Annotated in this window: 42 protein-coding genes and 1 pseudogene (1 of these 43 cut by a window edge); 31 read left to right on the plus strand and 12 right to left on the minus strand. The window is 72.6% G+C overall.

Annotation, left to right across the window (positions count from 1 at the left end; all coding sequences use genetic code 11):
* Together ACH4S9_RS25805 and ACH4S9_RS25810 are read right to left on the minus strand one after the other, a co-directional pair.
* A protein-coding gene (locus tag ACH4S9_RS25805; RefSeq protein WP_398373977.1) for an STM4015 family protein crosses the window boundary here: on the minus strand, positions 1-446 show its 5' end (the start). It extends 535 nt beyond the left edge of the window; the window shows 446 of its 981 coding nt (coding positions 1-446); the start codon lies at positions 444-446; its stop codon lies beyond the left edge, outside the window.
* Between the two features lie 64 nt (positions 447-510).
* On the minus strand, positions 511-1,470 hold the full coding sequence (locus ACH4S9_RS25810; protein ID WP_398373978.1) for an STM4015 family protein: 960 nt from the start codon (positions 1,468-1,470) through the stop codon (positions 511-513).
* Between the two features lie 218 nt (positions 1,471-1,688).
* Here ACH4S9_RS25810 and ACH4S9_RS25815 point away from each other — a divergent pair, with 218 nt between their 5' ends.
* The 8 genes from ACH4S9_RS25815 to ACH4S9_RS25850 all read left to right on the plus strand — a co-directional run bounded on the left by ACH4S9_RS25815 (position 1,689) and on the right by ACH4S9_RS25850 (position 8,202).
* Positions 1,689-2,015 (plus strand): hypothetical protein, encoded by a 327-nt coding sequence (locus ACH4S9_RS25815; protein WP_065965941.1) that lies wholly within the window; start codon positions 1,689-1,691, stop codon positions 2,013-2,015.
* A gap of 18 nt (positions 2,016-2,033) precedes the next feature.
* On the plus strand, positions 2,034-3,206 hold the full coding sequence (locus tag ACH4S9_RS25820) for a DUF6745 domain-containing protein (RefSeq protein ID WP_398373979.1): 1,173 nt from the start codon (positions 2,034-2,036) through the stop codon (positions 3,204-3,206).
* Positions 3,207-3,310: 104 nt separating this feature from the next.
* A complete protein-coding gene (locus tag ACH4S9_RS25825; protein ID WP_311725665.1) occupies positions 3,311-4,219 on the plus strand; it encodes a glycoside hydrolase family 19 protein in 909 nt (302 codons plus the stop codon).
* A gap of 114 nt (positions 4,220-4,333) precedes the next feature.
* On the plus strand, positions 4,334-5,575 hold the full coding sequence (locus tag ACH4S9_RS25830; RefSeq protein WP_398373980.1) for an MBL fold metallo-hydrolase: 1,242 nt from the start codon (positions 4,334-4,336) through the stop codon (positions 5,573-5,575).
* Positions 5,576-5,794: 219 nt separating this feature from the next.
* Positions 5,795-6,655, plus strand: a complete 861-nt coding sequence (locus tag ACH4S9_RS25835) for a chitosanase (protein ID WP_311725667.1) — start codon at positions 5,795-5,797, stop codon at positions 6,653-6,655.
* 103 nt (positions 6,656-6,758) lie between these two features.
* On the plus strand, positions 6,759-7,169 hold the full coding sequence (locus tag ACH4S9_RS25840) for a hypothetical protein (protein ID WP_398373981.1): 411 nt from the start codon (positions 6,759-6,761) through the stop codon (positions 7,167-7,169).
* 142 nt (positions 7,170-7,311) lie between these two features.
* Positions 7,312-7,620, plus strand: coding sequence for a trypco2 family protein (locus tag ACH4S9_RS25845; RefSeq protein WP_398374024.1), 309 nt, complete (start codon positions 7,312-7,314; stop codon positions 7,618-7,620).
* Between the two features lie 183 nt (positions 7,621-7,803).
* Positions 7,804-8,202, plus strand: coding sequence for a hypothetical protein (locus ACH4S9_RS25850; RefSeq protein WP_311725669.1), 399 nt, complete (start codon positions 7,804-7,806; stop codon positions 8,200-8,202).
* 93 nt (positions 8,203-8,295) lie between these two features.
* Here ACH4S9_RS25850 and ACH4S9_RS25855 read toward each other — a convergent pair whose 3' ends face one another.
* From ACH4S9_RS25855 to ACH4S9_RS25865, 3 genes are all read right to left on the minus strand, one after another.
* Positions 8,296-8,997 carry a gamma-glutamyl-gamma-aminobutyrate hydrolase family protein gene (locus ACH4S9_RS25855; RefSeq protein WP_398373982.1) on the minus strand — a complete coding sequence of 234 codons (702 nt, stop codon included), beginning with the start codon at positions 8,995-8,997 and terminating at the stop codon, positions 8,296-8,298.
* Between the two features lie 16 nt (positions 8,998-9,013).
* A complete protein-coding gene (eat, locus tag ACH4S9_RS25860; protein ID WP_385344749.1) occupies positions 9,014-10,501 on the minus strand; it encodes an ethanolamine permease in 1,488 nt (495 codons plus the stop codon).
* Positions 10,502-10,600: 99 nt separating this feature from the next.
* Entirely contained in the window at positions 10,601-11,401 is an 801-nt protein-coding gene (locus tag ACH4S9_RS25865; protein ID WP_398373983.1) for a FadR/GntR family transcriptional regulator, read from the minus strand.
* 92 nt (positions 11,402-11,493) lie between these two features.
* Here ACH4S9_RS25865 and ACH4S9_RS25870 point away from each other — a divergent pair, with 92 nt between their 5' ends.
* The 4 genes from ACH4S9_RS25870 to ACH4S9_RS25885 all read left to right on the plus strand — a co-directional run bounded on the left by ACH4S9_RS25870 (position 11,494) and on the right by ACH4S9_RS25885 (position 16,160).
* Positions 11,494-12,861, plus strand: a complete 1,368-nt coding sequence (locus ACH4S9_RS25870) for a glutamine synthetase family protein (protein WP_311725673.1) — start codon at positions 11,494-11,496, stop codon at positions 12,859-12,861.
* Positions 12,862-12,872: 11 nt separating this feature from the next.
* A complete protein-coding gene (locus ACH4S9_RS25875) occupies positions 12,873-14,279 on the plus strand; it encodes an aldehyde dehydrogenase family protein (protein ID WP_398373984.1) in 1,407 nt (468 codons plus the stop codon).
* Between the two features lies 1 nt (position 14,280).
* Entirely contained in the window at positions 14,281-15,090 is an 810-nt protein-coding gene (locus tag ACH4S9_RS25880) for a 3-oxoacyl-ACP reductase (RefSeq protein ID WP_398373985.1), read from the plus strand.
* A 71-nt stretch (positions 15,091-15,161) separates the two neighbouring features.
* Positions 15,162-16,160 carry a DUF2510 domain-containing protein gene (locus tag ACH4S9_RS25885; RefSeq protein WP_385344761.1) on the plus strand — a complete coding sequence of 333 codons (999 nt, stop codon included), beginning with the start codon at positions 15,162-15,164 and terminating at the stop codon, positions 16,158-16,160.
* A gap of 34 nt (positions 16,161-16,194) precedes the next feature.
* Here ACH4S9_RS25885 and ACH4S9_RS25890 read toward each other — a convergent pair whose 3' ends face one another.
* Complete coding sequence (locus ACH4S9_RS25890) at positions 16,195-17,415, minus strand: amino acid deaminase/aldolase (protein ID WP_385344764.1); 1,221 nt, start codon at positions 17,413-17,415, stop codon at positions 16,195-16,197.
* 222 nt (positions 17,416-17,637) lie between these two features.
* Here ACH4S9_RS25890 and ACH4S9_RS25895 point away from each other — a divergent pair, with 222 nt between their 5' ends.
* Together ACH4S9_RS25895 and mycP are read left to right on the plus strand one after the other, a co-directional pair.
* On the plus strand, positions 17,638-18,825 hold the full coding sequence (locus tag ACH4S9_RS25895; RefSeq protein WP_385344767.1) for a hypothetical protein: 1,188 nt from the start codon (positions 17,638-17,640) through the stop codon (positions 18,823-18,825).
* Positions 18,822-20,054 (plus strand): type VII secretion-associated serine protease mycosin, encoded by a 1,233-nt coding sequence (gene mycP / locus ACH4S9_RS25900; RefSeq protein ID WP_385344770.1) that lies wholly within the window; start codon positions 18,822-18,824, stop codon positions 20,052-20,054. Before ACH4S9_RS25895 ends, mycP begins: the two co-directional genes overlap by 4 nt.
* A 16-nt stretch (positions 20,055-20,070) precedes the next feature.
* Here mycP and ACH4S9_RS25905 read toward each other — a convergent pair whose 3' ends face one another.
* A complete protein-coding gene (locus ACH4S9_RS25905; protein WP_398373986.1) occupies positions 20,071-21,114 on the minus strand; it encodes a serine hydrolase in 1,044 nt (347 codons plus the stop codon).
* A gap of 96 nt (positions 21,115-21,210) precedes the next feature.
* On the opposite strand from ACH4S9_RS25905, the gene ACH4S9_RS25910 reads away from it, so the two are divergent.
* Positions 21,211-21,993, plus strand: coding sequence for an SseB family protein (locus ACH4S9_RS25910; RefSeq protein ID WP_398373987.1), 783 nt, complete (start codon positions 21,211-21,213; stop codon positions 21,991-21,993).
* An 83-nt stretch (positions 21,994-22,076) separates the two neighbouring features.
* Positions 22,077-22,925 (plus strand): aquaporin, encoded by an 849-nt coding sequence (locus ACH4S9_RS25915; protein WP_311725682.1) that lies wholly within the window; start codon positions 22,077-22,079, stop codon positions 22,923-22,925.
* 108 nt (positions 22,926-23,033) lie between these two features.
* Here ACH4S9_RS25915 and ACH4S9_RS25920 read toward each other — a convergent pair whose 3' ends face one another.
* The gene (locus ACH4S9_RS25920; RefSeq protein WP_311725683.1) at positions 23,034-23,405 is read right to left on the minus strand and encodes a DUF1844 domain-containing protein; all 372 of its coding nucleotides are present in this window, start codon (positions 23,403-23,405) and stop codon (positions 23,034-23,036) included.
* Positions 23,406-23,783: 378 nt separating this feature from the next.
* Here ACH4S9_RS25920 and infC point away from each other — a divergent pair, with 378 nt between their 5' ends.
* From infC to ACH4S9_RS25970, 10 genes are all read left to right on the plus strand, one after another.
* A complete protein-coding gene (gene infC / locus ACH4S9_RS25925) occupies positions 23,784-24,404 on the plus strand; it encodes a translation initiation factor IF-3 (protein ID WP_311725901.1) in 621 nt (206 codons plus the stop codon).
* 113 nt (positions 24,405-24,517) lie between these two features.
* Complete coding sequence (rpmI, locus tag ACH4S9_RS25930; RefSeq protein ID WP_014175142.1) at positions 24,518-24,712, plus strand: 50S ribosomal protein L35; 195 nt, start codon at positions 24,518-24,520, stop codon at positions 24,710-24,712.
* A gap of 101 nt (positions 24,713-24,813) precedes the next feature.
* Positions 24,814-25,197, plus strand: a complete 384-nt coding sequence (rplT, locus tag ACH4S9_RS25935) for a 50S ribosomal protein L20 (RefSeq protein ID WP_014175141.1) — start codon at positions 24,814-24,816, stop codon at positions 25,195-25,197.
* 224 nt (positions 25,198-25,421) lie between these two features.
* A complete protein-coding gene (locus tag ACH4S9_RS25940; RefSeq protein WP_385344781.1) occupies positions 25,422-26,255 on the plus strand; it encodes a TrmH family RNA methyltransferase in 834 nt (277 codons plus the stop codon).
* 75 nt (positions 26,256-26,330) lie between these two features.
* Positions 26,331-27,500 carry an ATP-binding protein gene (locus ACH4S9_RS25945; RefSeq protein WP_358847392.1) on the plus strand — a complete coding sequence of 390 codons (1,170 nt, stop codon included), beginning with the start codon at positions 26,331-26,333 and terminating at the stop codon, positions 27,498-27,500.
* Positions 27,501-27,649: 149 nt separating this feature from the next.
* Positions 27,650-28,777 carry a phenylalanine--tRNA ligase subunit alpha gene (gene pheS, locus ACH4S9_RS25950; RefSeq protein ID WP_398373988.1) on the plus strand — a complete coding sequence of 376 codons (1,128 nt, stop codon included), beginning with the start codon at positions 27,650-27,652 and terminating at the stop codon, positions 28,775-28,777.
* Positions 28,777-31,302, plus strand: a complete 2,526-nt coding sequence (gene pheT / locus ACH4S9_RS25955; RefSeq protein ID WP_398373989.1) for a phenylalanine--tRNA ligase subunit beta — start codon at positions 28,777-28,779, stop codon at positions 31,300-31,302. Before pheS ends, pheT begins: the two co-directional genes overlap by 1 nt.
* Positions 31,303-31,563: 261 nt before the next feature.
* Positions 31,564-32,745 carry a PP2C family protein-serine/threonine phosphatase gene (locus tag ACH4S9_RS25960; protein ID WP_398373990.1) on the plus strand — a complete coding sequence of 394 codons (1,182 nt, stop codon included), beginning with the start codon at positions 31,564-31,566 and terminating at the stop codon, positions 32,743-32,745.
* A gap of 92 nt (positions 32,746-32,837) precedes the next feature.
* The gene (locus tag ACH4S9_RS25965; protein ID WP_311725689.1) at positions 32,838-34,175 is read left to right on the plus strand and encodes a transcriptional regulator; all 1,338 of its coding nucleotides are present in this window, start codon (positions 32,838-32,840) and stop codon (positions 34,173-34,175) included.
* 58 nt (positions 34,176-34,233) lie between these two features.
* Positions 34,234-34,764, plus strand: coding sequence for an NUDIX hydrolase (locus ACH4S9_RS25970; protein ID WP_311725690.1), 531 nt, complete (start codon positions 34,234-34,236; stop codon positions 34,762-34,764).
* A gap of 92 nt (positions 34,765-34,856) precedes the next feature.
* Here the strand turns inward: ACH4S9_RS25970 and ACH4S9_RS25975 are convergent, their stop codons facing one another.
* The 3 genes from ACH4S9_RS25975 to ACH4S9_RS25985 form a co-directional block, all read right to left on the minus strand.
* A complete protein-coding gene (locus ACH4S9_RS25975; RefSeq protein WP_311725691.1) occupies positions 34,857-35,114 on the minus strand; it encodes a hypothetical protein in 258 nt (85 codons plus the stop codon).
* A gap of 184 nt (positions 35,115-35,298) precedes the next feature.
* Entirely contained in the window at positions 35,299-36,894 is a 1,596-nt protein-coding gene (locus tag ACH4S9_RS25980; RefSeq protein WP_398374025.1) for a SulP family inorganic anion transporter, read from the minus strand.
* 347 nt (positions 36,895-37,241) lie between these two features.
* A complete protein-coding gene (locus ACH4S9_RS25985) occupies positions 37,242-37,847 on the minus strand; it encodes a carbonic anhydrase (RefSeq protein WP_311725692.1) in 606 nt (201 codons plus the stop codon).
* A 219-nt stretch (positions 37,848-38,066) separates the two neighbouring features.
* Here ACH4S9_RS25985 and ACH4S9_RS25990 point away from each other — a divergent pair, with 219 nt between their 5' ends.
* The 4 genes from ACH4S9_RS25990 to ACH4S9_RS26005 all read left to right on the plus strand — a co-directional run bounded on the left by ACH4S9_RS25990 (position 38,067) and on the right by ACH4S9_RS26005 (position 43,047).
* Positions 38,067-38,924, plus strand: coding sequence for a response regulator transcription factor (locus tag ACH4S9_RS25990; protein WP_398373991.1), 858 nt, complete (start codon positions 38,067-38,069; stop codon positions 38,922-38,924).
* On the plus strand, positions 38,921-40,399 hold the full coding sequence (locus tag ACH4S9_RS25995; protein ID WP_398373992.1) for a sensor histidine kinase: 1,479 nt from the start codon (positions 38,921-38,923) through the stop codon (positions 40,397-40,399). The genes ACH4S9_RS25990 and ACH4S9_RS25995 overlap by 4 nt, the downstream gene beginning before the upstream one ends.
* A gap of 118 nt (positions 40,400-40,517) precedes the next feature.
* Positions 40,518-42,101 (plus strand): FAD-dependent monooxygenase, encoded by a 1,584-nt coding sequence (locus tag ACH4S9_RS26000; protein ID WP_398373993.1) that lies wholly within the window; start codon positions 40,518-40,520, stop codon positions 42,099-42,101.
* 25 nt (positions 42,102-42,126) lie between these two features.
* The gene (locus tag ACH4S9_RS26005) at positions 42,127-43,047 is read left to right on the plus strand and encodes an aminoglycoside phosphotransferase family protein (protein ID WP_361191916.1); all 921 of its coding nucleotides are present in this window, start codon (positions 42,127-42,129) and stop codon (positions 43,045-43,047) included.
* Here ACH4S9_RS26005 and ACH4S9_RS26010 read toward each other — a convergent pair.
* Positions 43,038-43,145, minus strand: a pseudogene (locus tag ACH4S9_RS26010) (3-hydroxyacyl-CoA dehydrogenase family protein); the annotation flags it as partial. The gene ACH4S9_RS26005 and the pseudogene ACH4S9_RS26010 overlap by 10 nt on opposite strands.
* Positions 43,146-43,331: 186 nt before the next feature.
* Between ACH4S9_RS26010 and ACH4S9_RS26015 the strand changes: the two are divergent.
* Positions 43,332-43,592, plus strand: coding sequence for a helix-turn-helix transcriptional regulator (locus tag ACH4S9_RS26015; RefSeq protein ID WP_361191913.1), 261 nt, complete (start codon positions 43,332-43,334; stop codon positions 43,590-43,592).
* Positions 43,593-43,751 lie beyond the last annotated feature (159 nt).

The following is a 43,751-nucleotide window of genomic DNA, read 5'->3' on the forward strand; positions in this document are numbered from 1 at the left end:
AAGGCCAGCGCCTCATCGGGTGCCCCGTAGCCGCAGCCGCGCGCCACGAACTCCTCGAGCAGCGGGTACGCCTCGACCACCGGCGTCACATCGGTCATCTCCAGCCAGGACAGCTCGCACTCCTCGGCCGTCACATCGCCGAGAAAGATCGACCGCAGCGCCGGCAGGCGCTCGGCGGACTCCGTCAGCCGGTCGATCACCGGCTGCACGGATTCGTACCCTCCCTCGCCCCACCAACTGCCGATGACGATCGCGCGGACCCGGTCCGCCGGAACGGTCTCCAGGAAGTTCCGCCACAGCTTGTCGAAGGGGAGGTCGTCGTCCCAGCCGCAGGCCAGCCGCCAGGCCACGGCATCGGCGGGCGGCAGGTCACAGGCGTCGGTCCCGGACGTGGCGAAGTCGGTCACGGGGAGGCCCGCGAAGGTCTCCAGATATGCGCTGATCATGAGGCGGTGCGGTCCTTTCGGTCGTCGTGGTGTGCGGCTGTCCAGGCCTTCGGGCCGGGGGGCGTCACTCGGAGACCGCGGTGTAACGCCACACCTCGCCCTCTCCGTCGTCGTCCTCGTCGCCCTTCTCGGAGAGGTCGAGCTGCACGCCGGAGGGCTCCAGGGCGTCGCTCAGCCGCTGCTCCATCGCCTCGGAGAAGAAGTTGTGGTGCAGGTCCAGCGACGTGAGGTGGGTCAGCGGCTGGCCTTCGAGCAGGGCCTCGGCGCCCGCGTCGGTCAGGATGCCCATGGACAGGTCCAGGGAGGCGAGCTGGGCGACGACGGGGGCGGCGGCGACGGCGGCGGCTATCTCGTCCTGGATCTCGCTGTTCTGGAGGCCCAGATGGCGCAGCTGCGGGAAGCGGCCCCCCGAGAGGAGCCCGCCGAGGTCCGCGACGGTCGCGTCGCCCCCGTACTCCTCCACTCCCAGCCACATCTCCAGCCGCTCCAGCGCGGGCAGTTCGCTGTCGCAGACGCCGCGCACCACCGCGCCGGGCAGCCCGCCGGTCTCGAACCGGAGCGTGCGCAGGTGCTCGTGTTTGACGGCGGGGAAGGACAGGTTCGAGCCACCGCGGACCCCCAACTCCCGCAGCCGCGGGAAGGCGTCGAGGACCGGGGTGACATCGGACTGCTCGATCCAGGAGATCTCGGCCTCCTCCGCTTCGATGTCGCCGATGAAGACCGCCTCGAGGGCGGGCAGCCGGTCCTTGGCGGCGACGAGCGGCTCGATGACCGCGCTGGAGGCGTTCCCGTAGGCCTCGCCCCAGATGCCGAAGATCAGCGCCCGTACGCGGGTGGTGTCCACCGTGTCCAGGAAGCGCTGGAAGCGGCCGGCGAAGCCCTCTTCCCCATCCCTGTCGTACGGGTTGCAGGAGATCCGCCAGGCCACGTTCTCCGGCTCGGGGAGTTCCCGCTTGCTGGTGGGCGACGGGAACTCGCAGCCCGGCAGGCCGTGCAGTTTCATGAGGTGGGCGGCGTGGTCCATGACGGGATATCTCCTGAGGCTTCGAGAGGGCGTGCCCTGCTCCTAAGGGCGTGCGAAGAGTTCTACCAAGCGCCACCGACAGCGGGGTCGGCGGGCGTTGTCGATGCGTTGTCAGACCCTCCGCGTTGTCAGACCCCACGCCTAACGTCGTGAACATCGACGGGCGCCGCATGAGCGGTGGGCCCCGGCGCCGCTGTGCGGTGGAAAGGGAGAAGCGCATGTACCGACAGGGAGACGTCCTGATCGTGCCGGTGGCCGAGGAGGCACTGCCACCGAACACCGAAGCGCTGCCGCGGCAGCCGCGGGACGCGCGGGGGCGGCTGGTGCTGGCGCTGGGCGAGGTGACCGGACACGCCCACGCGGTGGTCGGGCCGGGCACGCTGGTGCGCGAGTCGGGGCCGTTCGGCGTCTCGTATCTCCATCTGCCGGACGGCGGGCGGGTGGTGCACGAGGAACACGCGGCGATACCGCTGCCCAAGGGGTGGTACCGCGTGGTGCGACAGCGGGAGTACGTGCCGGGCGCCGTGCGCGTCGTGGCGGACTGAGAGCGGGGGACGAAAACGATGAGCATCATGACGACGGCGTCGCACAGCGCGCATACGCCGAGCCGGGTCGAGTGGTGGCGGGCGGTGGCCGCGGCCACGGGCCCGGCCGACCGCGGGGCCGCCGAGGCGGGTGTGCGCACGGCCTATGCCGCGGCCGGACTGGCGGCGCCGGAGCGGATCGTATGGGTCGGCTCCCCGCTGGAGGGCACGGCGGCGGCCATGCTGCTGACCGGCCAGGGCGGCGAGCTGCCGCGGGAGATCGCCGACCGGGCCACCGGAGCGCTGCGCGCGGCGGGGGTCGAGCCGGTGGCGGGCGCGGCGGGCCCCTCTGTGCGGGAGGCGGTGCGCACGCTTCCGTGGGCGGCCGCGCGGAAGCGGCTGCACGGCGCGCTGGGCAGCACGGGCTGGGCCGAGCGATGGGCCCTGACGGGCGCGGCGCTGTGGGACATCACCCGCACCCTCACCGAGCGCGTCCGCACCGGGGTGGTCGAGACCCTGGCAGCGGAGCCGGACGGGGCCCGGCAGTCCGCCGTCCGGCTGGCCATGCTGGACGCGGTGTTCGGCCAGCACGACGCGCCGTGGCTCGCGGCGGTGACCGAGGAGGGCGCTGCCGGCCCGGAGGCGGGCGCGGACGCGGGCGCGGACAGCGGCGAGCTGGCCGGCCCGGCCGCGGTGGCGCGGTCCGCCGGGTGGTGGTGGCCGTACGAGAAGGCCGTGGTCGTCGCCGAGCGGCCGGTCGCGCTGCACCGCGACGAGGCGGGCCGTCTCGACCGCGGCGACGGGCCGGCGCTGGAGTACCCCGACGGCTTCGCGCTGTACGCGTGGCGGGGCATGCCGGTGCCCGCCGCCTTCCTGGAGCAGCTGTCCGAGCTGACCGCCGAGCGCATCCGGGCCGAGGAGAACGCGGAGCTGCGCCGCGTCATGCTCGAGTACTACGGCTACGACCGCTACCTCACGGAGTCCGGGGCGCGGCCGGTGCACCGCGACGAGACCGGCGTGCTGTGGCGCATCGACATGACCGGGGACGAGCCGGTGACCATGGTCGAGGTGGTCAACTCCACCCCGGAGCCGGACGGTACGAGCCGCACGTACTGGCTGCGGGTGCCGCCGAGCACCCGAACGGCCCGTGAGGGCGTTGCCTGGACCTTCGGGCTGGACGCCGAGGGATACGCCCCGGAGCGCCAGACCTGACCCGCCGGGCCCGGCGGCCCGACCCACATCGACTTGGTCTATACCTTGACTGGTATAGACCAAGTCCGCTTCAGTGGTGTCAAGTCCCCCCTGAAGGAGGAGCCTTGACCGGAAAGCGCATCCGGGCCGCTCTCGCCGCCGCGGCGGCCGTCTGTGCCCTGCTGTTTGTCATGCCCATGGCCTCCGCCTCCGCGGCCCCCACGGACACCACCCCCCGCGCGGCCTGCACCTACCCGGACTGGGTCGCGGGCAAGTGGTACGTGGCCGGCGACATCGTGAGGTACACCGACGGCAAGTACTACCGCGCCGAACACGACAACCCGGGCTATGACCCGACCATCAGCACCTGGTACTGGGACCCGTACGACTGCGGCTCCGGGGGCCAGAACCCGGCCGGGTTCGTGGTGAGCGAGGCCCAGTTCAACCAGATGTTCCCGAACCGGAATTCGTTCTACACCTACCAGGGCCTGACCGCCGCCCTGAGCGCGTACCCCGGCTTCGCGAACACCGGCAGCGACACCGTCAAGAAGCAGGAAGCGGCCGCCTTCCTGGCCAACGTCAGCCACGAGACCGGCGGCCTCGTCTACATCGTGGAGCAGAATCAGGCCAACTATCCGCACTACTGCGACTGGAACCAGCCCTACGGCTGCCCCGCGGGCCAGGCCGCGTACTACGGGCGCGGGCCGATCCAGCTCAGCTGGAACTTCAACTACAAGGCGGCCGGTGACGCGCTGGGCATCGACCTGCTGAACAACCCGTACCTGGTCGAGCGGGACGCGGCGGTCTCCTGGAAGACCGCCCTGTGGTACTGGAACACCCAGACCGGGCCGGGCACCATGACCCCGCACAACGCGATGGTCAACCAGCGCGGCTTCGGCGAGACGATCCGCAGCATCAACGGCAGCATCGAGTGCAACGGCGGAAACCCCGGCCAGGTGCAGAGCCGGATCGACTCGTATCAGAGGTTTGTCCAGATACTGGGCACCACCCCCGGATCCAACCTCGGCTGCTGATCGCCGGAACAAGGTCGGTGGTCTCGCGAGTTGTCCAAGCAGCGCGGCGGTCGCCGCCGCGCTGCCACACCGCAGACCGTACGGGGGTGATCACCCCCTCATCCAGGAGGTGCCGTGACCGGCTCCAGCCAGAAACGTGCCCGGCTCGCCGCCGCCCTGCGCCCCGCCGCCTTCGGGGCCGACCCGGCGGGGGAGCGGATGGAGCGCATCCGTCGGTCGCCGAACTTCGCGAACGGCGTCTTCGTGAACCCGGTGAGCGCCCGCACCGCCCCGTCCGGCTCCATGCTGAAGTTCCTGCCCACGTATTTCCGCAAGGAGGAGCGCGTCCGCCGGGCCCCGGCCGGGCCCGTGCCGGTGCACCCGACCACCCTCGCCGACCTGGCCACGCCGCCCGCCTCCGGGCTGCGGCTGACCTGGATGGGGCACTCGACCGTGCTCGCGGAGATCGACGGGCGGCGGGTGCTGTTCGACCCGGTGTGGGGCGAGCGCTGCTCGCCCCTCTCCTTCGCGGGGCCGAAGCGGGTCCACCCGGTGCCGGTGCCGCTGCGCGAGCTGGGGCCGGTGGACGTGGTGGTGATCTCCCACGACCACTACGACCACCTCGACATGCCGACCATCCGAGCCCTGGTGCGCTCGGAGGCGCATTTCGTGGTGCCGCTGGGCGTCGGCGCGCACCTCGAGCACTGGGGGGTGCCCGCGAAGCGGATGACCGAGCTGGACTGGCGAGAGTCCACGGAGGCGGCCGGTCTGCGGTTCACCGCCACCCCGGCGCGCCACTTCTGCGGTCGCGCGCTGCGCAACACCCAGCACACCCTGTGGGCCTCCTGGGTGGTGGCCGGTCCCGAGCACCGGGTCTACCACAGCGGGGACACCGGCTACTTCCCCGGCTTCGCCGAGATCGGGGAGGAGCACGGGCCATTCGACGCCACCATGATCCAGATCGGCGCGTACAGCGACTTCTGGCCCGACATCCATATGACCCCGGAGGAGGGGATGCGGGCGCATGTGGATCTCCAGGGCGGCGAGCCGGACCGGGGGATCATGCTCCCGATCCACTGGGGCACCTTCAATCTCGCCCCGCACCCGTGGGAGGAGCCGGCCGAGGGCACGCTGACCGCGGCGACGGCGGTTGGCGCGCGGGTGGCCGTGCCCCGGCCCGGAGAGCCGTTCGAGCCGGTGGCCGGGCTGCCGCTGGACCCGTGGTGGCGGGCGATCGCGGCGCGGCCGGCGCCGGGCGCGCTGACCGCCGCGGCGGTCTCGCCGCAGGGCCCGGGGCGCGGCGCCGCGGCATCCGACGGCGGCCCCGGAGACCAGACCGGCGGCCCCGGCGCAGCGGTCCCCCTTCCCCAGGCGTAGCGGGGCTCCAGGCGTAGCGGTTCCCCAGGCGTAGCGGGCGACCTGGTCGCGGCCGCGCGGTCGCGGCCGCCGTCTTCGCTTCTTTCTTCATAACCCTTGTCGCGAGCATGGCACGCTCGCTTGAATGGTTAGGAAAGGTTCCTAACGGATCGTTGGGAGCGTCTTTCCGCGACGACCCGTGCGTGCTTCCCCCACAGTCGACAAGGAACGGAGATCCAGATGTCCAAGAGGATCGGCCTCGTGGCAGCCGCCGTAGCCGTCCCGGCGGCGCTCGTCCTCACCAGTGTCGGAATCGGCCAGGCCGCCGAGCACACGCCCCCGTCGGCGTCCGCTCCGGCCGGAGAGGCGGCGCCCCGGACGGCCGCGGTGAAGAATCTGGACGATCCCGCGAAGAAGGAGATCGCCATGAAGCTGGTCTCCAGCGCGGAGAACTCCTCGCTGGACTGGCGTGCCCAGTTCAAGTACATCGAGGACATAGACGACGGGCGCGGCTACACCGCCGGGATCATAGGCTTCTGCTCGGGCACCGGCGACATGCTCGAACTCGTCGAGTACTACACACAGGTCAAGCCCGGCAACGTGCTGGCCAAGTACCTGCCCGCGCTGCGCGAGGTCGACGGCAGCGACTCCCACGACGGCCTCGACCCCAACTTCACCAAGGACTGGAAGAAGGCCGCCGAGGACAAGGCGTTCCAGGACGCGCAGGAACACGAGCGCGACCGCGTCTACTTCAACCCGTCCGTCAGCCAGGGCAAGTCCGACGGGATCGGCACGCTGGGCCAGTTCATCTACTACGACGCGATCGTCATGCACGGCCCCGGCGACAGCAAGTACAGCTTCGGCGGCATCCGCAAGACCGCCATGTCCAAGGCCAAGACCCCGGCGCAGGGCGGCGACGAGAAGACCTACCTCAACGCCTTCCTGGACGCCCGCAAGAAGGCCATGCAGAGCGAAGAGGCGCACAGCGACACCAGCCGGGTGGACACCGAGCAGCGCAAGTTCCTCAACGAGGGCAACCTCGGCCTCGAACCCCCGCTGAAGTGGAAGGTGTACGGCGACCCGTTCGAGATCAACTCCTGACCGTCCTTCCCTGCCGCAGGGGAGCCCGGGCCCCTGCCGGTCAACGGCCCGTTCATAATGGACCGTTGTTGATCAATCCTCTTTGCTGTTCTTGGGAAGTGACATGAAGTACCGCAAGAGCCTCGCCGCGTTCGCGGTGGCCATCGCCGCGGCAGGGGCGCCCCTGCTCACCGCGCCCACCGCCAGTGCCGCCGCCACGGCCAACTGGTGGGACGAGCAGATGCACACCAACGACAGCGACCCGGGCGGTCGCGTCCGCTTCAAGGCGGACGGCGACAAAGTGGAGCTGTGCGACATCGAGGCCGACGGCTGGAAGGTCAACCTGACGATCGTCCACGGCTACACCGGCAACGTGGTCGACCGCATGTCCGTGGGCGGCAACGGCAGCTGTGTCACCCACACTGCCGCGAACGGCCACGACCTGACGGAGAACCAGCACTACTACTTCCAGATCTACCTCAGCAAGTCCGGCACCCCGCTGGACTACGACGACTCGGCGGACTGGGTCGCGTAGCCCGGAGTTCCCCGTCTCTCCCGATCGGCCCGCCGGATCCCCTTCCGGCGGGCCGACCGCTTTTGGTTCGCCTTTCCTGTCGGTGCGCCCTTGTAGGATTTCCTCTCTCGGGACGAGTGACGAGGGGGAGCCCGTGGCGGAGATGGTCGAACTGTCGGAGATGATCCGCGAGTTGCGTACACAGCTGACCGTCGCGGCCGCCGCGGGTGCGCACGAGGCGCTGAAATTCGACGTCGGTCCGATCGAGATCGAGGTCACCGTGGCCGTCACCAAAGAGGGCGGCGCGAACGGCAAGGTCCGCTTCTGGGTCGTCGAGGCCGGCGGCAACGGCAAGTACTCGACCAGCGAGACCCAGCGCATCTTCCTCACCCTCCAGCCGACGATGACCGGTCCCGGCGGTACGACCACGACCGCCCGGATCTCCGGCGCCGAGGTGGACGGGGAGCGCTGAGGCCGGCCGTGCTCGCAACCATGGAATACAGGAGTTGACCATGGTTGTTCCAGCCTCTTATATTCCTCGCGGCAACCACTCAGCAGGCAGATGTGCCGCACTCAACTCTGGCGTATGGCCAGGGTGTTGAAAGTGCACATCCCCGGGCACACTGCTTCGCTTTGTTTCCTCTTGGGGAGTGACATGAAGTTCCGCAGGACCCTCAGCGCGTTTGCCGTGGCCGTTGCCGCGGCGGCTGTGCCCTTGCTCGGCGCACCCACCGCCGGGGCGGCCACCACCGCTACCTGGGACAATCAGCTGCACACCAACGACGGCGACCCGGGCGGTCGGGTTCGCTTCAGGGCGAACGGCGACGTCATGGAGCTGTGCGACATCGAGGCCGACGGTTGGAAGGTCAACCTGGAGGTCAGTGGCTACCACTATTACGACGAGTTTTCCGTGGGCGGAAACGGAAACTGCGTCACTCACAGTGCCTCGAATGGCCACGACTTGACGGAGGGCGCGGGCTACTCCGTCAAGATCTACCTCAGTAAGTCCGGCCACCCCTACGAGTACGAAGACTCGGCCGTGTTCTGGGCGTAGTCGGCGTCCTCTCTTCTCTTCTGATCGGGCCCGCCGGAGCAGCTCCGGCGGGCCCGATCGCCCATGGCCGGGGATCGGCGAGGCGCTGGACGTTCAGTCCCTTGCCGCGGCCGCCGCGTCGACCAGCGCACGCATGACCCGCACATCTTCCCCTGCTTCGGGATGCCACTGCACCCCGAGCACAAAGCCCGTGTCCCCCGGCACCTCCACCGCCTCCAGCGTCCCGTCCCTTGTCGCACGCGCCGAGACCGTCAGCCCCTCGCCCAGCCGGTCCACGGCCTGGTGGTGGTACGTCGGCACGGACACCGCCTCCGGCGCGATCCGGGCCAGCAGCGTGCCCGGCACCGGCTCGACCTCGTGCCGGTCGAAGACGCCCGGCGGGCCCACATGGCCGTCCAGGTGCTGGATCAGCGTGCCGCCGCGCGCGACGTTCAGCAGTTGCATGCCGCGGCAGATGCCCAGCAGCGGCACACCGTCCGCCAGCGCCGCCTCGATCAGGGCCAGTTCCCACGCGTCCCGCTCCCGCGCGGGCGGGCCGGTGCGTTCGTGGGGCTGGGCGCCGTAGCGTACGGGCTCGACGTCGGGGCCGCCCGAGATGACCAGGGCGTCCAGGCGGGAGACCACGGACGCGGCCGACGCCGGGGCGTCGTCCGGCGGCAGCATGACGGCGAGGCCGCCCGCGCGCTGGACGAGGCGGTGGTACCCGGCCGGGAGCAGGGCCGCGGGCAGGTGCCAGACGCCCCAGCTGACCGCCGACTCCAGGTAGGTGCTGATGCCGATAAGGGGCTTTGACAACGCAGGGTCCAATCTCTCAGTCGCGGGACAGCTCCGCCTCCGCCTCCGCCAGCGCCGCGAACTCCTCCTCCGGAGCCGCCGCCACCAGCCGGTGCCGGCTGTAGAAGGCGAAATAGGCGAGGGCCACGGCGTAGACGCCGAGCGCGATGAAGGCGGCGTCCTTGTCCACCAGGAAGGTGGCCACGAGTGCCGAGCAGGCCAGCACGAACGCGACGGACGAGGTCACCACCCCGCCCGGGGTCCGGTACGGCCGGTGCAGCCCCGGCTCGCGGCGGCGCAGGACGATGTGGGAGAGCGACATCAGCGCGTACGAGATGGTGGCGCCGAAGACCGCGACGTTGAGCATCCGGGCGCCGTCGCCGGTCGCCGCCGCGAGCGCGAAGCCGAGGGCGCCGGGGACCAGCAGGCCCAGGTAGGGGGCCTTGCGGCGGCTGGTCAGGGAGAGGAAGCGGGGGAGGTAGCCGGCGCGGGAGAGGGCGAACAGCTGTCGTGAGCCGGCGTAGATGAGGGAGAAGAAGGAGGCGACGAGGCCGGCCAGGCCCGCGTAGTTGACGATGCGGGACAGCGTGGTGGCCTCGCCGTCCGGCTGTAGCGCCTCGACGAGGGGGTTGCCCGCGTCCTGGACCGCGTCCGCGCCGCGCGCCCCGGTCGCGGCGAGGAAGGTGAGCAGGGCCAGCACCAGCAGGATGCCCACCGACCAGGCCATGGCCCTGGGCAGGGTGCGCGCCGGGTCGCGGGTCTCCTCGGCCGCGAGCGGCACGCCCTCCACGCCCAGGAAGAACCACATGCCGAAGGGGAACGCCGACCAGATGCCGAGCAGCCCGAACGGCAGCCAGGAGTTCGCGCCGAGGGCCGAGTCGTCCACCGGGATGTCATTGAGGGAGCCGGAGTCGAAGTCGGTGAAGGCGCCGACCGCGAAGATCAGCAGCGCGGCGACGGCGACGGCGGTGACGATCAGGCTGAAGCGCAGGGCCTCGCCCACGCCCCACAGGTGGATGCCGATGAAGATGACGAAGCAGGCGAGGTAGACGGGCCAGCCGGACTCCAGGCCGAAGAGCCCGAGCGACTCGACGTAGTCGCCGATGAAGATGGCGATCGCGGCGGGCGCGAGGACGTATTCGATGAGGATCGCGGTGCCGGTGAGAAAGCCGCCCCAGGTGCCGAGGGCGCGCCGCGCGAAGCCGTAGCCGCCGCCCGCCGTGGGCAGGATCGCCGCCAGTTCGGCGAGGGCGAAGACCATGCAGGTGTACATCAGGCCCATCAGCACGGCGGCGATGGCCAGGCCGCCGAAGCCGCCCTCCGCCAGGCCGAAGTTCCAGCCGGAGAAGTCGCCGGAGACGACATAGGCGACGCCGAGACCGGTCAGCAGCAGCGGGCCCGCGCTGCCGCGGCGCAGGGTGCGGCGTTCCAGATAGGCGTCCTCGGCGGGCGCGGTGCCGGCGTCCGGTGCGGTGCCGCCGGGCGGGCTGAGGGAGGTGCGCGGGGACTCGGTTCCGTCGGCCATGGATGCTCCTGGTCCACACGAGAGGCGCGGGCAATGGTTTGGAGGCATACCTTTGCCCCGTCCGGCGCGCCTGCGCAAGACCTCTGCGTAAAACGCCCGTTAACCCTGCCCGTTATCGGCGGGGGTGTTGTCGACCAGAAAGCCGCGCAGCAGCGCCGCCGTGCCCTCGCAGTGCTCCCGCATCACCTCGCGCGCCCCGTCCGCGTCCCCGTCCAGCACCGCCTCGACCAGCGCCGTGTGCTGGGCCTGCGAGTGCTCCAGGTTGCGCACCAGCAGCGGGATGCGGTCCAGCAGGTCGTTCACGGTGGCGCGGACGGCCGCGTACTGGGCGGCGAGCGAGGGCGAGCCCGCCAGCTCGGCGAGCGTCAGATGGAGCAGCGTGTCCAGCCGGCGGTAGTCGGCGAGCGGCGCCTCCCGCGTCGCGCCGAGGGCGGCGCGCAGCCGGTCCGCCCGCTCGCCGGACAGCCCGTGCGCCGCGCACAGCCCGGCCGCGCCCACCTCAAGGACCTCCCGGAACCGCAGGGTGTCCTCGACGTCCACCTCCCGGATCCGGCGCCGCAGTTCGTCCTCGCCGCCGTCGGCCGGCTCCGGCCGGGCCCGTACGAAGGTGCCGCCGTAGCGGCCGCGCCGGCTCTCCACCAGCCCCTGGTCCGTCAGCACCTTCAGCACCTCGCGCAGCGTCACCCGGCTGATCCGCAGCCGCTCGGCCAGCTCCCGTTCGGCGGGCAGCCGCTCGCCCTCGGGGACCAGACCGAGCCGCAGGACCCGGAGTATCTGCTCCAGCGCCTCCTCGAAGCCGTTGCCGGCCCGCACCGGCCGCAGCACCGGCGCCAGCCGGTCGTCCGCGCCGCCGCCCGCGCCGCCACCCGCGGCCGCCGCGCCGCCTCCGCCGCCGTCCATGGAACCTTCCGCACCTACTTCCCAATCAATGGTCTACCCGAATACCTTATGGCTCCTGTGGCACCGAGTCGTACCCGACAGGAGGCAACACCGTGGCAGACCGCACGCCCCCGCTCTCCGTCGACGAACTGACCGGACTCGTCGACACCGGGGAGATCGACACCGTCGTCCTCGCCTTCACCGATATGCAGGGCAGGCTCCAGGGCAAGCGGTTCGCCGCCCGGTTCTTCCTCGACGAGGTCCTGGACCACGGCACCGAGGGATGCAACTACCTCCTCGCCGTCGACGCCGACATGAACACCGTCGACGGCTACGCCATGTCCTCCTGGGAGCGCGGCTACGGCGACTTCGCCATGCACGGCGACACCGCCACCCTGCGCCGCACCCCCTGGAACCCCGGCACCGCCCTCATCACCGCCGACCTGGCCTGGCACGACGGCTCGCCCGTGCTCGCCTCCCCGCGCCAGATCCTGCGCCGCCAGCTGGACCGGCTCGCCGAGCGCGGCTGGACCGCGTACGCGGGCACCGAGCTGGAGTTCATGGTCTTCAAGGACACCTACGAGCAGGCGTGGGGCACCGGCTATCGCGGGCTGACCCCCGCCAACCAGTACAACGTCGACTACTCCGTCCTCGGCACCGGCCGCGTCGAGCCCCTGCTGCGCCGCATCCGCAACGAGATGGGCGCGGCCGGGATGACCGTCGAGTCGGCCAAGGGCGAGTGCAACCTCGGCCAGCACGAGATCGCCTTCCGCTACGACGACGCCCTGACCACCTGCGACCAGCACGCCGTCTACAAGACCGGCGCCAAGGAGATCGCCGCCCAGGAGGGCATGGCGCTGACCTTCATGGCCAAGTACGACGAGCGCGAGGGCAACTCCTGCCATATCCACCTCTCGCTGCGCGACGAGTCGGGGGCGCCCGTGCTCGCCGACGGCGACGGCCCGTACGGCATGTCCCGGACGATGCGCCACTTCCTCGCCGGACAGCTGGCCGCGATGCGCGACTTCACCCTCCTCTACGCGCCGAACATCAACTCCTACAAGCGCTTCCGCCCCGGCTCCTTCGCCCCCACCGCCGTCGCCTGGGGCCCGGACAACCGCACCTGCGCGCTGCGCGTCATCGGCCACGGCCCCTCCCACCGCCTGGAGAACCGCCTCCCCGGCGGCGACGTCAACCCCTACCTCGCCGTCGCGGGCATGGTCGCGGCCGGGCTGTACGGGATCGAGGAGGAGCTGGAGCTCCCCGAGGTGTGCACCGGCAACGCCTACAACGGCGACGCCCAGCACGTCCCGGCCACCCTGCGCGACGCCGCCGAGCTGTGGCGGGAATCCCCCATAGCGCGGGCCGCCTTCGGCGAGGAGGTCGTCGAGCACTACCTCAACATGGCGCGTGTCGAACAGGAGGCCTACGACACCGCCGTCACGGACTGGGAGCGCTTCCGGTCCTTCGAGCGCATGTGAGGAACCACCGCGTGAGCAACGAGCACCCGCACGAACACCAGGTACTCAACCCCGCCACCGAGGAGGTCATCGCCACCGTCCCCGCCGCCGGCCCGGCCGACGTGGACGCCGCCGTCACCCGGGCCGCCCGGGCCCAGCCGGGCTGGGCGGCCCTGGCGCCCGGCGACCGGGCGCGGCTGCTGCGCCGCTTCGCCGCCGCCGTCGACGACCACCTCGAGGAGCTGGCCCAACTGGAGGTCCGCGAGGCCGGACACCCCATCGCGGGCGCCCGCTGGGAGGCGGGCAACGTCCGCGACCTGCTGGAGTACGCGGCCGGGGGAGTGGAGCGGCTCACCGGGAGCCAGATCCCCGTGCCGGGCGGCCTGAACATCACCTTCCAGGAGCCCCTCGGCGTCGTCGCCGTCATCGCGCCATGGAACTTCCCCATGCCGATCGCCGCCTGGGGCACCGCCCCCGCCCTCGCGGCCGGCAACGCCGTCCTCCTCAAGCCCGCCGAGACCACCCCCCTCACCGCGCTCCGGCTGGCCGAACTCGCCACCGAGGCCGGGCTCCCCGACGGGCTCTTCCAGGTGCTGCCCGGCGCCGGGCCGGTCGCGGGCGAGGCGCTGGTCGAGCACCCCCGCGTCGCCAAGGTCGTCTTCACCGGGTCGACGGCCGTCGGCAAGCGGATCATGGCCAAGTGCGCGGCGGGCGTGAAGCGCGTGACCCTCGAACTCGGCGGCAAGAGCCCCAACATCGTGTTCGCCGACGCGGACATCGAGCGGGCCGCGCGCTCGGCCCCCGGCTCGTTCCTGGACAACACCGGCCAGGACTGCTGCGCCCGCAGCCGCATCCTGGTCCAGCGCGGCGTCTACGACCGGTTCATGGAGCTGCTGGAGCCCGCCGTGCGCTCCGTCGTGGTGGGCGACCCGGCCGAGCCCGGCACCGCCATGGGCCCGCTGATCTCCGCCGCCCAGCGCGAGCGCGTGCGGTCCTACGTCACCGAGGGCGCCACCGAGGACGTCACCGGGGACGCGCGCGTCGCGATCCGCGGCGAGGCCCCCGAGGGCAAGGGCTTCTGGTACCCGGCCACCGTCCTGGAGGGCACCGGGCCCGGGCACCGCGCCGCCGTCGAGGAGATCTTCGGGCCGGTCGCCGTGGTGCTGCCCTTCGAGGACGAGGCCGACGCCGTACGGCTGGCCAACGCCACCGACTACGGCCTGTCGGGGTCCGTCTGGACCCGCGACGTGGGCCGCGCCGTGCGCGTCTCGCGGGCCGTGGCCGCCGGCAACCTCTCCGTCAACTCGCACAGCAGCGTGCGCTACTGGACCCCGTTCGGCGGCTACAAGCAGTCCGGCCTCGGACGGGAGCTGGGGCCGGGCGCGCTGGCCGCCTTCACCGAGACCAAGAACGTCTTCATCAGCACCGAGGAGCAGTGACGTGACCGACAACCCGAACACCCCCGAGCCCCCCGAGCCCCCGGTGTGCCGCCGCCTGGTGGGCCGCACGGCCGTCGTCACCGGGGCGGGCAGCGGTATCGGCCTGGCCACCGCGCGCCGCCTGGCCTCCGAGGGCGCGCATGTCGTGTGCGCCGACATCGACGAGAGCGCGGGCAAGGCCGCGGCCGACGAGGTCGGCGGGTTGTACGTCCGGGTGGACGTCACCGACCCGGAGCAGGTCGAGGCGCTGTTCAAGACCGCGTACGACACCTATGGCTCGGTCGACGTCGCCTTCAACAACGCGGGCATCTCGCCGCCCGACGACGACTCGATCCTCACCACCGGCCTGGACGCCTGGAAGCGGGTCCAGGAGGTCAACCTCACCTCCGTCTACCTGTGCTGCAAGGCCGCGCTCCCCTATATGCGCGAGCAGGGCAGGGGCTCGATCATCAACACGGCCTCCTTCGTGGCCGTCATGGGCGCCGCCACCTCGCAGATCAGCTATACGGCCTCCAAGGGCGGGGTGCTGGCGATGTCGCGCGAGCTGGGCGTGCAGTTCGCCCGCGAGGGCATCCGGGTCAACGCGCTGTGCCCCGGGCCGGTCAACACCCCCCTGCTGAAGGAGCTGTTCGCCAAGGACCCGGAGCGCGCCGCCCGCCGGCTGGTGCACATCCCGGTGGGGCGCTTCGCCGAGCCGGAGGAGATCGCGGCCGCGGTGGCCTTCCTGGCCAGCGACGACTCCTCGTTCGTCAACGCCGCGGAGTTCCTCGTCGACGGCGGCATCGCGGGGGCGTATGTCACCCCGGTGTGAGCGGTCGAGGGTTGGGACGGGTGGGGCCTGTGTACTGAGCCGACGTGTGCCCATAAGGTGACGTCGTGAGCATGACGACACCCCCGGGCTGGTACCCGGACCCCGGCTACACAGGCCCCGGCTCCGCCCCCGAACGCTGGTGGGACGGGTTCGCCTGGACCGAGCACACCCGCGAGGCCCCGGGACCGACGAGCCAGACGTTCGGCCCGCCCGTGCCCGTGTACCCGCCCGGGGAGGTCGGGGCGCCGGCGCGGGGCCGCGGCCCGAAGATCGCGGCGGCGGTCGTGGTGGTGGCCGTGGTGGCCGCCGCCATCGCGGGCGGCATCGCGCTGCTGGGCGACGACGGCGGGTCCGACGACGGCGGTGACCGGGCCGGGCCCGGGCCGACCGCCACCGCGCCGGCCCCGGACAGGAGCAGTGGCGGGAGCGATGACGGCGGTGACGGGGGCGTCTCCGGCGGCGACGGCGACAGGGGTCCGGGCGACCCCTCCGAAAGCGCCGTCCCCCAGCCCAGCGACGACCCGAACGTCTCCGAGGACGCCCTGAACGGCATCGGTCTGCCGGTCCTGGACGGCTGGCAGGAGAGCCGCAGCAGCGCGGGCGGCGCCGGTGTCACCACCGAGGCCCGCTACCCCTGCCCCAACGACGCCGCCAGCCAGTGTCTGCGCGGCGGTGTGTTCTCCATGCCGGCCACGGGCTTCAAGGCCAAGTCCGCGGAGGGCATCGCCAAGGAGGACATCGAGCAGGCGGCCGAGAGCTCCTACGGCAAGAACCAGGAGAACGGCAAGGAGTCGTACGGCGGGATCACCTCGCACAAGCAGCTCAAGTCCGAAGCGGTCACGGTCGCCGGGCAGAAGGGCTATCTGGTGCGCTGGAAGGTGATCACGAAGAAGGGCGAGGACGGCTACGTCCAGACCGTCGCCTTCCCGTCGCCCCTCCTGCGCGACACGATGGTCCTGGTGCGCTTCGGATTCGACGTCAGCGACAAGGCGCCGCCGCTGTCCGACATGGACAAGATCGTCAAGGGCATCAAGGCGCTGGGCGACAACGGGGACGGGCAGTCGGTCTGACCCCGCGCCCGGGGCGCCCGCCGTCACAGAGCCGTCATAGACAGGTGTGGCCCTCGCCCCGGTACGTGGGCACCGAGTCCACCACCCGGTCCCCGTCGATCAGGTGCAGCACCGCGAAGCGCTCGCACAGCTCCCCGGCCTTGGCGTGCCGGAACCACACCTTGTCGCCGATCAGCAGGTCGTCGGCGGGCGTCCCCAGCAGCGGTGTCTGCACCTCGCCCGGCCCCTCCATCGGGTCGTAGGCCAGGCCCTCCGGCAGATACGGCACCGGCAGCCGGTCCCGGCCCGCCGCGCCCGAGGCCGGGTAGCCGCCGCCCAGCACCGTGACCACGCCCACGCCCGGGCGGCGCACCACCGGCTGGGCGAAGAGGGCGGCCGGACGGCCGCGGAAGGAGGTGTAGTTGTCGAACAGCCGGGGCTGGTAGAGCCCGGACCCGGCAGCGATCTCCGTCACCGCGCCCTCGGTGGCGGTGTGCTGCACACTGCCCGTGCCGCCCCCGTTCACGAACTCCAGGTCCGCCACCGCCCGGACGGCCCGCACCGCCGCCGCGCGGCGCTCGGCCAGCTCACGCCGCGCGGCGGACTGCATCAGCCGGATCGCGCGGGACCGCAGCGGCTGCCCGGCCACCGCGTCGCCCACGCCCGCCACATGCCCCTCGTAGCCCATCAGCCCGACCACGCGGAAGCCCGGCCGGCGCCCGATCGCCTCCGCCAGCTCCGCCAGCCGGGCCGGGTCGCGCAGCGGCGAGCGCAGCGCCCCGATCCGCACCCGCCCGCCGAACAGCCGCAGCGAGGTGTCCAACTCCAGGCAGACCCGGACCTCTTCGGTCCCGGCGCGCACACTCTCGATCAGATCGAGCTGGCTCATGTCGTCCACCATCACCGTCACGGCGGCCGCGAGCTTCGGATCGCCGGTCAGCGCGGCGAACCCGTCCCGGTCGGCGGACGGATAGGCCAGCAGCACGTCCTCGTACCCCTCGCGCGCCAGCCACAGCGACTCCGCGAGCGTGAAGCTCATGATGCCCGCGAAGCCGTCCTTGGCCAGCGCCCGGTCCAGCAGCGCCCGGCACCGCACCGACTTGCTCGCCACGCGGATCGGCTTGCCCTGCGCCCGCCGCACCAGATCGCGGGCGTTGTCGTCGAAGGCCCGTAGATCGACGATCGCCAGCGGTGCCTCGAGATGGGCGGTGGCCCGGTCGTAACGGGCGCGATCGGCAGGGAGATCAGTGGGGAGACCAGCTGAAAGCACGGACATGGGCGAAGCTTGCCAGACGGCCATTACCACCGGGTAGAGGGCAGCCGGTGCGGATGGCGCCCGGCGCACCGTAGAGTGTCGCGCACACCACGACCGGCAGGTGAGCGGCGTGATGTCCGTATACGGGCCCACCTGCCTGACTTTGGTCGCAAGGCCGTCGGGTGCGTACGGCGGCCGGGTGCGACCAGGTGAACACGTCTTCGAGGGTGCGAGGGGGTGCAGGTGAGCACCGAAGCGGAACAGACGCGCACCCCGCGTGTCCCTCCGCCCCGCCCCGCCCACCCCCCGCACACCGCGCCCCCGCCGCGCCCCACGGCACCGCCGGGCGCCGCCCCCGGATCCGGTCCGCTGGGTGATCCGGACACCCCGATCCTGGGCGTGCCGCTGCGGATCCCCCGAACGAAACCGGGCACGAACCGGACCCCGCACCCGGGCACGAACCGGACCGCGGACGCGCACTGGGCCGCGCCCTCGGGCGCGGGCGACGGCACGGGCATATCCCGGCCGCGTCACACCGGCCTCCCGCCCCGCCCCGCAGCCGCCCCCTCGGCCGGCGCGCCCCCGCTCGCCCCCCAGCCCGCCGGGTTCGGCCCATGGCGCCGCCCCGGCCGCTCCGCGCCCGACAGCCCGTACGACGATGCCGCCCCGGGCGGCACGGCGGGCCGCCGCACCCCCGGCAGGGTCGCGGCCGCCGCCGCGAGCCTGGTCCTCGGCCTCGGGCTGCTCAGCGGCGCGGCGGCCGGTAGCTGGCTCACCGGCGACTCCGGGCCCCGGCCGGTGGCCGGTGACGGCTACCTCCGGGCGCGCGGCGCCTGGCACAGCGTCCCCGTCGACGACCTCTTCCCCCGCACCCTGCGCGGCGAGGGACCCGGTGGCGCCGAACGCACCTGGACCCGGATCGCGGTCGCCCCGGACAGCAGCTGCGGCGGTGCCTTCGACCCGCTGCTCGACAAGGCCCTCTCCCCGGTCGGCTGCGCGCGGCTGCTGCGCGCCACCTACACGGACGCCACCAGCACCGGCGTGACCACCGTCGGCCTGCTGTTCACCAAGGCCGGGCCGGAGGCCATGGGCAAGCTCGGCGAGCGGTTCGCCGACGAGGGGCTGGACGAGCGCACCGACCTGATACCCCGCCCGTACGCGGCCAAGGGCACGGCCGCCGCCGACTTCGGCGACGCCCAGCGCGCCAGTTGGCGGATCCGCGTCCTGACCGACGCCCCGGTCGTCGTCTACACCGTCTCCGGCTTCGCCGACGGCCGGAAGGTTACCGACCCCCAGCCCGCCGGCGAGGCGACCCGAAACGGTGCGACGACGGCCCCGGCCGAGGCGGGCCTCGGCCACGACGCGCGCGGCATCGCCGACGAGATCGAGCGCGCCTTCCACCGCGCAGTGTCCAGGACGGAGGCCCCGTGACGACCCGGTGGCGACGTTGGCGGCGGCTGCGGCGCGCCGTGGGCGCGGGGCTGGCCGCGGCCGGGCTGGCGCTGCTGCCCGCCGCGCCCGTGCGGGCGGACGAGATACAGGCGCAGGAGTGGGCGCTGGACGCCATCCACGCGCGCGACGCCTGGAAGACCACCAAGGGCGCGGGCGTGACGGTCGCCGTGCTCGACACCGGCGTGGACGACAGCCACCCCGACCTCGCGGGCCAGGTCCTCACGGGCAAGGACCTGATCGGCTTCGGCGCCGGGCGCGGCGACAGCGCGTGGGCCGGGCACGGGACCGCGATGGCGGGGATCATCGCGGGCCACGGCCACGGCGCCGCGGGCGGCGACGGGGTGATGGGCGTGGCCCCCGAGGCGAAGATCCTGCCGGTGCGCGTGATCCTCGAAGAGGACGACCCGGCGCGCAAGAAGGCCCGCGCACAGCGCGGCGGTGCGCTGGCGAACGGGATCCGCTGGGCCGCCGACCACGGCGCCGATGTGATCAACCTGTCGCTGGGCGACGACAGCAAGTCCGCGCACCCGGAGCCCGCCGAGGACGCCGCCGTGCAGTACGCGCTGCGCAAGGGCGTGGTCGTGGTGGCCTCGGCGGGCAACGGCGGCGAGGAGGGCGACCGGACCTCGTACCCGGCCGCGTACCCCGGGGTGATCGCCGTGACCGCCGTGGACCGCTTCGGCTCGCGCGCCGGCTTCTCCACCCGCCGCTGGTACGCCGCGGTCTGCGGGCCCGGCGTCGACGTGGTCATCGCCGACCCCGACCGGCGCTACTACGTGGGGTGGGGGACCAGCGCCGCCGCCGCGTTCGTCTCGGGCGCGGCCGCGCTCGTCCGCGCCGCCCACCCCGAGCTGAGCCCCCGGCAGATCAGGCAGCTGCTCATCGAGACCGCCCAGGACCGCCCATCGGGCGGCCGCAGCGACGAGCTCGGCGCGGGCCTGGTGGACCCGGCGGCGGCGATCAAGGCGGGGGCGAAGCTGAAGCCCCAGGCGCAGCGTCCGGCCGTGGGGGCCCATGCGAGCCGCTACTTCGGCTCGGGCCCGGGGCGCGCCCATGAGGACGCCGACGACGGCGGCCCGAACGAGCTGGCGCTCACCGCCGGCGCCGCCGGGGCCGGGCTGCTGGCCGCCGCGGTGGCGCTGTGGCGCGGGGTGGGGCCGCTGCGCCGCCCGGAGTTCGCCCGCCGCTGGTCCCGGAGCGGGCTCTAGGCCCCGACAAGGAGGTTCACGCCGTGGCGGCGGCGTGCACCGCGGCGCGCGCCGCGGTCTCCACGACCGTGACGCCGGTGTCCATGTCCTGGTGTCCGTCGGAGAGCACGGCCACCAGATACGTGCGGCCCCCCGCCGTGACCCGGCCGATGCTGTTGACGTCCCACAGGCCGGTGGCGCTGCGCGGCAGCCAGCCGTTCTTGAGCCGGGTGCCGGTCGTGTCGTCGGCGGCGGCCGAGACGCCCCAGGCCTGGTCCGCCGCTATCTGCCCCATGAGCTGCTGGATGTAGTCGCGGGACCGTTCGCTGAGCGCCGCCTTGTGGCCGAGGCCGGCATCTCCGGTCGCGAAGATCTCCCGCAGCAGCCTCAGCTGATCGGCGGCGGTGGTCCGGGTGAGCCCCCACCGCCCCGCCTGGCCGCCATGGGTCTCCGTCAGGCCCAGCCGCTTGTTGGCGGCGTCCAGGCCCGTCGCGCCGCCGATCTCCTGCCACAGCGCGGTCGCCGCGTCGTTGTCGCTCTGCTGGATCATCACGCCGGCGTACGAGCGCTCCTGGGCCGTGAGCTGCCGCCCGGCGTCCTGGGCCCGCAGCAGCAGCGCGGCGAGGATGTCCACCTTGACGATGCTCGCGGTGTCGTACGCGTCCCCGCCGTACACCGCGCTCGCGGCCGAGCCGGTGTCCAGGACGGCGGCCGAGAACCGGGCGTCGGTGCCGTCCGCCACGGCGTCCAGCGCGTCGGTCAGCGCCGTGGTCAACGCGGTGGCGGACGGCGTCGCCGACGCCGTCGCCCCGCTCTTCTCCCTGCCCACGCGCTCCATGCCGCTCCCTCCAGTGGCCTGGCCACCGCTCGCGGTGGCCGACGGCGAGGCGGCGGCCGAGGAGCGCGCGGCGGCGCTGCGCGGCCGGTCGTGAGCCCGGACCTGGGCGCCGACGGCGACCGCACCGATCAACAGTGCCAGTGCCGCGGCGGTCGCGTACAGAGCGGGGCGGCGGGTGGCCGGGCGGTGTGTGCCACGGTGCGCGCCGCCCTTGCCTATTCCCCCCGGAGTACCGGATTCCATGACGGGCGACGCTAAGCGGAGGAACTGCTTCCTGGTTAAGAGGCAGGTTAAGAACCCGTGAGAAATCGCTCCGGCCGCCCCCGATACCCTCGTCGGGTGGCGCTCAAGAACATTCCCGACCCTGGCTTCTCCGGCGACGACGGCTCCGCCGACCCCCGCCTGACCGCGGCGCTCGCCGCCTGGGCCGACGACCCCTCCACCGAGCCCGAGGTGCTCGGCGCGCTCACCGGGGCGCGGTTGCTGGTGCCGGTGGTCGCGATCCTCGGCGAGGTCGAGGAGGTGGAATACAAGGGGCGCGAAGCGTCCGTTGAGGGTGGTGGCGGGCGACGGGCGGGCGGTCTGCGCCGGGAGAAGACCAGCGACATGGCGGTGCCCACGCTCCAGGCGCCCGACGGCCGGCGCGCCCTGCCCGCCTTCACCTCCCTGGAGACGCTGGCCCGCTGGCGCGCGGACGCCCGGCCGGTGGCCGTACCGCTGCGCCAGGCCCTGGAGGCCGCCGCCCACGAGAAGGCGGACACCGTGGTGCTCGACCTGGCCGGGCCGGTGCCGTACCAGCTGACCGGGCCCGCCCTGCTCGCCCTCGCCGAGGGCCGCACCAGCGCCGATCCGCTCGCCGACCCGGCGGTCGGGGCGGCGCTGCGCACCGTGCTGGCCGCCGAGCCCGGTGTGCTCCGCGCCCATCTGACGTCCGCCGCGGACGCGGACGGGATGCTCGCGCTCGCCCTGGAGCCGGGCGCTCCCGCGCCGGAGACGGTGCGGCGGATCGCGGAGGCCCTGGCCGCCGACGAGACGCTGCGCGCCCGGCTGGTGCGCGGTCTTGACCTGGCGCTGCTGCCGCCCGGGACGCAGGTCCCCGGGGAGCCGCTGTTCAGCCGCTGAACTGCGGGGCCGACAGGCGGAATCTCCTCTTTCGTCCCACAATGCTAGGACGACAACTGGCGATCCGATCGAGGAGAGCGCCGATGGATACGAGCACGGCGGAGACGAGAACGATAGAGACGAGAACGGTCGTATCCGAGTTCGTCGGAACCGCGATGCTGGTCTTCTTCGGGGTCGGTTCCCTCGTTCTCGCGGGCGACTACATCAACGCCGTCGGCATCTCGTTCGCCTTCGGCTTCACCCTGATCGCGATCGCCTACGCGTTCGGCCGGATCTCCGGCTGCCACGTCAACCCGGCGATCACCCTGGGCGTGCTGCTGGCCAAGCGCATCGACGTCCGTACGGCCGTCGAGTACTGGGTGGCGCAGCTGGTCGGCGGGATCGTGGGCGCGGCCGTGCTCTTCCTGCTGGCCAAGCAGGTGCCGAGGCTGGTGACGAGCGACGCGTTCGGCAGCAATGGCTACGGGGGCCGGTCGCCCGTGGGCATCGGCGGCGGCGGGGCCTTTCTCGCCGAGGTCCTGCTCACCTTCCTGCTGGTCTTCGTCTTCCTCACGGTGACCAGCAGGATCGCGCTGGTCGGCGTGGGGCCCCTTGCGGTGGGCGTGGCCCTCACGGCGGTCAACCTGGTCGGCATCCCGCTGACCTGGACCTCCGTGAACCCGGCGCGCAGCCTGGGCCCGGCGCTGTTCGCGGGCGGCGGGGCGCTGTCACAGCTGTGGCTGTTCCTGGTCGCGCCGTTGGTCGGCGGAGTGCTGGCGGCGGGGCTGCACATGGTCACCCACCCCGGGCACCCGGTCGCCGCGGAGGAAGAGGAAGAGGCGGTGGGGCCGCATCCGCACACGCTCTGGGGCAGGCGGCCCGGCGGCAGGGGCCCCGCGGCGGCCGGGCCCGAGGCCGGCGGACCGGAGACCAAGGGGCCGGAGGCCGCCTGAGCGCACCGCCCCGGGGGCCCCGTACGACCGTGCCGCCCCGGCCGCCCGCCGGGCGTCAGCCGCTCGGCACCGGGCCGCTCAGCGCCCGGCCACTCAGTGCCCGGCCACTCAGCGCCCGAAGACCGGCCCGGTGAACTTCTCGCCCGGCCCCTGACCCGGCTCGTCCGGCACCACCGACGCCTCGCGGAAGGCGAGCTGGAGTGACTTCAGCCCGTCGCGCAGCGGCGCGGCGTGGAAGGAGCTGATCTCCGTGGCGCTGGCCGTGACCAGCCCGGCCAGGGCGTTGATCAGCTTCCGCGCCTCGTCCAGGTCCTTGTGCTGGGGGCCCTCCTCGGCCAGCCCCAGATTGACCGCCGCCGCGCTCATCAGGTGCACCGCGACCGTCGTGATCACCTCGACCGCGGGCACATCCGCGATGTCGCGGGTCATCTGTTCGAAGTCGGGGGCGGGTGCGGGCTGCCCGGCGTTGGCGTCGCTCATGGTGCTGGAGGCTCACTTCCTGGTGGATGGTGCGACCCAGCCTAGGCGCGCGCGGTCCGGGCCCCCGCCGCGGGGCGCGGGGCCGCCTGGTGAGCATTCTCGGCCAGTCCTGGTATCGTGGGAAACGACCGGCCGGTCACCCGTGTGCCCGGCCCGCAAGTGGAGGCTCCGAACTCCCACCTGAACCGACCCCCGGGTCGGCAGGTCATCGGTCAGGCTGCGCCCCGCGGTGATATCGCGGCGGTGCTCCCGGTCTATGAGGAGCCCCGCCTGTGTACCGTCCGGGGCGTTTCTCACGTCACGGCGCGGTGGTCCGACCAGAACAGACGTTACGCGGTCGTCCGCCAGGCGGTCGCGTGGTGCAACCGAGGAGGCCCCATCAGCGCCGAGCCCCGCATCAACGACCGGATTCGCGTCCCCGAGGTGCGACTCGTCGGTCCCAGTGGCGAGCAGGTCGGCATCGTGCCGCTTGCCAAAGCCCTGGAGCTTGCGCAGGAGTACGACCTCGACCTCGTCGAGGTGGCGGCGAACGCTCGTCCGCCGGTCTGCAAGCTCATGGACTACGGAAAGTTCAAGTACGAGTCGGCTATGAAGGCCCGTGAGGCGCGCAAGAACCAGGCGCACACGGTCATCAAGGAGATGAAGCTCCGGCCGAAGATCGACCCGCACGACTATGACACCAAGAAGGGTCACGTCGTCCGGTTCCTCAAGCAGGGCGACAAGGTCAAGATCACGATCATGTTCCGTGGCCGTGAGCAGTCCCGGCCGGAACTCGGCTACCGACTGCTTCAGCGGCTGGCGGAGGACGTCCAGGACCTGGGCTTCGTCGAGTCCAACCCGAAGCAGGACGGCCGAAACATGATCATGGTTCTCGGTCCGCACAAGAAGAAGACCGAGGCGATGGCCGAAGCCCGCGAGGCGCAGGCCGCCCGCAAGGCGGAGCGTCAGCAGGGCCACAGCCCCGCGGAGGAGCCCGCCGAGGAGCCCGCCGAGGCGTGATTCGAGGCGCGAGCCTCACCCCGGGGCCGCGCGCCCCGGACACAAACCGAAACATCCCGACGCTTATCGCTGCCCTTGTGCGGCCGGCGTCCCGACGAGGAGAGAACGGCGACATGCCGAAGAACAAGACGCACAGTGGTGCCAGCAAGCGCTTCAAGCTCACCGGCTCCGGCAAGGTGATGCGCCAGCGCGCCGGTCGCCGCCACCTTCTCGAGCACAAGCCGTCCACGTTGACGCGCCGCCTGGCCGGCAAGACCGAGATGGCCCCGGCCGACGCCAAGAAGATCAAGAAGCTTCTCGGCAAGTGACGCCCCGCCCCGCTCGGGCGGGGCGCGCGTCGAGCCGACCGGGACCTATTCGTTTCCGGGCCGTGTGAGTCAGCCGCGGCCCCGTACAAGGAGTTAAACAAGTGGCACGCGTCAAGCGGGCAGTCAACGCCCACAAGAAGCGCCGGGCGATCCTCGAGCAGGCCAGCGGCTACCGGGGCCAGCGCTCCCGCCTGTACCGCAAGGCCAAGGAGCAGGTCACCCACTCCCTGGTCTACAACTACAACGACCGCAAGAAGCGCAAGGGCGACTTCCGCCAGCTGTGGATCCAGCGCATCAACGCCGCTGCCCGCGCCAACGGCATCACGTACAACCGCTTCATCCAGGGTCTGAAGGCCGCCAACATCGAGGTGGACCGCAAGATCCTGGCCGACCTGGCGGTCAACGACGCGAACGCCTTCGCCGCGCTGGTCGAGGCCGCGCAGAAGGCGCTGCCGAGCGACGTCAACGCGCCGAAGGCCGCGTAAGCGCTGCGCTGAGCTGTAACTGCTACGGACCCGCAGGTGAATCGCTCACCTGCGGGTCCGTGCGTGTTGGTGGCTGGGGCGCGTAGCAAGGGTGCGGCCCGGTGGTCGGGTTGTGCCCACCCGTCCCTCCCCCGGCTACCGCTGGGCGGGGGTACCTCCCAGCGGTAGCTGGGGGCGCCCCCGGCGGGACGATTGCCCACAACTTCGAATCGAGAGCACACCCCATGGCGACCCCCGAGCTGACCTCCCTTCGATCGCCGCGCGTGACCGCGGCGAGACGGCTCGCCAAGCGCAGCTTCCGCGGGAAGGAGCGCCGATTCCTCGTGGAGGGTCCGCAGGCCGTCCGTGAGGCGATGGCGCACCTCGTGGAGGTGTACGTGACCCCGGAGGCGGCCGCCCGCCACGCGGACATCGTCGACGCCGCCCGCGCCGCGGGCGCCCCCGTGCTCACCGCGACCGACGAGGTCGTCGCCGAGATGTCGGACACCGTCACCCCGCAGGGCATCGTCGGGCTGTGCCGCTTCCTGGACACGCCGTTCGAGGAGATACTGCGCGCCCGCCCCCGGCTGGTCGCGGTCCTCGCGCACGTCCGCGACCCCGGCAACGCCGGCACCGTGCTGCGCTGCGCGGACGCCGCCGGGGCGGACGCCGTGGTGCTCACCGACGCCTCCGTCGACCTGTACAACCCCAAGTCGGTGCGCGCCTCCGTGGGCTCCCTGTTCCATCTGCCCGTCGCCGTCGGCGTGCCCGTCGAGCGGGCCGTGAGCGGCCTGCGGGAGGCCGGGGCGCGGGTGGTGGCCGCCGACGGGGCGGGGGAGCGGGACCTGGACACCGAGCTCGACGAGGGGGTTCTCGGCGCTCCCACCGCCTGGATCTTCGGCAACGAGGCGTGGGGGCTGCCGGAGGCTACCCGCGCACTCGCCGACGAGGTGGTGCGCGTTCCGATCCACGGCAGAGCCGAGAGCCTCAACCTCGCCACGGCCGCCGCTGTGTGCCTCTATGCCTCCGCTCGTGCGCAGCGCGCTCCCGGAGGGTGCCGCTCCGTCACATCGACCTAGTAGGGTTGCCCCCTCTGGGGGCCCAGGGTCTGTCGTCAAAGGGGGCGTCCGGCCGCGAGCGGAGGGGGTGCGGGGATGGACGTCAGGACCTCCGGCGCCAGGTCGAGTGACGCCTGTGCGCCCGGAGCGCGCCTACCCGGAGGGTATGCGCGGTGGGAGCCGGACGAGGTGACGGCGGGCCTCGGCGTGCACCCGGACGACCTGCCCGACGGCCTGGTCATCGCCGATGAGACCGGCCGGGTCACCTGCTTCAACGCCGCGGCGGCCCGGATCACCGCGACCCGCCAGGCCGACGCCCTCGGGCGCAAGCTGGAGCGCGCGCTCCCGTTAGAGGACCTGGAAGGCCGTCGCTGGTGGGCGCTGACCGACCCGTACGGGGGGCTGGCCACCCGCGTCGGCCAGCCCGAGCGGAATCTGCTGCTGCCCGGCGGCCGTGAGGTGCTGGTCTCCGCCCGGTATGTGCGCGAGCGGCCGACGGGACCGGTGCGCCGCGTCGTGGTCTCGCTGCGCGGCACCGAGGCGCGCCGGCGCACCGAGCGCAGCCACGCCGAGCTGATCGCCACCGTCGCCCATGAGCTGCGCTCCCCGCTGACCTCGGTGAAGGGGTTCACGGCGACGCTGCTGGCGAAATGGGAGCGCTTCACCGACGACCAGAAGCGGCTGATGCTGGAGACCGTCGACGCCGACGCCAACCGCGTCACCCGCCTGATCGCGGAGCTGCTCGACATATCGCGGATCGACTCCGGCCGTCTCGAGCTGCGCCGCCAGCCCGTCGACATCGCGGCCGCGGTCCGGCGCCATGTCCAGGCGCTGACCGCCGCGGGGCACTCCTCCGAGCGCTTTCTGATCAAGGTCAGGGAGCCGCTGCCGGGCCTGTGGGCCGACCCGGACAAGGTCGACCAGGTGCTGGGGAACCTGCTGGAAAACGCGGTGCGCCACGGCGAGGGAACCGTCACCATTGAGGTGGCCCCCGAGCAGGCGAAGCCCGCCGCGGAAGGCCCCGCAGTCGAAAGGACCGCCGTCACCGTGAGCGACGAGGGCCCCGGTATCCCGGAGGAGTCGATGAGCCGCGTCTTCACCCGCTTCTGGCGGGGCAGCAAGCGCGGCGGCACCGGCCTGGGCCTGTACATCGTCAAGGGCATCGTCGAGGCACACGGCGGGACGATCACCGTCGGCCGGGCCCACGGCGGGGGCGCGGAGTTCCGATTTACCCTGCCTGTGGGTACCCCGGCCTACCTGGCCTGAGGAGCCCACGGGCCCACACCTCACCCGGGGCCCGGGGCGTCCCCCGGAACAGCGCGGTCCCACGCCCCTTAGACTCGGCTTTTGGCACCTTTGGCGCACCAGTGGTCGAGGCGGGTCGCGCAGCCAGCCAATCGGAAGCACGGGAAGAGATGTCGGCACCGAATAAGTCGTACGACCCTGTCGAGGTCGAGGCATTGAAACCAGAAGAGGTCGAGCGGATGCGGGACGAGGCGCTCGCCGCCGTCGCCACCGCGGGCGACCTCGAGGCGCTGCGCGAGGTGAAGGTCGCGCACACCGGCGACCGCTCGCCGCTGGCGCTGGCCAACCGCGAGATCGGCGCGCTGCCGCCGCACGCGAAGGCGGACGCGGGCAAGCGCGTCGGCCAGGCGCGCGGGGCGGTGAACAAGGCGCTGGCGGCCCGCCAGGCGGAGCTGGAGGCGGAGCGGGACGCCCGGGTGCTGGTCGAGGAGGCGGTGGACGTCACGCTGCCGTACGACCGGATCCCGGCCGGCGCCCGCCACCCCATCACCACGCTCTCGGAGCGCATCGAGGACGTCTTCGTGGCCATGGGCTACGAGGTCGCCGAGGGGCCCGAGGTCGAGGCGGAGTGGTTCAACTTCGACGCGCTCAACTTCCCGCCGGACCACCCGGCCCGTGAGATGCAGGACACCTTCTTCGTGCAGGGCGCGAAGGGGCAGCCGGGCGCCGCGTCCGGGGTGGTGCTGCGCACCCACACCTCGCCCGTGCAGATCCGGTCGATGCTCGACCGGAAGCCGCCGATCTATGTGATCTGCCCCGGCCGGACGTTCCGCACGGACGAGCTGGACGCCACCCACACCCCCGTCTTCAACCAGGTCGAGCTGCTGGCCGTCGACGAGGGCCTGACCATGGCCGACCTCAAGGGCACCCTGGACCACATGGTCTCGGCGCTGTTCGGGGAGGGCATGTCCACCCGGCTGCGGCCGAACTTCTTCCCGTTCACCGAGCCGTCCGCCGAGATGGACATGCAGTGCTACGTGTGCCGGGGCGCCTCGGTCGGCAACCCCGACCGGCCCTGCCGCACCTGCTCCAGCGAGGGCTGGATCGAGCTGGGCGGCTGCGGCATGGTCAACCCGCGGGTGCTGATCGCCTGTGGCATCGACCCGGAGAAGTACAGCGGGTTCGCCTTCGGCTTCGGCATCGAGCGGATGCTGATGTTCCGGCACAACGTGGAAGACATGCGAGACATGGTCGAGGGTGATGTGCGCTTCACCCGGCCCTTCGGGATGGAGATCTGATGAGGGTCCCGCTTTCTTGGCTGCGGGAGTACGTCGACCTGCCGGCCGGTGAGACCGGCCGCGACGTGCAGGCCAAACTCGTCTCGGCCGGGCTCGAGGTCGAGACCGTCGAGCAGCTCGGCGCCGGGCTCAAGGGCCCCCTGGTCGTCGGCCGGGTGCTGGCGATCGAGACGCTGGAGGGCTTCAAGAAGCCCATCCGCTACTGCCAGGTCGACGTCGGCCAGGCGAACGGGACGGGCGAGCCGCAGAACGTCATCTGCGGCGCGACCAACTTCGCGGTCGGCGACAAGGTCGTCGTCTCGCTGCCCGGCGCGGTGCTGCCCGGCGGCTTCGCGATCTCGGCGCGCAAGACGTACGGCAGGGTGTCCGAGGGCATGATCTGCTCGGCCGCCGAGCTCGACATGTCCGACGACCACAAGGGCATCATCGTGCTGCCCCCGGAGCACGAGGCCGGCTCCGACGCGATCGAGCTGCTGGAGCTGGTCGACGAGGTCCTGGACATCGCCGTCACCCCGGACCGCGGCTACTGCCTGTCGCTGCGCGGCATCGCCCGCGAGGTCGCGACCGCGTACGGGCTGCCGCTGCGCGACCCGGCCCTGCTGGACGTGCCCGCGCCCAATGCGCACGGCTACCCGGTCCAGGTCGCCGACCGGATCGGCTGCGACCGCTTCACCGCGCGGACCGTCACCGGGCTCGACCCCGAGGCGCACTCCCCGATCTGGCTCCAGCGCAGGCTCCAGAAGGCCGGGATGCGGCCGGTCTCGCTCGCCGTCGACATCACCAACTACGTGATGCTGGAGCTGGGGCAGCCGCTGCACGCGTACGACCGGTCGCGCGTCAGCGGGACGATCGGGGTGCGCCGCGCCGAGCCGGGCGAGAAGTTCACCACCCTCGACGGCACCAAGCGCGTCCTGGACGCCGAGGACCTGGTGATCACCGACGACAACGGCCCGATCGGGCTCGCCGGGGTCATGGGCGGCGCGAACACCGAGATCGCCGACGCCGTGCCCGACCCCGGGACCGGCGCCGTCCGCGGCACCACCGAGGTGGTCATCGAGGCCGCGCACTTCGACGCGGTCTCCATCGCCCGCACCGCGCGCCGCCACAAGCTGTCCTCGGAGGCCTCCCGGCGCTTCGAGCGCGGCGTCGACCCCGCGGCCGCCTCGGCGGCCGCGCAGCGCACCGTCGATCTGCTGGTGCTGCTGGCGGGCGGCACCGCCGAGGCGGGCGTCACCGAGATCATCGCGCCCAGCGCGCCCCGTACGATCACCGTGCCCGCCGACCACCCGGACCGGGTCGCGGGCGTCACCTACGGCCGCGAGACCGTGGTGCGCCGGCTCCAGCAGGTCGGCTGCGACGTCTACGGCGCCGACACCCTCACCGTGACCGTCCCCAGCTGGCGGCCCGACCTGCGGGACCCCAACGACCTCGCCGAGGAGGTCATCCGGCTGGAGGGGTACGAGAACCTCCCCTCGACGCTGCCCCGGCCGCCCGCCGGCCGCGGGCTTACCGAGCGCCAGCGGCTGCACCGCAGGGTCGGCCGTGCGCTGGCCGGCGCCGGCTATGTCGAGGCCCTGAACTACCCGTTCATTGGCGACGAGGTGCTCGACCAGCTGGGTCTGGCCGCGGACGACCCGCGGCGGGACACGGTCCGCCTGGTCAACCCGCTCTCCGACGCCGAGCCGGCGCTGCGCACCACCCTGCTGCCGGGCCTGCTGGCCGCGCTGCGGCGCAACGACGGCCGCGGGGCGCACGACCTCGCGCTGTTCGAGACGGGTCTGGTGTTCCGCGCCACCGGCGACGAGCCGCCGGCGGCGGTCCTGCCCGTCGACCACCGTCCGTCGGACGAGGAGATCGCCGAGCTGAACGCCGCGCTGCCCAGCCAGCCGCGGCGTGCCGCGGTCGTGCTGTCCGGCGCCCGTGAGCAGGCCGGCTGGTGGGGCAAGGGCACCCCGGTGAGCTGGGCCGACGCGGTCGAGGCGGGCCGGATCGTGGCGCGTGCGGCGGGTGTGGAGCTGACCGTCCGCCAGGACCAGCAGGACCCCTGGCACCCCGGCCGGTGCGCCGCGCTGCTCGCGGTCGTCGACGGCCAGGAGATCCTCGTCGGGAACGCGGGCGAGCTGCACCCCCGGGTCACCAAGGCCCTCGGCGTGGCCGAGCGCACCTGCGCGATGGAGATCGATCTCGACCGCCTGGAGCGGGCGGCCCTGGGCCCCGTCCAGGCCCCGCATGTGTCCTCCTTCCCGGTGGCCACCCAGGACGTGGCGCTCGTCGTCGACGCGTCGGTCGCCGCGGCCGACGTGGAGGCGGCGCTGCGGGCCGGGGCGGGTGAACTCCTCGAGTCGCTGCGGCTGTTCGACGTGTTCACCGGCGAACAGCTGGGGGAGGGCAGGAAGTCCCTGGCCTACGCCCTGCGCTTCCGCGCCCCCGACCGCACGCTGACCGCCGAGGAGGCCTCGGCGGCCCGTGACGCGGCGGTCGCGGCGGCGGTCGAGCGCACCGGCGCGGCCCTGCGCGGCGCCTGATGTCGTAACGGCCCGATCTGGTGGGGGCGCATCCCGTACGCGGGGTGCGCCCCCAACGCGTTGACGCACCGTCATCCCCCTCCCCGGCGCGATGTTCGACAACACAGCGATAGACAACTCACCCGATCAGGTGAGAATCGGAGTCCGGCTACTCATTTCGACAGGGGCTGTCGCGAGAATCGTCACGGTCGCACTGGCCCGCGCAGAACCGACCATCCGGGGTCCGGCCGACCGCCTCATTGGCCGGCGTTGGGGGGCGACATGATCGGGACATGGGAAGTCGGCGGCGCGTTCGTACGGGGAGGCCGGGTTCTGCGGGCCTTCACCCAGGTGGTGCCCTGTCTGTGGGTGCTCGGCGTCATCTGCTGGGAGCTGCTCACTCCGCATGACACCGAGGTCGTCCCGCTCCTCGCCGCCGCGCCCGCCATCGCCTGCGCGAGCAGCGGCCGCCGCAGATGCATCCTGCTGCTCGGCGGCGCGAGCCTGCTGTTCGCCCTCGCCCCGCCGACCGCCCTGGAGCCCGACGGCGACTCGGAGGAGCCACACGCGAGCCTGGTCAGCTGCTGCGCCATCCTCGCCGTGGTCGCCGCCAGCTATCTCACCAACGGCCGCAGGCTGCGGCTGGTCCGCGAGCTGGAGCAGATGCGAGCGGTGGCGGCCGCCGCGCAGGACGCGGTGCTGCGGCCGCTCCCGGCCCGCCTGGAGGGCATCGAGGTGGCGAGCGGCTATCTGTCGGCCAGCCGCGGCGCCGTGGTCGGCGGCGATCTGTACGAGGTGCTGGCCACCGCGCACGGCGTCCGCGTGATCATCGGGGACGCGCGCGGCCACGGCCTCGGCGCCATCAGAACCGTCGCCGCCGTCCTCGGCAGCTTCCGCGAGGCCGCCCACGACGAGCCCGAACTCGCCGACGTACTGCGCCGCCTGGACCGCGCCCTCCAGCGCCATCTGCGGGAGCGCGCCCTGGGCGAGCCCCACGTGGGCGAGGAACCCGGGACCCCGGTCGCCGAGGAGTTCGTCACCGTGCTGCTGCTCGAGGTGGCGCCCGACGGCGAGCTGACCGCGCTCAACTGCGGCCACCCCTGGCCGTATCTGCTGTCCGAGAGCGCGACGGGCGCGGCGCGGGTCCGCCGGCTCGACCCCGCCGAGGTGCTGCCCCCGCTCGGCCCCTTCCCGCTGCCCGACGAACTTCCCGCCGCCCGCTGCGCCCCGCTCCAGCCCGGCGACGCGCTGGTCCTGCACACCGACGGGGCCGAGGACGCGCGCGACGCACACGGGACCTTCTTCGACCTCGGCCCCGCCCTGGCCAGGGCCGCGGGCACCGGCCCCATCGACCCGGCGGCGGTCATCGAGGGCGTGCGGTCGGCGGTGCTGCGCCACACCGGCGGCAGGCTCGCCGACGACGTCGCCCTGCTGGCGCTGCGCAACGAGACCAAGGCCGGCTGAGCCCGGGTCACTTCACACCCCGTGCGAACGGACCTCCACTACGCTGGCCACACCGGGGGCATGCGGCTGGGCACGCGCATCAGGAGGGGGCCATGGAGCCCAACACACTGCTCGACTCCCTGCTCGACGAGGCCGGGATCTCCCACGCCGGGCTCGCCGCGCACATCAACGAGGCCGGCCGGGCCCGCGGCATGAGGCTGCGGTACGAACACACCGCGGTCGCCCGCTGGCTGAAGGGCCAGCGCCCGCGCGGCCAAGTGCCCGACCTGATCTGCGAGGTGCTCGGCGGGCGGCTGCACCGCGCGCTCACCCTCGACGACATCGGCTTCGGCACCCCCGGCTCCCCGCGTGCCCCCGCCACCCCGCTGACCGGCTTCGTCGAGCGGGCCACCGCCCTGTGGCGCTCCGACGAGCAGCAGCGGCCCCATGTCGTCACCGCCCCCGCGGTCACCGGCACCCCCGCCGTCATCCCGGTGTGGGAGTGGGAGAACCCGCCGGAGGACTCGGACGTCTCCCGCAGCGGCCTCACCCGCGTCAGCATGTCCGACATCGACATGCTGCGCGCCGCCCGCGCCCACTACGAGCAGCTGTACCGCAAGGCCGGCGGAGTGGCCACCAGAGCCCGCGTCGTGGGCTTCCTCAACGCCGAGGCCGCGCCGCTGCTGCGCGGCGGCTACCCCGACGCCACCGGCCGCCAGCTGCACCGGGCGACCGGCGGCCTGGTCGCCATCGCCGGCATCTGCGCCTACGACTCGGACGCCCACGGCCTGGCCCAGCGCTACTTCCACCAGGCGCTGCGGCTGGCCAAGGCGAGCGGGGACCGCGGGCTCGGCGCCTATGTCATCGCGCTGCTGGTCAACCAGTCCCTGTTCATGAAGGAGTACCGGCAGGCGGTCGCCTTCGCCGAGTCCGCGCTGCGCGCGTCCGGCTCGGACATCACCCCGGCGCTCGCCGCCGACCTGTACGCGATGCAGGCCAAGGCGTACGCGAGGCTGGGCGACGGGGCCGGGGCGCTGTCCTGCATCCGGAGCGCCGAGACCGCCGCCGACCGGATCCGCCCGGGTCAGGAGCCCGACGAGACCGGCTACGTCCAGCCCGGACTGGTCAACGTCCAGGTCGCGGAGGCGCTGCTGAGCCTCGGCGACCTCGGCGGCGCGCGGGAGAACGCCGCCGCCGCGGTCGGCACCCCCGCACACGACCGGGGCCGGGTGCACCGGCTCGCGATGCTCACCCATATCGCGCTGAGACAGGGCGACGCCGACCGGGCGGGGGCCACGGCGGTGGAAATGACCGAGCGGGCCCGCGGCATGGAGTCCCGGCGCTTACGCGACCGGCTCCGGGCGGTGCGGGAACACCTCGCCGAGAGCGGGAGCGCGGCGACTGCCGAAGCCGCCGAACTCATCGACGGGGCGCTGCGCGTGCCCCTCTGAGTCCGGTCCGCGCCCTCGTCGACAGCCTTGCCAACTGTGCGGCGGAAGGTGGCTGACAGTGCGATGGAAGAACCTGCGGGAGCGGACCGTGTACGAGAACCGGTGGTTCTCGGTGAACCTCGCCGATGTCAGACTGCCCGACGGCCGCCACCTGGACCACTATCTGATCCGGCTGCGCCCCGTGGCCGTGGCCACCGTGGTCAACGCGGCCAATGAGGTGCTCCTGCTGTGGCGGCACCGCTTCATCACCGACGCCTGGGGCTGGGAGCTGGCCGCCGGAGTCGTCGAGGACGGCGAGGACATCGAGGACGCCGCGGCCCGCGAGATGGAGGAGGAGACCGGCTGGCGCCCCGGCCCGCTGCGCCATCTGCTCTCCGTCGAGCCGTCCAACGGACTCACCGACGCGCGGCACCACATCTACTGGGCCGAGGAGGCCGCGTACGTCGGGCCCCCGGAGGACGACTTCGAATCCGACCACCGCGCCTGGGTGCCGCTCAAGGCCGTCCCGGACATGGTGGCGCGGGGCGAGGTGCCCGCCGCGAACATGGCGGCCGCGCTGCTGCTGCTCCACCACATCCGCTTCGGCTGAGCCCTCCGCTTCGGCCCAGCATGCGCTTCGGCCGACCGCCGGCGTCGCCCCCGCCGGCGGCCTGCCGACCGCGTCCCCCCCTCGGCCGGGCGTCAGCGGCCGGCGGCCTGCCACAGCGCCAGAGCCAGCGCGCATACGCCGGTCAGCGCGGCGATGGACCGCAACGGCCAGCGCCCGTGCTCCAGATGGCGTACGCGCGCGGCCAGTTGCTCCACATCCTCCTCGGACTGTTCCCCGCGGTGGTCGAGCAGGGCGAGTTGTCCGTCGACACGGGCCAGGCTGACATCGACCCTGCGGCGGATTTCCGCGAGCTCCACGGCTAACGCGGCGTGCTCGGGCTCGGTGGTCACGGGCTGTTCCCCTTCCAAAATGCGCTTCTGTGCACTTCTCACAACCCGAGTCAACCGCCTTCGACGGTGTCGCGGGAGAGTGTGCGCAGGACAAGCACGGGTCACCGCCGCACACCCCGTGTGAAAACCGTGTGACCGAACTGTGCGGGCGGGTCGGTCGGGGGCCCGGAGTGGTCACGCTGCGTCAGTACGGGACGCTCCGGGCGAAGGCTACGTCGGCCGCCGGGATCTCCTCGATCGGGCGCGTGTCCAGGTAGAACCACTCCGCCGTCGGGCCCGGAGCCGGAGCCGGAGCCGGACCCGCGCCGGGGTCCGAGCCCGGCGGCGCCTCGGCCCCGGGCATCAGCAGCTCCACCCGCACCGAGCCCGACGCGCGCTGCTGGGCGGCGAACTCCTCGATCTGGCTGCGGCAGGCGTGATCCAGATGGGTCACCGCGGTCAGATCCAGGCGGATCCGCGGCTTGCCGGACGCGGCGATGGCCTCCAGCGCCTCGATCACCTGGGGGAGGCGCAGAAAGGTGGCGTTGCCGGCCATGGTGAGATGGGCCGTGTCGCCGTCGGTGTGCTCCCTGACCTGCGTGCGCGACATGCGCAGCGCGGCCAGCACCACCCCGGCCGCCAGCCCGATCAGCACGCCCTCGAGCAGCGCGGTGGCCACGATGGCGACCGTGGTGAGGGTCATGACGACGAACTCGCCGCGGTCCTGGCGCCACATCTTGGGGAACTCCTGCGGCGCGAGCAGTTTCCAGCCGCTGTGCACCAGGACGCCCGCGAGGACCGAGATCGGGATCAGGGCGAGCACATTCGGCAGGAGCAGCGCGAACCCCAGCAGCCACAGGCCGTGCAGCGTACGGGAGACCCGGGTCTTGGCGCCCGCCTGGACGTTCGCCGAGCTGCGGGCCACGACCGCGGTCACCGGAAGCGCGCCGAGGAACCCGCACACCGTGTTCCCGACGCCCTGCGCGATCAGTTCGGAGTTGTAGCGGGTGCGCGCGCCGTCGTGCATGCGGTCGACCGCGGCGGCGGTGAACAGGCTCTCCGCCGAGGCGATGACGGTGAAGGTGAGCACCGCGCCCAGGACCGCCACGTCGGCCAGCCCCGCGAACTCCGCGGGCCCCGGCACCTGGACGGAGGCGAACAGATTGCCCACCTCCAGCGTCTTCACCTCGACGCCGGGCAGCGCGGCGACCGCGATGCCGATGCCCACCGCCACCAGCGCGGCGGGCATCTTGCCGACGGGCCCCGGCACCTTCTTCCACAGGAAGCTGAGGACGACCGTGGCGATGCCCAGCCCGGCCGCGATCGTCGTCTGCGGGTCCCGCAGGGTGTCGGCGACCAGCCCGGGGAACCCCGCGATGTTCTCCAGGGGGGTGCCCGGGGCGCGGGCGTCGGACAGCGGATACGACTGGCTGAACATCAGCGGCAGGCCGATCCCGGCGAGCATGCCCTGGACCACGGCGACCGAGATGGCCTGGAACAGCCGGCCGAGGCGGATCAGCCCCAGCACGATCTGGAGCACCCCGGAGGCCAGCACGATCACCCCGAGCATGGCCAGGCCGTGTTCCGTCACCGTCTCCAGGACCAGCGCGGTCAGCCCCGCCGCTGGCCCGCTGACCTGGAGTGCGCTGCCCCGGGCCGCCCCCACCACGAGCCCCCCGACGACGCCGGAGATGATGCCCAGCTCGGCCGGGGTGCCGGAGGCGACGGCGACGCCGATGCACAGGGGGAGGGCGACGAGGAAGACCACGAACGAGGCGGTGATCTCGGTCCCCAGGTCGATGCCGCCTGAGCGCCCGGCGCCCGAGCGGGGCTTGCCGCCCCCGCCCCCGCCCCGGGCGCCGCGCCCGGCCGGCCTTGGCGGCGGCGCGGCGGGCTGTGGCGGCGGCGCGGTCGGCGCGGCCGGCGGAGCGGCTCCGTAGGGCGGCGCGGCGGTCCCGTACGGAGGGGTGGCGGCGGCTCCGTACGACGCCTCGGCGCCCCCGTACGCCAGGTCGGCGCTCCCGTACGGCGCGTCGGCGCCCCCGTAGCCGGGCGCGGCGTTCCCGTACACCGGGGCACCGTTCCCGTACGTGATCGGCGGGCCCGCCGCATGGCGGCCCCGGGCGCGCCGGGGGGTGCTGTGCCCGGTCAGCACGGATGCTCCCGGAAGCGGCCGTCCTCGTCGAGCTCCCAGAGCTCGCCGGTGTCGACCTGGTAGAACCAGCCGTGCAGCCGCAGCCCGCCCTCCTCCAGCCGCCGGCGGGCCGCGGGGTAGTCGCGCAGCGCGGACAGCTGGTTGCGCACATTGAGCTGCGCCATGCCCCTCAGAGACGGGTCCTGGCAGCCGCCGGTGATCTCCGGGACCAGCCCCGGCCGGGCGAGTTCGAGCCAGGCGCTCACCCCGGGCAGCGTCGACAGATCCGCGCCGGACTCCAGCGCGCCCATGGCGCCGCAGTGGGAATGGCCGCAGACGACGACGTCCCGCACCCCGAGCACCTCCAGGGCGTATTCGATCGTGGCGGCCTCACCGGAGACCAGATGCATTCCATGCGGCGGAACTATGTTGCCCGCGTTGCGCAGCTCGAAAATCTCCCCGGGGCGGGCGCCGGTGATGTGGGCCGGTATCACCCGGGAGTCCGAACAGGTAATGAACAGCGCTTCGGGGAATTGTCCTTCGGCCAGTTTCCGGTACTCGTCGCTCGCGAAATCGGCGCGGTACCGAAAAGAGCGGGCGTGTTCGACCAAGGCTTTCACGGTGCCTCCTGACAGCTGGCTGGACCAGGTGTCATGCACCGTAGGCAGGCACGTGCCAGCGGAAGGTTAAGCGAAGGCCAGCGGGGGGCCAGAACTCGTCCAAGTCCGGTTTTTGCTCGCAACATCACAAAATCAGGGCCCGCCCAATGAGCCTCTTGTAGCGTGTCGGCTCCGACCGGGGGATTCGTGTTGTCCGTATTCACGGAAGAGACAGGACCCATGACCGTACGAGCGCTGCTCATCGAGGACGACGAGACGATCGCCGAACCGCTTGCCGAAGGGCTGGCGCGCTATGGGCTGACGGTCCATCACGTAAGGACCGGCGCGGCCGGACTGGCGGGTCCTTACGACGACATCGTCCTGCTCGACCTCGGGCTGCCGGACATGGACGGCATCGACGTCTGCCGGGGCATCCGGCAGGTCTCCGACGTACCGATCATCATGCTCACCGCGCGCGGCGAGGAGGCCGACCGGGTGCTCGGCCTGGAACTCGGCGCGGACGACTACCTGGCGAAGCCCTTCTCCATCCGGGAGCTGATCGCCCGGATCCGGGCCGTGACCCGCCGCACCGGGGGGCGGGCCGAACCGCCGCCGGCCGACCGCCCCGCTTCCGTTTCCGCTTCCGTTCCTGCTTCCGCTTCCGCTCCCGAGCCACCGGCCTTCCCCCACTTCCCCCGGCCCTCCGTGGACGGCCCGCCGCCCGCCCCGCCCCTGGTCGTGGACCGGCGCACCCGGCAGGTGTGGGTGGGCGAGACGCTCCTCTCGCTCACCCCCAAGGAGTTCGAACTGCTCGCCCTGCTCACCGAGGACCCCGGCGCGGTCTACTCCCGCCAGCAGATCCTCGACCAGGTGTGGGACCCCCACTTCCACGGCCCGACCAAGACCCTCGACGTGCATATCGCGGCGCTGCGCCGCAAGCTGGGCGACCCGGCGTGGATCCAGACGCTGCGCGGGGTGGGGTTCCGGCTGGCCGTACGCACCCCGGAGCGCCGGCCGGAACCGGCGCCGTTTCCGGCGCCGGAAACCGAGTCCTGGTTCACCCCCGCCCACCACTCGTTCGAGCCCGCCCGCCCATGAGGCGCCGACTGCTGCTCAGCTATCTGAGCCTCGCCGCGCTGGTCCTGCTGTGCCTGGAGATCCCGCTGGGGTTCGTCTACAGCCGGGGCGAGCGCGAGCGCGTGGTCACCGCCGCCAAGGAGGAGGCCGACTCGGTGTCCGCGTACGCCTCGCTGTCCATCTCGGCCGGGCGCGCGGAACGCGAACTGCGCCCCCGTGTGCTCATGTGCGCCGAGCGCATCGGCGGAAAGGTGCTCGTCGTCGACGGCCTCGGCCGCCCGCTCGCCACCTCCCACGACCTGTCCGCCCAGGAGGCCCGGGAACTCGCGTCGCGCCCCGAGATCGCTGCCGCGCTGGGCGGCCGGTCCACCGCCGACGTACGCACCTCCACCATCGGCGGAGTGCGATCCCTGTCCGTCGCGGCCCCCGTCACCCACGGCGCCGAACTCCAGGGCGCCGTACGCATCATCGTGCCCACGGAGGCGGTGTCCGCGCGCATCCACCGCATCTGGCTGCTGCTGGCCCTCGCCGGGCTCGCCGTCCTCACCGCCCTCGCCGCGGTGGCCTTCGGGCTCGCCCGCTGGATCAGCCGCCCCATCCTCCAGGTCGAACGGGCCGCCCGCCGCCTGGCCGAGGGCAGCCTGGCCACCCCCGTCCCCACCACCGAGGGACCACCCGAGATACGCAGCCTCGCCGCCACCTTCAACCAGACCGCGGCCCGCCTGGAACACCTCCTGGCCTCCCAGCGCGCCTTCGCCGGAGAGGCCTCCCACCAGCTCAAGACCCCCCTCGCCGCGCTCCGGCTGCGCCTGGACAACCTGGAGCCCGACATCGCCGGCCACGCCCGCGACAGCCTCACCGCCGCCATGACCGAGACCGACCGGCTGGCCCGCATGGTCGAGGGACTGCTGGCGATGGCCCGTATGGAGGAGAGCGCGGGCACCCGCGAACCCGTCGGCCTGGACCGGGTGTGCGCCGAGCGGACACGCGCCTGGGCCCCGCTGTTCGAGCAGCACGGCGTCCGGCTGGTGCGGCACGGCGAGTTCGCCGGCCAGGTGTTCGCGGTGCCCGGGGCCATCGAGCAGATCGTGGACAACCTGCTCTCCAACGCCCTGCGCGCCTCGCCCGTGGCCGGCACCGTCGTCCTCGAGATCCGCGCCGCCCCCGCCGACCGCCGCCACCACCGCGCACCGCGCCCCACCTGGGTCGAGCTGCACGTCATCGACCAGGGCCCCGGCATGACCGCCGAACAGCGCCACCGCGCCTTCGACCGCTTCTGGCGCGCCCCCGACGCGCCCAAGGGCGGCACGGGCCTGGGCCTCTCCCTCGTCCAGCGGCTCACCCACGCCAGCGGCGGCGACGCCGCCCTGCGCCCCGCCCCCGACGGCGGCCTCGACGCGGTCGTCCGCCTCCAGGCCGCCACCCCGCCCCGTCCCTCCGCAACCCGCCCCGCGAGCCCGGCCCACCGGGGCAGCCCCGAACCCGCCCACTCGTGACCGGCCCCGTAGCCAGGGCATCTCCCCCCTTGGAGTGCTCCGCGCGCCGGTGACGTAACCGCGCGATCCCCGAGGCGTTCTCATCCCGTCCGACCGATCCACGGTCCGGGAGGCCAAGATGCCCGCGGTGAACGCCGAGGTGGCGGTATTGATCGTCGGCGGTGGGCCGGTCGGGCTCACCGCCCGGGCGCTGCTGGAGCGCTGGGGTGTGCGGGCGTCGCTGGTCGAGAAACACGGCGGGCTGTCGCCCTTTCCCCGGGCCCGGCTGGTCAATGTGCGCTCGATGGAGATCTACCGCCGGCTCGGGCTCGCCGACACGATCACGGCCGACGCGTTCGCACCGGAGTACGGCCGCATCCGCTTCCGCGACACCCTGCACGACCGCGACTTCGCCACCGCGCCGATGGCCGGGGTCAACGCGCCGGTACCCGAGAGCCCCGCGATCGGCGTGGTCACCTCGCAGGATCGGCTGGAGCCCACCCTGCTGGCCGCGGCGGACGCGCCGGTGCGGTTCGGGGTCGAGCTGATCGACCTGGCCGAGGAGGCCGAGAGCGTCGTGGCCCTGCTCGTCGACCACCGACGCGGTGCGGAGACTCGCGTCCGCGCCCGCTACGTACTCGCCGCCGACGGCGCGAACTCCACCGCTCGGCAACGGCTGGGCATCGACACCACCGGCCCCGGGGCGATGGGGGACTTCACCACCGTCCTGTTCGACGCCGACCTCAGCCGCTGGTGCGCCCACCAGCCCGCCGGGGTCTACTTCACGGCGCACGGCATGTTCGCCCCGCTCTACCCCGAGCGGGGGTGGGCCTGGTTCGTGCCCACCCCCGAAGACGCCGCGCGCGCCGACTGGTCCGGCCTCGTCCAGCGCGCCCTCGGCCCCGGCGCTCCCGTACGAGCGGAGGTGTCGCGGGTCCAGCACTGGGTGATGAACGCGTTCGTCGCCGAACGGTTCCGCCACGGCCGGATCCTGCTGACCGGCGATGCCGCACACGCGGTGCCCATCGTCGGCGGCCTGGGCATGAACACCGGCATCGCCGATGTGCACAACCTGTGCTGGAAGCTGGCGGGTGTTCTCCACGGGTGGGCCGAACCGGGCCTGCTGGACACCTACGAGACGGAACGGCACCCCGTCGCCCACCGGACGCTCCGCCAGGCGGTTGCCAACACCCGGCTCATGCTCGACGTACAGAACCGGCGCCGCGAGCAGCTCCGGACCGGCGAAGCGGCGTCGGCCCGGGTCGAACTGCCCTGGTCGGACCGGTACTTCGCGCAACTCGGGCTCGTGCTCGGCACCACCTACCACTCCGACGCCGTCCTCACCGACCACACCGCCCCGCCCGAGCCGTCGGACACGGGCACGGACTATGTCCCCACCGCGAAGCCCGGCCATCGCATGCCGCACCTCTGGCTCACCCCCGACCGCTCCACGCTCGACGCCGTCGGCGAGTGGTTCACCCTGCTCACCCCCGACCCCGCCCACTGGGAGCGACACCTCACCGCGGCATGGCCGCTGCGCATCGAGCCCCTTCCCGGCCAGCACGCAGACCTCTGCGACCTCGGCACACACGGAGCGCTGCTCATCCGCCCCGACGGCCACATCGGCGCCCGCTGGCGCGAGCGCCCACCGAACGACTCCACCCTCCTCCGGGCCCTGACCACCATCACCCGCTCTACGGAACCAGAAACGGGTTGCGGTTGAAGATCGTGGCGCCGATGCTTCCACCGTGAAGATGCATGCCAACCAGCTGACGGTGTCGCCCGAGACGGTGCGCACGTTGGTAGACCAGCAGTTTCCCGAGTGGCGGAGCCTGCCGGTCAAAATCATCGCCGCGCAGGGTACGGTCAACGCCATTTTCCGCATCGGCGATCAGTTCACGGCTCGATTCCCTCTCGAGTCCGCCGCGGATGTCGACGCGACGCGGCGCTGGCTGAAGTCCGAAGCGGAAGCGGCTCGCGAGCTGGTGGGTCGCACGCGTTTCCCCACGCCCGAGCCGGTCGCGCTCGGTGAACCCGGGGCGGGCTACCCGCTTCCGTGGTCGGTGCAGACGTGGCTGCCCGGGATCGTGGCCGCCGACGAGGATCCAGCCGAATCGGTGCCGTTTGCCCGCGACTTGGCCGATCTCATCGGCGACCTACGCGCGATCGACACGTGTGGCCGCACATTCGCCGGCACGGGTCGAGGGGGCGAGCTTCAATCCCATGACGCTTGGATGGAGACCTGTTTCACGCACAGTGAGCAACTCCTGGATGTTCCTCGGCTTCGACGCATCTGGGCAACTCTGCGTGATCTGCCGCGAGGTGCGGCTGAGGACGTCATGGCCCATGGCGATCTGATTCCTGGCAACCTGCTCGTGTCCACCGGCCGGCTTGCGGGGATTCTCGACGTTGGCGGCTTCGGCGCGGCTTGCCCTTCTCTGGATCTCGTGAGCGCGTGGCATTTGCTCGAGGCCGGGCCGCGGCAGATGCTCCGCGACCACCTGGGTTGCGACGACCTTGAGTGGGAGCGAGGCAAGGCCTGGGCCTTCATCCAGGCGATGGGGTTGGTCTGGTACTACGTCGAAAGCAACCCGGCTATGAGCCGGATGGGCCGACGATCCCTGGAACGCATCCTGGCCGACGAGAGTGCGGGGCAGGTGTACTCGTAGAAGCCCGATCCCGTCTTGCGGCCCAGCCGGCCCGCGTCGACCATGCGCAGCAGCAGCGGCGGCGGGGCGTACAGGGGCTCCTTGTACTCGCCGTACAGACAGCCTTCCCGGCGAGGGGCGGAGTCCGGGAGCACCTTAAGCGGTGCCTCTGCGCCCGGCGGATAGATCATGACCGCGACGCAACAACCACGTCTGCGACTACCGGCCAGTACCCGTTGCTCAAGATCAAAAAATGTACGGTTGGCGATACAGACAACCGATCATGATCCGTCCAGCGTGGACGAGTGCCATCCGCCCCGCCGCCTGACTGGATCCTCGCTCGCCGCCGGGCCGTCGGCGACCGCATCCGCGAGCTGCGACGGTGGCGCAACCTCACCCAGGAGGAGCTCGCAGACCGCGCCGGCATGGACCGGCTGGCCGTGAACGGGATCGAGCTGGGTTACCAGTCGCCGGGACTCGACACCCTCATCCGGATCGCCGAGGTCCTCGAGGTGCCTCTCGCCGAGCTGGTGCGCGACATCGGCTCGCCGCTGCCGCCGGAATGAGCCCATCGCTCGCGCCACGGGGCGGGTGAGGTGAGCTCGCGGTCCCCATTCGCTCGAGTGCCTATAAGAGATATCCCGTAATGCCAGGTCAGGCGTGTTTTCCTGTGGACAGTTGCCGGTTCGTGGTCAGCTGTTGATCTCCAGTTTCAGGTTGTGCAG

The sequence above is a fragment of the Streptomyces sp. NPDC021225 genome, from assembly GCF_044332865.1.
Taxonomy (GTDB): Bacteria; Actinomycetota; Actinomycetes; order Streptomycetales; family Streptomycetaceae; genus Streptomyces.

Excerpts from the sequence above, each read along its gene's own strand:
- ACH4S9_RS25810 (WP_398373978.1), bottom strand. The coding sequence starts at position 1,470 with ATGGACCACGCCGCCCACCTCATGAAACTGCACGGCCTGCCGGGCTGC.
- ACH4S9_RS25815 (WP_065965941.1), top strand. The coding sequence starts at position 1,689 with ATGTACCGACAGGGAGACGTCCTGATCGTGCCGGTGGCCGAGGAGGCA.
- ACH4S9_RS25820 (WP_398373979.1), top strand. The coding sequence starts at position 2,034 with ATGAGCATCATGACGACGGCGTCGCACAGCGCGCATACGCCGAGCCGG.
- ACH4S9_RS25835 (WP_311725667.1), top strand. The coding sequence starts at position 5,795 with ATGTCCAAGAGGATCGGCCTCGTGGCAGCCGCCGTAGCCGTCCCGGCG.
- ACH4S9_RS25840 (WP_398373981.1), top strand. The coding sequence starts at position 6,759 with ATGAAGTACCGCAAGAGCCTCGCCGCGTTCGCGGTGGCCATCGCCGCG.
- ACH4S9_RS25845 (WP_398374024.1), top strand. The coding sequence starts at position 7,312 with ATGGTCGAACTGTCGGAGATGATCCGCGAGTTGCGTACACAGCTGACC.
- ACH4S9_RS25850 (WP_311725669.1), top strand. The coding sequence starts at position 7,804 with ATGAAGTTCCGCAGGACCCTCAGCGCGTTTGCCGTGGCCGTTGCCGCG.
- eat (WP_385344749.1), bottom strand. The coding sequence starts at position 10,501 with ATGGCCGACGGAACCGAGTCCCCGCGCACCTCCCTCAGCCCGCCCGGC.
- ACH4S9_RS25865 (WP_398373983.1), bottom strand. The coding sequence starts at position 11,401 with ATGGACGGCGGCGGAGGCGGCGCGGCGGCCGCGGGTGGCGGCGCGGGC.
- ACH4S9_RS25885 (WP_385344761.1), top strand. The coding sequence starts at position 15,162 with ATGACGACACCCCCGGGCTGGTACCCGGACCCCGGCTACACAGGCCCC.
- ACH4S9_RS25890 (WP_385344764.1), bottom strand. The coding sequence starts at position 17,415 with ATGTCCGTGCTTTCAGCTGGTCTCCCCACTGATCTCCCTGCCGATCGC.
- ACH4S9_RS25905 (WP_398373986.1), bottom strand. The coding sequence starts at position 21,114 with ATGGAATCCGGTACTCCGGGGGGAATAGGCAAGGGCGGCGCGCACCGT.
- ACH4S9_RS25915 (WP_311725682.1), top strand. The coding sequence starts at position 22,077 with ATGGATACGAGCACGGCGGAGACGAGAACGATAGAGACGAGAACGGTC.
- ACH4S9_RS25920 (WP_311725683.1), bottom strand. The coding sequence starts at position 23,405 with ATGAGCGACGCCAACGCCGGGCAGCCCGCACCCGCCCCCGACTTCGAA.
- rpmI (WP_014175142.1), top strand. The coding sequence starts at position 24,518 with ATGCCGAAGAACAAGACGCACAGTGGTGCCAGCAAGCGCTTCAAGCTC.
- ACH4S9_RS25940 (WP_385344781.1), top strand. The coding sequence starts at position 25,422 with ATGGCGACCCCCGAGCTGACCTCCCTTCGATCGCCGCGCGTGACCGCG.
- ACH4S9_RS25945 (WP_358847392.1), top strand. The coding sequence starts at position 26,331 with ATGGACGTCAGGACCTCCGGCGCCAGGTCGAGTGACGCCTGTGCGCCC.
- pheS (WP_398373988.1), top strand. The coding sequence starts at position 27,650 with ATGTCGGCACCGAATAAGTCGTACGACCCTGTCGAGGTCGAGGCATTG.
- pheT (WP_398373989.1), top strand. The coding sequence starts at position 28,777 with ATGAGGGTCCCGCTTTCTTGGCTGCGGGAGTACGTCGACCTGCCGGCC.
- ACH4S9_RS25960 (WP_398373990.1), top strand. The coding sequence starts at position 31,564 with ATGATCGGGACATGGGAAGTCGGCGGCGCGTTCGTACGGGGAGGCCGG.
- ACH4S9_RS25965 (WP_311725689.1), top strand. The coding sequence starts at position 32,838 with ATGGAGCCCAACACACTGCTCGACTCCCTGCTCGACGAGGCCGGGATC.
- ACH4S9_RS25990 (WP_398373991.1), top strand. The coding sequence starts at position 38,067 with ATGACCGTACGAGCGCTGCTCATCGAGGACGACGAGACGATCGCCGAA.
- ACH4S9_RS25995 (WP_398373992.1), top strand. The coding sequence starts at position 38,921 with ATGAGGCGCCGACTGCTGCTCAGCTATCTGAGCCTCGCCGCGCTGGTC.
- ACH4S9_RS26000 (WP_398373993.1), top strand. The coding sequence starts at position 40,518 with ATGCCCGCGGTGAACGCCGAGGTGGCGGTATTGATCGTCGGCGGTGGG.